Origin of the sequence: Pseudomonas oryzihabitans, from assembly GCF_032027545.1 — a bacterium.
Lineage (GTDB): Bacteria > Pseudomonadota > Gammaproteobacteria > Pseudomonadales > Pseudomonadaceae > Chryseomonas > Chryseomonas oryzihabitans_F.
This window is the reverse complement of record NZ_JAVSJB010000018.1, coordinates 56,230-110,334: the sequence shown is the minus strand read 5'-3', so window position 1 is coordinate 110,334 and position 54,105 is coordinate 56,230. Positions and strand designations below refer to the sequence as shown.

Annotated in this window: 50 protein-coding genes (1 of these 50 only partly in view); 21 read left to right on the top strand and 29 right to left on the bottom strand. The window is 66.7% G+C overall.

All coding sequences use genetic code 11. The features are described from left to right. Positions 1–481 precede the first annotated feature (481 nt). Both RND78_RS22600 and RND78_RS22595 read left to right on the top strand, forming a co-directional pair. Positions 482–1,327: a hypothetical protein gene (locus RND78_RS22600; RefSeq protein ID WP_312732226.1), complete on the top strand. Its 846-nt coding sequence runs from the start codon at positions 482–484 to the stop codon at positions 1,325–1,327. Between the two features lie 87 nt (positions 1,328–1,414). Then, positions 1,415–1,996, top strand: a complete 582-nt coding sequence (locus RND78_RS22595) for a hypothetical protein (RefSeq protein WP_312732225.1) — start codon at positions 1,415–1,417, stop codon at positions 1,994–1,996. Here RND78_RS22595 and RND78_RS22590 read toward each other — a convergent pair. The 5 genes from RND78_RS22590 to RND78_RS22570 all read right to left on the bottom strand — a co-directional run bounded on the left by RND78_RS22590 (position 1,943) and on the right by RND78_RS22570 (position 7,155). Then, complete coding sequence (locus tag RND78_RS22590; protein ID WP_007161776.1) at positions 1,943–2,434, bottom strand: Lrp/AsnC family transcriptional regulator; 492 nt, start codon at positions 2,432–2,434, stop codon at positions 1,943–1,945. The two genes, RND78_RS22595 and RND78_RS22590, sit on opposite strands and share 54 nt — an antisense overlap. 29 nt (positions 2,435–2,463) lie before the next feature. Next, on the bottom strand, positions 2,464–3,153 hold the full coding sequence (locus RND78_RS22585) for a hypothetical protein (RefSeq protein ID WP_312732223.1): 690 nt from the start codon (positions 3,151–3,153) through the stop codon (positions 2,464–2,466). 55 nt (positions 3,154–3,208) lie between these two features. Continuing rightward, positions 3,209–4,498, bottom strand: a complete 1,290-nt coding sequence (gene gabT / locus RND78_RS22580; RefSeq protein ID WP_312732222.1) for a 4-aminobutyrate--2-oxoglutarate transaminase — start codon at positions 4,496–4,498, stop codon at positions 3,209–3,211. 141 nt (positions 4,499–4,639) lie between these two features. Then, positions 4,640–6,103, bottom strand: a complete 1,464-nt coding sequence (locus RND78_RS22575) for an NAD-dependent succinate-semialdehyde dehydrogenase (protein ID WP_312732220.1) — start codon at positions 6,101–6,103, stop codon at positions 4,640–4,642. 143 nt (positions 6,104–6,246) lie between these two features. Then, complete coding sequence (locus tag RND78_RS22570; protein WP_312732219.1) at positions 6,247–7,155, bottom strand: LysR family transcriptional regulator; 909 nt, start codon at positions 7,153–7,155, stop codon at positions 6,247–6,249. A 95-nt stretch (positions 7,156–7,250) separates the two neighbouring features. Between RND78_RS22570 and RND78_RS22565 the strand changes: the two genes are divergently transcribed. From RND78_RS22565 to RND78_RS22555, 3 genes are read left to right on the top strand one after another with little or no spacing between them, the layout of a single operon-like run. Continuing rightward, a complete protein-coding gene (locus tag RND78_RS22565) occupies positions 7,251–8,387 on the top strand; it encodes a DSD1 family PLP-dependent enzyme (protein WP_312732218.1) in 1,137 nt (378 codons plus the stop codon). Continuing rightward, complete coding sequence (locus RND78_RS22560; RefSeq protein WP_312732216.1) at positions 8,377–8,766, top strand: RidA family protein; 390 nt, start codon at positions 8,377–8,379, stop codon at positions 8,764–8,766. Before RND78_RS22565 ends, RND78_RS22560 begins: the two co-directional genes overlap by 11 nt. A 30-nt stretch (positions 8,767–8,796) precedes the next feature. After that, positions 8,797–10,203, top strand: a complete 1,407-nt coding sequence (locus RND78_RS22555) for an aldehyde dehydrogenase family protein (RefSeq protein ID WP_312732215.1) — start codon at positions 8,797–8,799, stop codon at positions 10,201–10,203. Between the two features lie 5 nt (positions 10,204–10,208). Here RND78_RS22555 and RND78_RS22550 read toward each other — a convergent pair whose 3' ends face one another. The 11 genes from RND78_RS22550 to RND78_RS22500 form a co-directional block, all read right to left on the bottom strand. Then, positions 10,209–11,099, bottom strand: a complete 891-nt coding sequence (locus RND78_RS22550) for a LysR family transcriptional regulator (RefSeq protein WP_312732213.1) — start codon at positions 11,097–11,099, stop codon at positions 10,209–10,211. Positions 11,100–11,160: 61 nt separating this feature from the next. Continuing rightward, complete coding sequence (locus tag RND78_RS22545) at positions 11,161–13,215, bottom strand: pyridoxamine 5'-phosphate oxidase family protein (protein WP_312732212.1); 2,055 nt, start codon at positions 13,213–13,215, stop codon at positions 11,161–11,163. A gap of 44 nt (positions 13,216–13,259) precedes the next feature. Next, positions 13,260–13,871: a glutathione S-transferase gene (locus RND78_RS22540; RefSeq protein WP_312732211.1), complete on the bottom strand. Its 612-nt coding sequence runs from the start codon at positions 13,869–13,871 to the stop codon at positions 13,260–13,262. Positions 13,872–13,998: 127 nt separating this feature from the next. Then, on the bottom strand, positions 13,999–15,150 hold the full coding sequence (gene argE, locus RND78_RS22535) for an acetylornithine deacetylase (protein WP_312732210.1): 1,152 nt from the start codon (positions 15,148–15,150) through the stop codon (positions 13,999–14,001). Then, positions 15,147–15,824: a DUF1028 domain-containing protein gene (locus tag RND78_RS22530; protein WP_312732209.1), complete on the bottom strand. Its 678-nt coding sequence runs from the start codon at positions 15,822–15,824 to the stop codon at positions 15,147–15,149. The genes argE and RND78_RS22530 overlap by 4 nt, the downstream gene beginning before the upstream one ends. Positions 15,825–15,833: 9 nt before the next feature. Continuing rightward, entirely contained in the window at positions 15,834–16,250 is a 417-nt protein-coding gene (locus RND78_RS22525; protein ID WP_312732208.1) for a RidA family protein, read from the bottom strand. Between the two features lie 29 nt (positions 16,251–16,279). Then, positions 16,280–17,572 (bottom strand): NAD(P)/FAD-dependent oxidoreductase, encoded by a 1,293-nt coding sequence (locus RND78_RS22520; protein WP_312732207.1) that lies wholly within the window; start codon positions 17,570–17,572, stop codon positions 16,280–16,282. Positions 17,573–17,796: 224 nt separating this feature from the next. Next, the gene (locus RND78_RS22515) at positions 17,797–18,528 is read right to left on the bottom strand and encodes a class II aldolase and adducin N-terminal domain-containing protein (protein WP_312732206.1); all 732 of its coding nucleotides are present in this window, start codon (positions 18,526–18,528) and stop codon (positions 17,797–17,799) included. A gap of 19 nt (positions 18,529–18,547) precedes the next feature. Next, positions 18,548–19,387, bottom strand: coding sequence for an ABC transporter substrate-binding protein (locus RND78_RS22510; protein WP_312732205.1), 840 nt, complete (start codon positions 19,385–19,387; stop codon positions 18,548–18,550). Between the two features lie 28 nt (positions 19,388–19,415). Further along, the gene (locus tag RND78_RS22505; protein ID WP_312732204.1) at positions 19,416–20,288 is read right to left on the bottom strand and encodes a phytanoyl-CoA dioxygenase family protein; all 873 of its coding nucleotides are present in this window, start codon (positions 20,286–20,288) and stop codon (positions 19,416–19,418) included. A 28-nt stretch (positions 20,289–20,316) separates the two neighbouring features. Continuing rightward, positions 20,317–21,837: an amino acid ABC transporter permease/ATP-binding protein gene (locus RND78_RS22500; RefSeq protein ID WP_312732203.1), complete on the bottom strand. Its 1,521-nt coding sequence runs from the start codon at positions 21,835–21,837 to the stop codon at positions 20,317–20,319. Between the two features lie 394 nt (positions 21,838–22,231). On the opposite strand from RND78_RS22500, the gene RND78_RS22495 reads away from it, so the two are divergent. From RND78_RS22495 to RND78_RS22490, 3 genes are all read left to right on the top strand, one after another. Continuing rightward, entirely contained in the window at positions 22,232–23,161 is a 930-nt protein-coding gene (locus RND78_RS22495) for a LysR family transcriptional regulator (RefSeq protein ID WP_312732202.1), read from the top strand. A gap of 167 nt (positions 23,162–23,328) precedes the next feature. Then, positions 23,329–23,397 (top strand): hypothetical protein, encoded by a 69-nt coding sequence (locus tag RND78_RS28415; protein ID WP_409457100.1) that lies wholly within the window; start codon positions 23,329–23,331, stop codon positions 23,395–23,397. Continuing rightward, complete coding sequence (locus RND78_RS22490) at positions 23,384–23,923, top strand: IucA/IucC family C-terminal-domain containing protein (protein ID WP_409457099.1); 540 nt, start codon at positions 23,384–23,386, stop codon at positions 23,921–23,923. The genes RND78_RS28415 and RND78_RS22490 overlap by 14 nt, the downstream gene beginning before the upstream one ends. A gap of 106 nt (positions 23,924–24,029) precedes the next feature. Here the strand turns inward: RND78_RS22490 and RND78_RS22485 are convergent, their stop codons facing one another. Further along, positions 24,030–24,926 (bottom strand): LysR family transcriptional regulator, encoded by an 897-nt coding sequence (locus RND78_RS22485; RefSeq protein ID WP_312732200.1) that lies wholly within the window; start codon positions 24,924–24,926, stop codon positions 24,030–24,032. A gap of 87 nt (positions 24,927–25,013) precedes the next feature. On the opposite strand from RND78_RS22485, the gene RND78_RS22480 reads away from it, so the two are divergent. The 5 genes from RND78_RS22480 (at position 25,014) to RND78_RS22460 (ending at position 30,082) form a co-directional block, all read left to right on the top strand. After that, positions 25,014–25,793, top strand: a complete 780-nt coding sequence (locus tag RND78_RS22480; protein WP_312732199.1) for an SDR family oxidoreductase — start codon at positions 25,014–25,016, stop codon at positions 25,791–25,793. Position 25,794: 1 nt separating this feature from the next. Further along, a complete protein-coding gene (locus RND78_RS22475) occupies positions 25,795–26,550 on the top strand; it encodes an SDR family oxidoreductase (RefSeq protein ID WP_312732198.1) in 756 nt (251 codons plus the stop codon). Between the two features lie 41 nt (positions 26,551–26,591). After that, positions 26,592–27,983, top strand: a complete 1,392-nt coding sequence (locus tag RND78_RS22470; RefSeq protein ID WP_312732197.1) for an aspartate aminotransferase family protein — start codon at positions 26,592–26,594, stop codon at positions 27,981–27,983. Between the two features lie 17 nt (positions 27,984–28,000). Beyond that, positions 28,001–29,368, top strand: a complete 1,368-nt coding sequence (locus RND78_RS22465; RefSeq protein ID WP_312732196.1) for a glutamine synthetase family protein — start codon at positions 28,001–28,003, stop codon at positions 29,366–29,368. 165 nt (positions 29,369–29,533) lie between these two features. Further along, the gene (locus RND78_RS22460) at positions 29,534–30,082 is read left to right on the top strand and encodes a hypothetical protein (protein ID WP_312732195.1); all 549 of its coding nucleotides are present in this window, start codon (positions 29,534–29,536) and stop codon (positions 30,080–30,082) included. Positions 30,083–30,185: 103 nt separating this feature from the next. On the opposite strand, the gene RND78_RS22455 is transcribed toward RND78_RS22460, so the two are convergent. The 4 genes from RND78_RS22455 to RND78_RS22440 all read right to left on the bottom strand — a co-directional run bounded on the left by RND78_RS22455 (position 30,186) and on the right by RND78_RS22440 (position 36,436). Beyond that, positions 30,186–31,517: a tetratricopeptide repeat protein gene (locus RND78_RS22455; RefSeq protein ID WP_312732194.1), complete on the bottom strand. Its 1,332-nt coding sequence runs from the start codon at positions 31,515–31,517 to the stop codon at positions 30,186–30,188. A gap of 36 nt (positions 31,518–31,553) precedes the next feature. Beyond that, positions 31,554–32,096: a ProQ/FinO family protein gene (locus tag RND78_RS22450; protein ID WP_312732193.1), complete on the bottom strand. Its 543-nt coding sequence runs from the start codon at positions 32,094–32,096 to the stop codon at positions 31,554–31,556. A gap of 282 nt (positions 32,097–32,378) precedes the next feature. After that, entirely contained in the window at positions 32,379–33,044 is a 666-nt protein-coding gene (locus tag RND78_RS22445; RefSeq protein ID WP_312732192.1) for a response regulator, read from the bottom strand. Then, on the bottom strand, positions 33,041–36,436 hold the full coding sequence (locus RND78_RS22440) for an ATP-binding protein (RefSeq protein ID WP_312732191.1): 3,396 nt from the start codon (positions 36,434–36,436) through the stop codon (positions 33,041–33,043). Before RND78_RS22440 ends, RND78_RS22445 begins: the two co-directional genes overlap by 4 nt. A 301-nt stretch (positions 36,437–36,737) precedes the next feature. Here RND78_RS22440 and urtA point away from each other — a divergent pair, with 301 nt between their 5' ends. The 5 genes from urtA to urtE are packed head-to-tail and all read left to right on the top strand — an operon-like array spanning position 36,738 to position 41,638. After that, the gene (urtA, locus tag RND78_RS22435; RefSeq protein WP_312732190.1) at positions 36,738–37,982 is read left to right on the top strand and encodes an urea ABC transporter substrate-binding protein; all 1,245 of its coding nucleotides are present in this window, start codon (positions 36,738–36,740) and stop codon (positions 37,980–37,982) included. A 57-nt stretch (positions 37,983–38,039) separates the two neighbouring features. After that, positions 38,040–38,957, top strand: coding sequence for an urea ABC transporter permease subunit UrtB (gene urtB / locus RND78_RS22430; protein ID WP_312732189.1), 918 nt, complete (start codon positions 38,040–38,042; stop codon positions 38,955–38,957). A 10-nt stretch (positions 38,958–38,967) separates the two neighbouring features. Then, positions 38,968–40,131: an urea ABC transporter permease subunit UrtC gene (gene urtC, locus RND78_RS22425; protein ID WP_312732188.1), complete on the top strand. Its 1,164-nt coding sequence runs from the start codon at positions 38,968–38,970 to the stop codon at positions 40,129–40,131. Next, a complete protein-coding gene (gene urtD, locus RND78_RS22420; protein WP_312732187.1) occupies positions 40,128–40,892 on the top strand; it encodes an urea ABC transporter ATP-binding protein UrtD in 765 nt (254 codons plus the stop codon). Before urtC ends, urtD begins: the two co-directional genes overlap by 4 nt. Positions 40,893–40,948: 56 nt before the next feature. Next, positions 40,949–41,638 (top strand): urea ABC transporter ATP-binding subunit UrtE, encoded by a 690-nt coding sequence (gene urtE / locus RND78_RS22415; protein ID WP_312732186.1) that lies wholly within the window; start codon positions 40,949–40,951, stop codon positions 41,636–41,638. A 395-nt stretch (positions 41,639–42,033) separates the two neighbouring features. On the opposite strand, the gene RND78_RS22410 is transcribed toward urtE, so the two are convergent. The 8 genes from RND78_RS22410 to RND78_RS22375 form a co-directional block, all read right to left on the bottom strand. Further along, positions 42,034–43,272 (bottom strand): Zn-dependent hydrolase, encoded by a 1,239-nt coding sequence (locus RND78_RS22410; RefSeq protein WP_312732185.1) that lies wholly within the window; start codon positions 43,270–43,272, stop codon positions 42,034–42,036. A 12-nt stretch (positions 43,273–43,284) separates the two neighbouring features. Further along, a complete protein-coding gene (locus tag RND78_RS22405) occupies positions 43,285–44,460 on the bottom strand; it encodes an amidase (RefSeq protein ID WP_312732184.1) in 1,176 nt (391 codons plus the stop codon). 31 nt (positions 44,461–44,491) lie between these two features. Continuing rightward, positions 44,492–45,487 (bottom strand): ABC transporter ATP-binding protein, encoded by a 996-nt coding sequence (locus tag RND78_RS22400; RefSeq protein WP_312732183.1) that lies wholly within the window; start codon positions 45,485–45,487, stop codon positions 44,492–44,494. Then, entirely contained in the window at positions 45,480–46,553 is a 1,074-nt protein-coding gene (locus RND78_RS22395) for an ABC transporter ATP-binding protein (protein WP_312732182.1), read from the bottom strand. Before RND78_RS22395 ends, RND78_RS22400 begins: the two co-directional genes overlap by 8 nt. Then, positions 46,550–47,443 carry an ABC transporter permease gene (locus RND78_RS22390; RefSeq protein ID WP_312732181.1) on the bottom strand — a complete coding sequence of 298 codons (894 nt, stop codon included), beginning with the start codon at positions 47,441–47,443 and terminating at the stop codon, positions 46,550–46,552. Before RND78_RS22390 ends, RND78_RS22395 begins: the two co-directional genes overlap by 4 nt. Before the next feature lies 1 nt (position 47,444). Continuing rightward, entirely contained in the window at positions 47,445–48,398 is a 954-nt protein-coding gene (locus tag RND78_RS22385) for an ABC transporter permease (protein ID WP_312732180.1), read from the bottom strand. Between the two features lie 89 nt (positions 48,399–48,487). Then, a complete protein-coding gene (locus RND78_RS22380; protein WP_312732179.1) occupies positions 48,488–50,161 on the bottom strand; it encodes an ABC transporter substrate-binding protein in 1,674 nt (557 codons plus the stop codon). Positions 50,162–50,364: 203 nt separating this feature from the next. Next, positions 50,365–51,156 (bottom strand): IclR family transcriptional regulator, encoded by a 792-nt coding sequence (locus RND78_RS22375; protein WP_312732178.1) that lies wholly within the window; start codon positions 51,154–51,156, stop codon positions 50,365–50,367. 258 nt (positions 51,157–51,414) lie between these two features. Between RND78_RS22375 and fmdA the strand changes: the two genes are divergently transcribed. The 3 genes in view from fmdA to RND78_RS22360 are tightly spaced (at most 48 nt apart) and all read left to right on the top strand, a layout consistent with a single transcriptional unit that may run on beyond the window. Next, a complete protein-coding gene (fmdA, locus tag RND78_RS22370) occupies positions 51,415–52,644 on the top strand; it encodes a formamidase (RefSeq protein WP_312732177.1) in 1,230 nt (409 codons plus the stop codon). Between the two features lie 48 nt (positions 52,645–52,692). Beyond that, entirely contained in the window at positions 52,693–53,040 is a 348-nt protein-coding gene (locus RND78_RS22365; protein WP_312732176.1) for a zinc ribbon domain-containing protein, read from the top strand. A gap of 33 nt (positions 53,041–53,073) precedes the next feature. Beyond that, a protein-coding gene (locus tag RND78_RS22360) for an aliphatic amidase (protein ID WP_312732175.1) crosses the window boundary here: on the top strand, positions 53,074–54,105 show its 5' portion. It continues 12 nt past the right edge of the window; 1,032 of the gene's 1,044 nt are visible here — the first part of the coding sequence; it begins with the start codon at positions 53,074–53,076; its stop codon lies beyond the right edge, outside the window.

The window sequence follows — 54,105 nt, the reverse complement described above, 5'->3', positions numbered from 1 at the left end:
ACAGTATGTGAATCGCACGTACCGCCGTAGCGGTACGCTGTGGGAAGGTCGCTTCCGCTCTTGCCTCATGCAGGAGGAAGCTTATGTGTTGGCATGTTATCGATACATTGAGATGAACCCTATCCGCGCCGGTATGGTTGAGCACCCGGCGGAATATCGCTGGTCCAGCTATCGGGTTAACGCACAGGGTGAGCCCTCGGTGCTGGCTTGCCCACACTCACTCTACCAAGCGTTGGGTCGAGATGAAGTGCTCAGGGCTCAGGCTTACAGGGCGTTGTTCCGTTATCCGCTAGATCCAGGGCTAGTTGATCAAATACGTGCTGCGACGAATGGGAACTACGCACTGGGAAGTCCGAAGTTTTCTGCCGAAGTGGAGGCCGCGTTGGGGCGAAGAGTCACAGAAGGTAAGCCAGGGCGCCCCAAGAGCGCGCCCGATCTTTTGTAAAACGTGGTCTGTCCCCTATTACTCCTGGAGGTAGTTATGCAATACGCGTCTTTAAGCTATGAAGACTTTGTAAGTGTGACTGATAGTACTGTCGTTTGGACGTCGGCAGCAGAGGTGCCTGGTTTTTTTAAGGATCTAATTTTCAAGGAAAGGAAAAAAATAGATGTATATACTCCGCTCGAAAAGGGTATTGATTGGCTGTTTGAACTAACTCGTAAGCATCAGCCTAGAACAGGTAATATTTTAGTGGGGGGTAATATTTTTGCTTGGTATGATTTAAATGGAGGGGAGTACTCTACAGCAAAGCTGGGGTTGGACTTGAATAATAAAGTTATAGTCGTAGGGAGGTCGCATCATAGGCGAAATCCTTCAGATAATGAGTTTAATGATTTTAGGTTCGCTAAAGAAAGATATGATAGCTTGCCTCTTTCTATTCGGGAGGCTTATTACTGTAGGTTTGATGGCCTCGATATTCCTGATAGTCCTGCGGTAGGAATTTATAGCCGCTTGCTGCCCTTCCATATCGGGAGGCCTTGGCAAAGTTGGGATGGCTATCTTGAAGAGTTTAAAGGATACAGGAAAAAATATCTGCCTTGGCTGGAAGAAAGGATCCCAGGAGTTCTTCCTGCACGCAAAAGCTCTCCCTGTACAAACTTCATGATGTTTCTCGACAGCCGGCCTACCCTAAGAGGAAAAGAGGGTGATGTCTTGTTCGTCAAGAATCACATTCAAGATGGTGTGATCTATCATATCAAGGACGCGGACATCGAAAATATACGCATACTGTCCGAGCCAGCCGAGGCCATAGATAGGTACTGCGAGCATGTTCTTCTAGAGAAACCGGGCCGTTTTGATTTCTTGCCCTATACCTCAGAGATGTAATGTCGGCATCAAGAGCGCCTTGCTAAAGCTGTAGTAGGTTATTAAGGCAAGCAGTATTAGCTGACCTACCAGACGCCCGAGCAGACGGTGGCAGCCGTCAATCACGACGTCTCCAGCGAGCGCGACGGCAGCAATGCCCTCAAGCCGATCTTCAATGCCGACGAGGTGCAAGCCGGCTTCGAGATCACCGGCAAGTTCGTACAGAACGTGGGCAGCTACCTGGACCAGAAGGGGCGTGAGGCCGACGCCGCCCAGAAGCAATACAAGGAACTGCTGAGCGCGGCGAACGACCCTGCCAAGAACCTCACTGACGAGCAGCGCCAGCAGTACCGCGACCAGGGCCTGGCCTATCGCGACCAAGCATGTGCCATCGACAACGACTGGGGCGCAGGCGGTACCTACCGGCAGATCGCCACGTGCCTGGTCGCCACCGCCAGCGGCAACATCAGCGCCAGCAACGCCGAGTTCGTGCAGAACATGGTGGTCAACTATGTGCAGCAGCAGGGTGCGGGCTACATCGGCCAACTGGTCAAGGAAGGCGAGCTGACCGAAGGCAGCCCGCTACATGCGGCGCTGCATGCCATCGTCGGCTGCGCGGGGTTGGCGAAGCGTCACTCAGCCCGCCTTGATCAGGCTGCGCAGCGGCAGGGCGTTCTTCACCACCGGTGACTTGATGACGATGTAGCTGAAGTATTTCTCGATGCCGACGTTGCGGTCGAGGATGGATTCCATCAGCTCCTGGTAGTGACCGATGCTGCTGCACATGAAGCGCAGCAGGTAGTCGTAGCCGCCGCTGATGAGGTGGCATTCGAGGATCTCGTCGACCCCGCGGATGAAGGATTCGAACTTCACGAAGTCGGCGCGCTTGTGGTCGGAGAGGGTGACTTCGGTGAACACCGTTACCGAGTTGGCGATCTTGGCCAGGTTGACGTGGGCCTCGTAGCCGCTGATGTAGCCGGCCGCCTCCAGGCGCTTGACCCGCTGCAGGCAGGGGCTGGGCGAGAGGCCGACAGCTTCGGCGAGGCTGACGTTGGTCATCCGGCCGTCCTTCTGCAGTTGCACCAGGATGTTGATGTCGATGCGGTCCAGTTTCGTTGCGGCGTCCATCGTCGTTCCTCGCAGTCGTGAACGGCAGGCTAGGCACGCAGGGCGGTCTGATGCGCATGCACCAGATCGGCGAGACTCGCGTACTCGCATCGCGTGCCATCCAGGGCCTGCCGCGAAAGGTTCCAGGGCCGCGAGCGGTCGCGGCGCAAGGTACACAGCGGAAAATCCACCAAGGGGTTCCAGGGGTCGTCCGGTTCACTGCCGCGTACCGGCAGCAGATCCTCACGCGCCAAGCCCAGCGCTTCCAGAGTGTCGTCCAGCGCCGGGCGCAGATCGCCACCCCGGTTGGGCACCACGGCGGCGAACACGTCCGGCAAGCGTGCCGTGACCGCCGCGGCTTCGCCGTCATCGGGCGAGGCCAGCAATACCAACCGATAGAACTTGCTCAGGTACTGCAGCGCGCCCGGCGCATCCTCGAACACCGGCCAGCACGTCGTGGCGTTTCCAAAGGCCACGCTGGCATCCAGGTCCTCGTCCTGCTGCAACTCCTGCGCCAGGCGCTGGTGGATGCGCAGGTGCAGGCTGGCCTGGCTGGCGGTCGGGGCCGCCTGGCGCAACTCGCGGGCCAGGCGGTGATAGCTGCCGAGCAGCCAATCGGGATGGGTGCTCAGTCCGGCCTGCGCCACGATGGGGCGCAGTGCTTCCACAATGCCGCCTTCACGGTCGATAAGGGTGCCGTAGCAGGAAAAGCCAAGGGCTTGGTAGCGCGTTATTCTCATGATCGGTTTCCCCTGGGCGCCGCCCCGGCGGGACCTGGCGGCGTTGCGTTCGACCTCAGGCACCAGCCTGGGCGAGGGCGTGGCCGAACATCTGCAAGGCTTCGGCCAGTTGCGTCTCGGTCGTGGTGAGCGGAGCCAGGAAGCGGATGACGTTACGCTCCACCCCGCACTTGATCACTAGCAGGCCGGCCCCGCGGGCCGCGTCGATAACCTGCTGGGCGAGGGCGGCGTCGGGGCTGTGGCCGTCCGCGCCGACCATCTCCACCGCCAGCATGAAGCCGCGCCCGCGGACCTCGCCGATGCGCGGATGACGGCGCTGCAGCTCGAGCAGACCGCTGCGCAGCTGCTCGCCGAGGGCGACCCCACGGGCGACCAGGTCTTCTTCGGCGAAGATATCGAGCACCGCCAGGGCCGCGGCGCAGGCCAGGGCGTTGCCGCCGTAGGTACCGCCCAGGCCGCCAGGCAGGGGGGCGTCCATGATGGCGGCGCGGCCGACCACGCCCGATAGCGGCAGACCGCCCGCGAGGCTCTTGGCCACCGTGACCAGATCGGGCTGGATGCCGGTCTGCTGGAAGGCGAAGAGGCTGCCGGTGCGGCCGAAGCCGGTCTGGATCTCGTCGGCGATGAGTACGATGCCGTGCTGGTCGCACAGGGCGCGCAGGGCCTGGAGGAATTCCACGGGCGCGGGGCGGAAGCCGCCGTCGCCCTGCACCGGCTCGATCAGGAGGGCGGCCACCTGGTCGGGGGCGACCTGGGTGGCGAACACCTCGCGTAGCCCGGCCAGGGCTCGCTGGGTGTCCACCCCGTGGAAGGCGTCGGGGTAGGGCGCATGGTAGATGTCGCCCGGGAAGGGGCCGAAGTTCTGCTTGTAGGGCTGGGCGAAGCCGGTCAGGGTCACGCCCAACAGGGTACGGCCGTGGAAGCCACCGCGAAAGGCGATCACGCCGGGTCGCCGGGTGTGGGCGCGGGCGATCTTGATGGCGTTTTCCACGGCTTCGGCGCCCGAGGTCAGCAGCAACGTCTTGTAGGCTTCGCCGTTGCCGATCAGGGTGTTGAGCCGGCTGGCCAGTTCCAGGTAGGGCTCGTAGGCCATCACCTGGAAGCTGGCATGGGAGATTTCCCCGACCTGGCGGCGCACGGCCGCCACCACCCGCGGGTGATTGTGGCCGACGTTGAGCACGCCGATGCCGCCGACGAAGTCGAGGTAGCGGCGCCCGTCCACGTCCCAGACTTCGCTGCCCTGGGCGCGGGCCACCACGACGGGGTGGGCGGTGATGATGCCGCGCGGAACGCTCTGTTCGCGATGACCCAAGAGGCGGTCGGTGGCTTTGGCAGCGGAATTCATGAAGGGATCTCCAGGCAGGGGCGAGAATTCCAGCCTACGCAGGCCGCAGGGTGGGTAACGCTGAAGTTGCCGGCTCCGGCATCGCGATCGACTGTTTTGCTCGGGGGCGACGGCATTTTCGGTTGCCTGCTGGCCCTGGTTTCAGTCCAGCCCGCCCAGGTGCCAGGCCTTGACCTCCAGGTACTCGTCCAGCCCCAGGTGCGAACCCTCGCGGCCCAGGCCGGATTGTTTCACGCCGCCAAAGGGCGCGACCTCCATCGACAGGGTGCCGGTATTGAGCGCCACCATGCCGAACTCCAGTTGCTCACCCACCCGCCAGGCGCGGCGCAGGTCCTGGGTGTAGTAGTAGGCGCCCAGGCCGTAGGGCGTGGCATTGGCCAGGGCCAGGGCCTCGGCTTCATCGCGGAAGCGAAACAGCGGCGCCACCGGGCCGAAGGTTTCCTCGCGGGCCAGCAGCATGTCCGCCGTGGCACCGGTGAGCACCGTGGGCGCGACGAACTGGTCGTGGCCGCTGGGCAGGCCGCCGAACAGGGCCTTGGCGCCCTGGGTGAGGGCGTCGTCGACATGGCGCGCCACCTTGTCCACCGCCAGGCGGTTGATCAGCGGGCCGAGGGTCACCCCGGCCTCCAGACCATTGCCCACCTTGAACTTGGCGACCTCGGCGGCCAGGCGCTCGGCAAAGCGGTCGTGGATGCCGTCCTGCACCAGGATGCGGTTGGCGCAGACGCAGGTCTGGCCGGCGTTGCGGAATTTGCTCTGCAGCACCCCGGCGATGGCCAGGTCCAGGTCGGCGTCGTCGAAGACGATGAAGGGGGCGTTGCCGCCCAGTTCCATGCTGGTGCGCTTCACCGTGGCCGCGCACTGCGCCAGCAGCAACTGACCGATCCGTGTGGAGCCGGTGAAGGACAGCTTGCGTACCGCCGGATTGCTGGTCAGCTCGCTACCGATGCCGGTGGGCATGCCGGTGACCACGTTGAATACCCCGGCGGGGAAACCCGCACGGTCGGCCAGTTCGGCGAGCGCCAGGGCCGACAGCGGGGTGAGATCCGAGGGCTTGATCACCACCGGGCAGCCGGCGGCCAGGGCCGGCGCGGCCTTGCGGGTGATCATGGCGTTGGGGAAATTCCACGGGGTGATGGCGGCGGCGACACCCACTGGCTGACGAATCACCAGCACCCGACGATCCCGGGCGGGGGCTGGCAGGATGTCACCATAGCTGCGCCGGGCCTCTTCGGCGAACCATTTGGCGAAGCTCGCGCCATAGGCGATCTCGCCCCGGGCCTCGGCCAAGGGCTTGCCCTGTTCCAGGGTCATCAGCAGGGCCAGGTCCTCCTGGTGTTCCAGCATCAGCCCATGCCAGCGCTCCAGCAGGGCCGCGCGCTCGGCGGCCGGACGCTCACGCCAGGCCGGCCAGGCCGCTTCCGCCGCGGCGATGGCGCGGGCGGTTTCCGTGGCTTCCAGCGCCGCGACCTGGGCGATGGTCGCGCCGGTCGCGGGATTTTCCACAGCGAAGGTGGCGCCGCTGTCGGCGGCTATCCAGTGGCCGTCGACATAGGCGGATGCTTTGAGCAGGCGGGGATCCCGCAGATCGAGGTGCAGCGGCATGGTGGCGCTCCCAGTGGCAGGTCAGGCCCTGAGTCTAGGGAGCAGCGGCGGTGGCGAATGCCGAAATCGGCCGCTGCGAACCGGTGCCGAACGCGTTCGCGGCGGCGTTGCCGCAGTTTGTGCGGTTGTCTGCTGGCCTGCCTTTATTGACGGTCGGCGTCCGCGTCCAGCCCCTTCACCGCCAGGTCGAGGAAGTTGGCCAGCGCCTGGAGGCGGGCACTGCGCTGCTTGCGGGCGGGGATCAGGAGGGTGATGGGCGCACTGTCGAAGCGCCACTCCGGCAGCAGCCGGACCAGGGCACCGCGCGCAATGGCATCGGCGACGTCCCACTGGGAACGCAGCACGATGCCCAGGCCCTGTTCGGCCCAGCGGCGGGCCACGCTGCCATCGTTGGTGAGCAGCGCCGGTTCGATGCGTAGCGTCTGGCGCTCCTGGTCGTTGCGCGGTTGCCAGAGGGTCACGTCCTCGTCGTTCTCGCGGATGCAGATGCAGCGGTGCCGCAGCAAGGCCCTGGGCCCCTGCGGCTCACCGTGTTCGGCCAAGTAGGCGGGACTGGCGCACAGCCAGCGTTCGTTGTGGGCCAGGGTCTTGGCGATCCAGGAGCTGTCGTCGATGGCGCCGATATGAATGACCGCATCGCTGTCGTGCCGGTCGGGCCAGGGGGTCTCCCGTAGGTCCAGTTGCAGGCGCAGTTGCGGGTGCAACGCGGCGAAGCGCGCCAGCAACGGAGCGATGCGCTGGCGGCCATAGCCGAAGGGCGCCGCCAGGCGCAGGGTGCCCACCAGCTGCCGATCCTGGCGGGTGAAGGTGTCGGGCAGGGCCTCCAGGCGGTCGAGCAGTTCGCTGCATTGCTGGGCGAAGCGCTCGCCGTCAGGGGTCAGGCTCAACCGCCGGGCATCGCGATTGGCCAGGGCCACCCCCAGCCGTGCCTCCAGCTTGCGCAGGCGAGTGGAGAGGGCGGGCGGCGAAACGTTGAGGGCGCGCGCCGCCGCACTCAAGGAATCGGAACGTGCCAGCAGCACCATCAGGCGCAGGTCTTCGATGGCGATCATTAATCTGAGCTGAAGGAATGAGTCAGTTGAATTGAAGCACAGGTTCATGCTGGCTGGGTACAGTCGAGCCATCGCCCATTGGTCGAGTCCCCGTCATGACCCTGTCCCTGCTCACCCTCGATACCCCCGCCGCGCTGATCGACGAGACGCGGACGATGCGCAACATCCAGCTCATGCAGGACCGCATGGACGCCCTCGGCGTGCGTCTGCGGCCCCATGTGAAGACCAGCAAGAGCGAGCCGGTCATCCGCCGGCAAATGGACGCGGGCGCCCAGGGCGTAACCGTCTCCACGCTGCAGGAGGCCGAGGCCTGTTTCGCCATGGGCATCACCGACGTGCTCTATGCCGTGGCCATCGCGCCGGCGCGCTTGGAGCAGGTGAGCGCCCTGCGGCGCCAGGGCTGCCGGCTGAGCATCCTGACCGACAGCCTGGCCGGGGCCCAGGCCATCGTCGCGGCCGGACAGCGCTACGATGAAGCCTTCGATGTCTGGCTGGAGATCGACTGCGACGGCCACCGCGCCGGCCTGCAGCCGGCCGATTCCAAGTTGCTGCAGGTCGCCGAGGTGCTGCAGACCGGCGGTATGCGCCTGGTCGGGGTGCTCACCCATGCCGGCTCCAGCTACGAATTGAACGATCCCGCGGCGCTGCAGGCCCTGGCCGAGCAGGAACGTGCCCTCTGCGTGGCAGCGGCCGAACGGCTGCGTGCCCAGGGCTTCGCCTGTCCGCAGGTGAGCATCGGCTCGACGCCCACGGCGCTGTCGGCCCTGGATCTGGCCGGCGTCACCGAGGTGCGCGCCGGGGTGTACGTCTTCCAGGACCTGGTGATGCACAACGTCGGCATCTGCCAGGCCGAGGACCTGGCGTTGAGCGTCCTCACCACGGTGATCGGCCACCAGCCGGAGAAGGGCTGGGTGCTGGTGGACGCGGGCTGGATGGCGCTGAGTCGCGACCGCGGTACCCAGCGCCAGCAGCGCGACTTCGGCTACGGCCAGGTCTGCACCCTGGACGGCAGCTGGCTCGACGGTGCGCTCTTGTCCGGCGCCAATCAGGAGCACGGCATGATCAGCTTTGCCGAAGGGGCCCCCGCCGATCTGGAAGAACGCTTCCCGGTGGGCAGTCGCCTGCGCATCCTGCCCAACCATGCCTGCGCCACCGGCGCCCAGTTCGAGCGTTATCACGCCGTGGACGCCAAGGGTGCCATCACTGTCTGGAGTCGCCTGCATGGCCGCTGATCCCGAATTCATCCGGACCGCCCAGGCCGCGCCGCCCGGTGGGCATTACTCCCAGGCGGTGGCCTACCAGGGACTGCTCCACGTATCCGGGCAACTGCCGGTGCGCCCCGACGGCAGCCATGCGGTCGCGGCGAGCTTCGCCGACCAGGCGCGCATCGCCCTGGACAACCTCTGCGCCATCCTGGCCGCTGCCGGGCGGGGGCCACAGGATCTGCTCAAGGTGACCGTCTATGTGGTGGGCATCGAGCACTGGCCCACCTTCGACCGCCTCTATGCCGGGTACCTGGGCGAGCATCGCCCGGCGCGGGCGGTGGTGCCGGTGCCACAGTTGCACCATGGTTATCTCGTCGAGATAGAGGCGCTGGCGCGCGCCGACTGATCGCTTGTCGCTATCTGGGAGCTACCCCTCATGCTGCTGGACCCTTCGTTGCATCCGCTAATCGATTCCCGTGTGACCCTCTGCTGCTATCTCGCTGGCCGCTGGGTGCCGGTGCCTGGCGCTGCCCGGGCCACGGTGACGGATCCCGCGACCGAACGTCCGCTCGCCGAGGTGGCCCTCGGCGGCGCTGCGGAGGTCGACCAGGCGGTGCGGGCCGCCCGCAGCGCCTTCGACGCCTGGTCCGGGCGGCCGCCGATCGCTCGCGCCCAACTGCTGGAGCGCTTGCAGACCCTGCTGGCGCAGCGTGCCGAAATCTTCGCCCAGGTGATGTCCCGGGAGATGGGCGCGCCTCTCGCCGCGGCCCGTGCGCTGCAGGTGCCCCTGGCCCTGGAACACCTGCGCGTGGCGCGCGAGGTGGTGAGCGACTACGCCTTCGAGCGCGCCGAGGGCGCATTGCGCATCAGGCGTGAGGCCATCGGCGTCTGCGCCCTCATCACGCCCTGGAACTGGCCGCTCTACCAGATCACCGCCAAGGTCGCGCCGGCGCTGGCCGCCGGCTGCACGGTGGTGCTCAAGCCCAGCGAACTGGCCCCGCTGAGCGCCTTGCTGTTCGCCCAGGCGGTCCATGACGCGGGGATACCCGCAGGGGTGTTCAACCTGATCAACGGCGACGGCCCCACGGTCGGCGCGGCGCTGGCCGAGCATCCCGACGTCGACATGATTTCCATCACCGGCTCCAATCGCGCCGGGGTTCAGGTGGCCCAGGCCGCCGCCGGTACGGTCAAGCGCGTGACCCAGGAACTGGGCGGCAAGTCGCCCAACTTGCTGCTGCCCGATGCCGATCTGCCAGAGGCGGTGGCCAAGGGCGTGCTGGCGGCCTTCCGCAACAGTGGCCAATCCTGCAGTGCGCCGACGCGGATGCTGGTGCCTCAGGCGCAGCTGGCCGAGGCAGAGCGCCTGGCGGTGGCCACCGTGGCGGGTCTCGTGGTCGGTGATCCCCAGGCGCCCGCGACGACCCATGGCCCCCTGGCGGAGGGCGCCAGGCTCGTCTGCGGTGGACCGGGGCGCCCGGATGGCTGCACCACCGGTTTCTATGCGCGCCCCACGGTGTTCTCGGCGGTCACCTCCGGGATGCGCATCGCCCAAGAGGAAATCTTCGGGCCGGTGATCTGCCTGATTCCCTACGATTCCGTCGAGGAAGCCATCGCCATCGCCAACGACAGCCGCTATGGCCTCAGCGCCCACGTCCAGGGTCGGGACCCCGACCAGGTCGCCGCGGTAGCAGCCCGTCTTCGTGCCGGGCAGGTCCATCTCAACTATCCGGCCTGGAACCCCTGGGCTCCCTTCGGCGGCTACAAGCGCTCCGGCAATGGGCGCGAGTATGGCGTCCACGGTGTGGAGGAGTATCTGGAGACCAAGGCGATCCTCGGCCACTGAGCCTTTCAGGCGAACAGCGGATTGTCCCTGAGCGCCGCCACCGCCAGGTCGATGAAGGCCCGCACCTTGGCCGGCGCCTGGCGACCTTCGGGGTAGATGAGGTGGATCGGCAGCGGCGCTTCCTCGTGCTCGGCGAGGACGATCTGCAGCGCGCCTTCGGCCAGGGCCGGCGCGATCTGGTAGTGCAGGACCCGGGTGAGGCCGTGACCGGCCCTGGCCGCGCCGATGGCGGCCGCGTTGGTGTTGCAGTGCAGCAGCGGATCGACGCTCACCCGTTGGCCGCCGGCGAAGCGCCATTCCGGTGATGACCAGGCGCTGTGGGACACCAGGATGCGGTGCTCGCGCAGCGCGGCAGGGGTACCGGGCACCCCATGCGCCTGCAGATAGGCAGGGGCGGCGCAGACTACCCGGCGCACGCTACCCACCTGGATGGCGGTGAAGCCCGAATCGGGCAGATGTCCGATGCGCAAGGCGACGTCCATGCCTTCCTCGACGATGTTCACCGGCCGGTCGACGAAGAAGGTGCGGGCGCGCATCTGCGGATAGCGTTCGAGATAGTCCAGTACCAGCGGCAGCACGTGCAACTGCCCGAACAGCAACGGGGCGGTGATCGTCAGGGTGCCGACCGGCTTGGCGTAGTGGCCGGCCGCGGCCAGCTCCGCTTCGCCAATGTCGGCGAGGATGCGCCGGCAATCCTGCAGGTAGCGGGCGCCGGCCTCGGTGGGCCTGACCGAGCGGGTGGTACGCACCAGCAGGCGTGCGCCGACCAGTTCCTCCAGCGCGGCCACCAGGCGGGTCACCGCCGGTGCGCTCAGGTGCAACTCCCGGGCGGTACGGGCGAAACTCTCGGTTTCCGCCACCTTCACGAACACGCGCATCGCCTGCCAACGATCCATCTGCCTCGCCGTCCTGTCCTGTCGACCAGGCTCCATGGTAGTCAACTTCAGGCTGCACGGATCACAGATCGAGCTCCAGGCGGTCGGTGCCAGCCGCCGGCACCGCGCAGCACAGCAACGCCTCGCCGGCGGCGACCCGCGCTACCGGTTCGCGCGCATAGGTGACGGCGCCGCCGAGCAGTCGCGTCCGGCAACTGCCGCAATGACCTTCGCGACAGCTGAAGGCGGGGTCGAGACCACGGGCTTCGGCCAGTTCCAGCAGCGAGCCCGCCGCGGGGGTCCAGCGCGCCTCCTTGAGCGAGGCGGTGAAGACCACCGGCACGCTGTCCGTGGCCGCGGCTGGACGCACAGGAGCCGCCGCTTCCAGGGGCTGACTGCGGCGCAGCGCCGCCGGGCCGAAGGCTTCCGCATGGATGCGCGCGTCCTCGATGCCGTAGCCGCGCAGGCCGTCGTACAGTGCCTGGGTGAAGGCCGCCGGACCGCACAGGTAGAAGGCGTGATCGCCGAAGGGCAGGAAGCGTCCCAGCACGTCCAGGTCGATCCGCCCGGCCACCTCGTAGTCGGTATCCGCCACGGCCCCGCGGGTATCGCTCAGCGCTCGCACCAGGCGCACCGTGTTTCCTGCGACGGCCAGCAGTTCGGCCAACTCCGTATCGAAGGCGCGCTCGGTCTTCGACCGGGCGCCGTAGAAGAGGGTGATCGGGCGCTGGCGCTGGGTTCGGCGCCCTTCGTGGACCAGGTGCCTGAGCATCGCCAGCAGCGGGGTGATGCCGATGCCGGCAGCCAGCAGTACCAGGGACTGGTCGGCTGGCGCCGCCAGGGTGAAGTCCCCCGCCGGCGGGCGCGTGTCGAGCAGATCACCCTCGTGCAGCTGGTCATGCAGCCAAGCGGACACCAGCCCCTCGCGCTTGACGCTGATGCGGTAGTGCCCGTCGACCGGTGCACTGGAGAGGCTGTAGCTGCGCAGCTCCGGGGCCTGGCCGGCGGCCGGGATGAGGCGTACCGGCAGGAACTGGCCGGCCTGGGCGGCCGGCAAGGCCGTGCCGTCTGCCGCGGCGAGATGGAAGGAGCGGATGGTGGCACTCTCCTCGACGACGCGGATGACGCGCAAGGATCGCCAGCGGTTGCCGAGTTCCCGGCTCAGCAGGCGCTCCCGCGCCTGCGCCCAGCTGCCGGTCAGCTGGCTGCTGTCCGACTCGCCCCCGGCCCGCGCCCGCCAGCGCAGGGTCAGGGCGGCGCGGCGCCGGACTATACGCTGTGGGCGGAAGCGCCAGAGGCGCTCGGCGCCTTCGAAGGCGGCGATTTCGGGGGAGTCGAACAGCACCTCGGCCAGGCCACTCAGTTGCAGTACGTCGCCGCGCTCGTCGTCGACGAACAGCAGTCCGGCTTGGCCGTTGACGGCGATGTTGCCCAGGGTGTTGAAGAACAGGTTGCCGTTGAAGTCGGGAATGGTCAGCACGCCCTCGGCATCCACCCGGACGAAGCCCGGCTTGCCGCCGCGGTGGGAGGCGTCCACCCGGCGCCGTCCCTCCTGCTCGGCGTAGGAGGCGACGAAGAAGGCATCGGCCCCTTCGATCAGTTGTCGTGCCGCGCCATCCAACACCTTGAGGGGTTCGACGGCCGGGGTGGTCACGGTATTCGACGGTTGGCCGGGTTGCAGGTCGCGCAGCTGGATGTAGCGTGGGCAGTTGCCGAAGCTCTGATCCACGCTCACCCGCAGGCCCTGGGGCGTCAGCTCGATCTCGCCGTTGACGCGGTTGCGCCGCCGGGTGTGCAGCTCGATGCCCAGCAATCCCACTGCTGCGCCATCCCCCAGGCCCGCACCGGCCGGATCGCCTGCCGGTAGGCCGGCCGCGATGTCCAGCCGCGTCGGGGTCGGTGCGCTGACGAAGCCCGGCGCGCCTTCCAGGATCGTCGCCCAGGCAGCGCCCGTTGCGTCCACGCTACCCAGCACCAGGAAGGGCAACTGCTGGTAGAAGACGCGGTGCTGTTCGGGCATGAAGCTGCGGATCACCCGCGGGCCGATCTCGGCCATCCGCTGGCGGACGCCGATGCGTTCCTGCAGGGCGGTTTCGCCGGGGTGCCAGGTGGGCAGAGCGTTCAGGGGCGTGCTCATCGACGTTGCTCCTCGCGGTGGGGCAGGCGGGTGATCCAGCCGGCTCAGGCGCGCAGACCGGCAGCCGTCTGCGGGAAGGGCACGAAGCCCGGTAGAGCTTCCACTCGCTGCAGGAAGGCCCGCACGGCGGCGTAGGGCGCCAGGTCCACGTTGCCTTCCGGTGCCCCGGCCAGGTAGCTGTAGAGGGCGACGTCGGCGATGGTCGGATGATCGGCGGCCAGCCAGTCGCGGTGGGCGAGATGATCTTCCAGCCGCTTCAGCAGGACCTGGGCACGGGCGATGACCTCCTGCGCATTCAGGCGGGCACCGAATACCGTGATCAGCCGCGCCGCTGCCGGGCCGTAGGCCAGTTCGCCCGCGGCCACCGACAACCAGCGTTGGACGGCGGCGGCCCCGGCCGGGTCTTCCGGCAGCCAATCGGTGCGGCCCAGTTTCTTCGCCAGGTAGACGAGGATGGCATTGGAGTCGGCGACGACCACGCCGTCGTCCTCCAGCACCGGCACCTGGCCGAAGGGGTTGAGGGCGAGGAACGCCGGGGTGCGGTGCTCGCCGGCCGCGAGGTCGACCTCGACGAGTTCGGGCGCAAGGCCCAGCAGCGAGGCGAACAGCACGGCGCGATGGGCATGTCCAGACAACGGAAGGTGGTAGATCTTCATGATCCAGCTCCTGGCAGGCATCGGGCCAAGGGTGGTCCCGATTCGTGCCGCCAGCTTGGGATCAGATCGCTTTTTAGGGAATCGGCCTTCTCGTCAGTTCAGCATTCCGCAAAATGGAATGATCGACCTAGCCTTGGACGAAGGCCAACACCCGCCCCAACATGGCATCGCAGCCGTCCAGCTGCGCCTGGCTGACGAACTCGTCCGGCTTGTGTCCCTGAGCCATGCTGCCTGGGCCGCAGACCACGGTGGGAATGCCGGCGGCGGCGAAGAGGCCGCCTTCGGTGCCGAAGGCCACGGTGCCGAAGTCCCGCGAGCCGCAGAAACTCGCGATCCACTCCGCGGCCTCGCTTTCGGCGGCGGTATCCAGGCCGGGATAGCTGGAAAGTTCGGCGAAGTTGACCGCACTGTCAGCGCTGATGGCCTTCATCGCCGGTAGCAGGCTGTGCTCGGCATAGTCCCGCAGCTGGTGGATCACCTGGTATGGGTCCTGGGCGGGCAGGGCGCGGATCTCGAAGTCGAAGGCGCAATCCTGGGGCACGATGTTCAGCGCCTGCCCCCCACCGATCAGCCCTGTCTGCACCGTGGAAAAGGGTGGATCGAAACGGACGTCCCGTCGTTCCGGTGCCTTGAGGGCCTCGCTCAGCCGGCCGAGTTCGACGACCAGGTGGGCGGCGTATTCCACGGCGTTGACCCCCGTGGGCGCATAGGCCGAGTGACAGGCCGCGCCGTGCACCTTGCAGCGCATGGCCACCTTGCCCTTGTGGCCGAGCACGGGCTTGAGTTCGGTGGGCTCGCCGATGATGCACAGCAGCGGCTTGACCGGGCGCTGCGCCAGCTGGTCGAGCAGGCTGCGTACCCCCAGGCAGCCCACCTCTTCGTCGTAGGACAGCGCCAGGTGCAGTGGGTGACGCAGGGGGGCGCGGACGGCCTGGGGCACCAGGGCCAGCAAGCAGGCCAGATAGCCCTTCATGTCGGCGGTGCCGCGACCATAGAGGCGGCCCTCGCTTTCACTGAGTTCGAAGGCAGGCCGGGTCCAGGCCTGGCCGTCCACCGGCACCACGTCGGTATGCCCGGAGAGCACGATGCCCGGTACGTCCGCCGGTCCCAGGGTGGCGAATAGATTGGCCTTGGTACCTTCGGCGTTGTGGATCAGCTCATAGGGCACGCCGAAGCCGTCCAGGTAGCCGGCGACGAAGTCGATCAGCGCCAGGTTCGACTCGCGACTGGTGGTGTCGAAGGACACCAGCCGGGCCAGGAGGTCGCGACTGCCGCTCATCGATCATCTCCCGGTACGCCGTAGCCGGGGGCGAGATCCGGGCGTACCGCCCGGTCGAGGTAGTCCTGCAGCTGAGGTTCGTAGGCGCGCCAGAGGCTGGCCAGTTGGCCGATGGGGTCCGTCTCGGCCCAGTCGACGCGCAGATTGACGAGGGGCCAGCTCGGCTCGCCCACCACCAGCAGCGCGGCGGAATGCACGGGACCGGCTTCGCCACCGGCGGCCATGGCCGCCTGCATGGCCTGTACCAGCCGTTCGGCGAGGACACCTTGGGCCTGCTCGAAGGCTTCCACCAGGGCATCCACTACCGCCGGGCTCGCCAGCAGGTTGCCGGCGCCCACGCAGTCCCGGCCGCTGCGGGCCTGGTGCACGCCGAGGGTATGGGCACCGCTGTGGTGGGCACTGCGGCCCTGGGCGTCGATGACGGTCACCTGGCGATACTCGGCGTAACCGTCGCCGGCCAGGCTCTGGGCCAGGGCCGCCTCGGGTGTCAGACCTTGAGCCAGTCCATCCAGGGTACGGGGTCCCAGGGCGGGCAGGGTGATGTTCTGTGAGCTGACCGCGCCGACCCCGGGCCGCAGCCAGGGGCAGCGGGCGCCCACGGCGATGCTCGAGGAACTGATGGCGATGCCGAATTGACCGGTCTCGGCGCAGCGGGCGGTGATGGAAAAGGTCATGGCACGGCCTCAGTCGGGAATCACGGCGATGACGTCGATCTCCATCAGCCACTGGGGCTGGCCCAGGGCCGCGACTACCAGCCCGGTGGAGATGGGGAAGACGCCCTTGAGCCACTTGCCGACCTCCTGGTACACCGGCTCGCGGTAGCGCGGATCGATCAGGTAGGTGGTGGTCTTGACGATATGGCTGAGATCGCTGCCGGCTTCTTCCAGCAGCTGCTTGACGTTCTTCATCGCCTGCTCGGCCTGGGCCCGGGGATCACCCAGCCCGACCAGGTTGCCCGCGAAGTCGGTGCCCACCTGGCCGCGGACGTAGACGGTGTTGCCGGCGCGCACCGCCTGGCAGAGGTCGTTGTCCAGGGTCTGGTTGGGGTAGGTGTCCTTGGTATTGAACATGCGGATACGGGTGTGGGTCGGGGTGGCCATGGTGGGGGCTCCTGGTCTCGAAAAGGGCTTCAGGCGGTGCGCGAGCGCTGGACCGGCAAGGTGGTGGCTGCGCCTGGGCGGTACTCTTGGTAGCGGCGCTGGATGGCGATCTGGTCGGCCACGTGGCGGGCGTCGTGCCAGACGCCCCAGATGAAGGCCGAGCCGCGACGACTGAGCCAGGGCAGGCCGACGAAGTAGATGCCCGGCTCGGCGCCGACGCCGCGCTGGTGCCTGGGCTTGCCGTTGTCGCCGAAGGTGTCCACCTGCAGCCAGCCGAAGTCGGTGGCGTAGCCGGTCGCCCAGATCACCGCGCTGACGCCGGCGGCCTTCAGGTCGAGTTCCTTGAGCGGTTCACGAATGCAATCGGCGTCCGCCACGCGCTCGCGGGCGTCGGGTTCTTCGGGCAGGTCGAGGCCGTGGCGGGCGGCATAGGCATCGGCGGCGTCCAGCAGGGCCAGGTAGTTGGCATCCCCGGCGTCGAGATTCTGGTTCAGATCCGGGCGGAAACGCACAGTGCCGCCGACGAAGGTGTCGGTGAGGCCTACCAGGGTCATGCCGGCCTGGGCCAGGCGGCGGAAGTCCACGGTATGGCCGCCACGGGCGCCACTGACGGCGATGGTCACGTGCTCGCGGCCCGGCTGCATGGTCTCGGTGTCCCAAAGGCCGAGTACGCCCAGCCACCAGCAGAAGTCACGCCCGCGATAGGCGCGCGGCGGCCGGTCGTGGGGACCCACCGAGAGATAGACGCGCTTGCCGGCGCGCAGCAATTCCTCGGCGATCTGCACCCCCGAGGAGCCGGCGCCGACCACCAGCACCGCGCCCTCGGGCAGTTGCTGGGGATTGAAGTACTGGGCGGAGTGGATCTGGTAGAGCCCGTCGTCCTTGGGCGCGATGGCCGGGATGACCGGTTTCTGGAAGGGACCCGTGGCCACCACCACCCGCTGCGCGCTCAGGTTGCCCGCCGAGGTCTCGACCAGGAAGCCGCTGCGGCCCTCGTGACGGCATACCCGGGTGACCGCGACGCCGGTACGGATGGGCGCCCCGATCTGCCGCGCATAGGTCTCGAAGTAGGCGGCGATCTCGTCCTTGCCGGGGAAACCGTCCGGGGGCGTCTGGAATTCCAGGCCGGGAAAGCGATCGTGCCAGGCGGGGCCATTGGCTACCAGGGAGTCCCAGCGGCCGGTACGCCAGGCTTCGGCGATGCGGTTCTTTTCCAGCACCAGGTGTTCGATGCCCAGGCGGCCCAGGTGTTCGCTCATGGCGACTCCAGCCTGGCCGGCGCCTATCACCAGGGTGTCGATAGCGGTCGGTAATGCGGTCATGACGGTACCCTTAGGCCGCTCCGCAGGGGGCGGCCGTCATCATAAGAACCTGTTCATAGTCTGCTGCGCGTCGGCCAAACTGCGTTGAAAACGCCTTCGGAATACTCATTTACCATTCGTAAACTCCGCTTCCTCAGCCGTTTTCGCCTTGTTTGGCTCTAGCTCGCGAGATTTTGAACAGGCTCTAAGCAGTAGGAGGGCGGAGCGCGGAGGCTCCGCGGCGATCAATCCAGCACGGAGGGGTCCGCCTGGATCATCAGTTCTTTCATCTCGGCGAAATGCTGCTCGGAGAAGTCGGTGATGCCTTCCCAGGCCCGCGCGGTCTTCTCGGCGACCTCGTCGGAGAGCACCTTGAGCGGCTGACCGGTGGACCAGGCGGTGACCAGGATCTGGCAGGCGCGCTCCAGGGTCCAGATGTCGTCGAAGGCCTGGCCGATGGTGGGAGCGATGACCATGACGCCGTGGTTGCCCATCAACAGGCGCTGCTTGCCGTCGAGCAGGCCTGCCAGGCGCGCCCCTTCGGCCTCGGTATCGGCCATGCCGCCATAGAGTTCGTCCACCGCCAGGCGATTGAAGTAGCGGGCGGTGTTCTGGTCGATGGGCGGGATCTGCGGCTTGGCCAGGCAGGCCACCGCCGTGGTATGGACCGGATGCAGGTGCAGCACGACCCGTGCCTCCGGCAGGCGGCGATGGATCTGCCCATGGATCGACCAGGCCGTGGCATCCACCTCGGGGCGCTCGGCACCCTGGGGATCGTCCGCATCGAGCAGCAGCAGGTCGCTGGCGCGGATGCGCGAGAAGTGCTTCCACTTGGGGTTGATCAGGAAGCGCTTGCCGTCGGGGGAGACGGCGGCGCTGAAGTGGTTGGCGACGGCTTCATGCATGTCGAGGTGGGCGATGACGCGAAAGGTCGCCGCCAGATCGATACGCAGCTGTTCCTCGTGGGAGAGTGCCATGGTCGTGACTCCGGAAGGCTCAGGGCTTGGGCATCAGGGCGGCGATATCGGCCTCGGTGGGCGCCTGGAAGTTGTACTTCTTCAGCAGGGCGGCGTATTCCGGGGTGGCGCTGTATTGCTTGAGCGCGTCCACCAGGGCGGTCTTGATCTGGTCATTGCCCTTCTTCACGCCGAAGCCGTTGAGCACCGGATAGATCAGGCTGTCCGAGGAGATCACCACGCGATTGCCGAGCTTTTCCACCAGGCCGCGGGCCACGGCGGCGTCGGTGATCTGGGCCTCGACGGCCTTGGACAGCAGCGCCTGGGTGGTCTGGGGATCGGTGCCGTATTCGCTCACGGCGATGGGCTGCAAGCCATTCTTCACGCAGTATTCGTCGGAGAGCTTGTGCAGCTGCTGCAGCCAGGAAGTGGCACCCATGGAGCCGATCTTGTGACCGCAGAAGTCTTCCGGCTTCTTGGGCTGATAGTCGCTGCCCTTGAGCGCGATGATCGACTCGCCGCTCTTCAGGTAGGGGATCATGTCGATCACCTTGAGGCGGTCCGCGGTGATGTACATGGACGAGTTGACGATATCGAAGCGACCGCCCTGCAGGCCGGTGATCAGGTTGGGGAAGCGGGTGTCCAGCGTTTCCACGCTGCGCCCCATGATCTTGCCCAGCCCATCGACCAATTCGATGTCAAAACCCGCCGGCTTGTTGTCCTGCACGTACTCGTAGGGGAAGAAGGTCAGGTCGGAACCGGCGACCAGCTTGCCCGGTTGCAGGAAGTCGGCCGCGGCCAGGCTGGAGGCCAGGGCCAGGGTGGCGCCCAGCACGGTGGTGGAGAGGATTCGAATCGAGGCGGCGCTGAATCTTTGCATGGCGATGCTCCTTGACGGGTAGGAAAGATCAAACGGCGGCCTGGTCGAGCCCGGCCTGTTGGACGAAGAAGGAGGCGCCGCGGGGTTTCTGCGGCAGGCGTACGCTGTTGGCCACGCTGCGTACCAGGCCGCTTTCCTGGCCGGCTACCAGCATCCCGGCGTGCTCGCTGGGCAGCGGGTTCTCGCCGAAGGGCAGGGCGTCCTCGGCGGCGTAGACGGCGATGAACAGGGTGCGCGGGAGTTCGGTCTGGTTGGGGCTGGAGGCGTGCAACAGGCGGGTGTGCATGAAGCACACCGAGCCGGCGGGGCCGAAGCAGGCCACCGGCTCGCCGCAGTGTTCGGCCACCACGCTGTCGTCCACCGCGCCGCTGAAGCGGCCGTCCTGCCAGTGCGACCACAGCGGGCCCTTGTGGCTGCCGGGGATGACCGTGAGCGGACCGTTTTCCGGGGTGACCTCGCTCACCATCAGCAGCGCGGTGACCACGTCATCGTTGCTGTGCGGGGTGAAGAGGAAATCCTGGTGCCATTTCACCTGGGTGGCGGTGTGCGGCAGCTTCGAATTGATCTTGCTGTGGTGGAAGCGGGTGCCGCTGCCGCCGATCAGCTGGGCCGCGACCTGGGCCATCCGCGAGGTGAAGGCGACCTGGCGATAGGCCGGCGAGATCTCGGTGGGGGAGCTGACCCGGCGCAGGGACGGGTGATCGGGCCGGTGGTCCAGTTCCACGTCGAAGCGCGCCCGGCCGTCCAGGGTTTCGCCCCAGGCCTCGGCGTGGCTCCGACTGTCTTCCACCCAGCGTTCGAAATCGCTCTGCAGGGCGGCGATCTCCGCGGCCGTCAGCAGGTTCTCTACCACCAGGTAACCGTTCTGGTGGAAACTTTCCAGTTGCGCTTGCTCGATCATCTCTGTTCTCCGAAAGCCAGGGTGGGGGTCAAGCCAGGGACACGTCCTTGAGGAAGGCCTCGACGCGCGGATGCTGGCCGTTACGCAGTATCTGGGGCGCGTCATCGCAGACCACGCGACCCTTTTCCATGAAGACGATGCGGTCCGAGACCTTGAAGGCGAAGTTCATCTCGTGGGTGACGATCACCATGGTGATGCCCTCGTTGGCCAGCGCCTCGATCACCTGCAGCACCTCGTTGACCTTCTCCGGATCTAGCGCCGAGGTGGGCTCGTCGAACAGCATGATCTGCGGTCGCATCATCAGTGCCCGGGCGATGGCCACGCGCTGCTGCTGGCCACCGGAGAGCTGGTGCGGATACTTCCAGGCGTGGTCGAGCATCCCGACCTTGTGGAGCAGGGCGTAGGCCTGCTGCTTGAGCGCCGCGGGGGTATCCAGGCGGTGGTAGCGCGGGGCGAGCAACAGGTTGTCCAGCACCGTGAGGTGGGGGAAGAGGTTGAAGCTCTGGAACACCATGCCGATGTCCAGGCGGTGTTCGCTGTGTTCGATGAAACGTGGCTTCTGGGCGCCGTCCTTGCGCAGGTGGATGAAGGGTTGGCCGTTGATACGGATCTCGCCGTTGTCCAACTGCTCCAGGCCGTTCAGCAGGCGGATCAGGGTGGTCTTGCCGGAGCCCGACGGGCCGATCACCGACACCACCTCGCCGGGCTGGATCTGCAGGTTGACCGAGCCCAGCACCTCGACGTCGTTGTAGGCCTTGTGCAGGCGGGCGGCCTGCAGCGCCGGGATGGCGGCGTCCCATTGCGGCTTGGCGCTGGCGGTGGAGGCCTGGGTGGCCAGGGCCAGCACCTGCTCATCGGGGGTGCGCACCACCTTGCGCTGGGTGACGTCGAGGAAGCGCTCCAGGCGTTTGAGCAGGAAGTCGAACAGGGTGACGATTAGCACGTAGTAGAAGGCCACCGCCGCCATGGTCTCCATGACCAGGAAATTCTGCGAATAGAGGCGCTGGCCGACCATCAGGATCTCGGTGAGGGAGATCACCGAGACCAGCGAACTGAGCTTGACGATGGAGATGTATTCGTTGGCCAGCGACGGCAGCGCCACCCGCAGTGCCTGGGGGATGACGATGCGCCATTGGGTGCCGAGAAAGCGCAGCCCCAGGGCCCGTGCCGCCTCGTTCTGACCCTTGGGGATCGACAGCAGGCCGCCGCGGTGGATCTCGGCGACATAGGCCGTCTCGCTGATGACCATGCCGATGAGACCCGCCCAGAAGGGATCCGCCAGCACCATCGAGGTCGAGGGCAGCGCCTGCGGCAGGTTGTAGATGAAGATCAGCAGCACCAGCAGCGGCACGCTGCGAAAGAACCAGATATAGCCGCGGGCCGGCAGGCTTAGGGCGGGATGCCGGGACTGTTTCGCCAGGGCGATGAAGAAACCGAGGGCGATGCTGATGATCCAGGTGAGGGTACTGAGTTTGATGACCGTCCAGGTTGCCAGCCAGAATTGAGTGTCGCCGATGAGGCTGAACATGTAGTTCCAGTCGAAAGTCATGGTGGGCCAACCTGTCGCCATTTCAAAGAAAGTGCGCGCTTTCGCGAAGCGTCCGCACTGTTGCTAAGAACAGAATTGGCGTCCGCCAGACTCACCGTCAATTAACAAATTACGGGTCATTGCATAGACTTTTCCTAAGCATTGAGCGGCGGCTTTTTGTTCTGCGCGATATACGCCCCAACGCAGGGCAGGATGCAATCACAGGGTCATGAGATGCAGTATTTTGGTGCGTTTTGGCCCGGACAGTGGATGCCATTGCTCGTCTGCTGCAGCGGGCGCAGCGCCTGACAAGACGGGTCGCGTGGCCCCGCTGCGGGGAATGGCATGGCTTTCGCTTTTATGGTTTCTTCTATGCAGATATCTATTCCGAAAAGTTTTATCCTATGGAAGCGCCATGACTCGTTTCACCCTGAGACAACTTCGTTATTTCGTGGCGGTGGTCGAAGAAGACAGTATCGTCGAGGCGGCGCGGCAACTGCATATTTCCCAGCCGTCCATTTCCGTGGCCATCAAGAATCTCGAAGAAAGTTTCGAGCAGAAGTTGTTCATCCGTCATCACGCCCAGGGTGTATCCCTTACCGCTAGCGGACGTCGGCTCTACGAGAAGGCCAAGGAGCTGCTGCGGCTGTCGTACGAGTTGGAGCAGAACGCCCGTGCCGAGAACGAGATGGTCTCGGGTACCGTCGCCATCGGTTGCTTCGAATCGGCGGCGCCGCTCTACATCCCCAAGCTGGTCGCCGGCTTCAAACGGCTCTATCCCGAGATCACCATCCAGCTGCACGATGGCGAGCAACACGAACTCATGCACGGCGTGCACCGGGGCCGCTTCGACCTGGTGTTCCTCTACGATCTGGAGCTGGGCGACTCCATCACCAAGGAAAAGCTCAACGCTCCGCACAAGCCCTATGCGCTGCTGCCCGCCGCCCACCCCCTGGCGGGCAAGAAGGCGGTGACCCTCAAGGAACTCAGCCGCGAACCCATGATCCTGCTGGACGTGGTGCCCAGTCGTAACTACTTCATCGACATCTTCAAGGAAAAGGGCTACCACCCCACGGTGGCCTACAGCTCGCCCTCCATCGAGATGGTGCGCTGCATGGTGGGGCAGGGCCTGGGCTTTTCCGTGCTGGTCACCCGGCCGACGACGGACATCACCTACGACGGCAAGCGCCTGGCCCAGGTCAACATCCACGACGACATGCCGGCCTCCACCTTCATCATGGCCTACCTGCGCAACAACGAACCGAGCAAGGCGACGCGGCTGTTCATGGACTATTGCCGTGAGATTGACCTTTCCCCGCTGCCGGCGGAGAGCCTGGCGCGCTGAAACTCATGCAGGCCCTTTCCCGTCTTCCAGGCGAAAGGGCAGGGTAGACGACTTCCGGGGTGGTCCTCGCTGCTCCGTGTAAAGTAGAATCAATATCATCTATGCAACATCGACCAGGTAGCACCGGACATGAGTGACATGGCAGCAACGGCTCCGGCAAGAGCACCCTGCTCAAGGCCTGCGCCCGACTGCTGGAACCTCGCCAGGGCCAGGTGCCAGGCCCTGTCGGCCTATGACCGGCGCCTGGACCTGACGCCTGGCAATGTCTGGATCGAGGACGGCCACCTCCAGGGGCGCTGGCGATCGGCCCTGCCGTTGAGCGATACCCGGCCGCTGCCCGCCCTGGAGGATCACGCCACTGCACGGGCGGTGCTGGCTCGTACCCTGTTCGGCGATCTGCTGCGACCGCTCTGGGAGAGCCTGGCGCGGGTCGGCCGCGTCTCGCTCCGCATCCTCTGGGAGAACGCCGCGGTGCGGCTCTACTCGCTGTATGACCGGCGCCTTGCCGAACTGGCCGATCCGGCCATCCGTGCCCGCTGCGCCGGGGATTTCGCCTGGCTGCTGGCGGCCACGCCAGCGGAGCTGGGGTTCGAGACCAATCCACTGGCGCAGTTCCGCCGCCCCGCGACCGCCAATACCATGGGGCGTCCCGTTCGTTTCCGGCGTACCTGCTGCTTCTACTACCAGGCCACGGTACCCGCCGAATACTGCGCCAACTGCCCGCTGATCCGCCCCCGGGAGGGCGCCTGCCCGGGCATCTGAGCGATCTGTTCCAGGCCTTGCTATCCGGTGCCTTGGCCAAGGAGATGGCGGACCAGGTCCTGCGTGCGCAGTTGCGGCAGCGGCTGCGCGAGGGCCGCTGAAGCCACTACGCCGGCTTGGTGCCTATCTGTTCGCGGAGCAACTGGAGATAGCGCCGGGCGCCCAGCCCCTGGGGCCGGTTCTTGATCCAGATGACATCGATCCAGCGGCGAATCTGACTGGCCATGTTGTCGAATTGCACCTGTTCGAGCAGGCCGGCGGCGATCAGCGGCCGCACCAGCGGATGGGGCAGGTAGGCCCAGCCCAGGCCGGCCTGCACCAGGTCCAGGGTGGCCAGGTAGCTGTCGGTCAACCAGACCCGTTGCGACAGCACGATCTGCGGGTCCGAGGCATTGCGGTCGCCACCGGCCACCACGATCTGGCGGGTATCGGCCATCAGCGTCTCGTCCAGCGGTCGGCCCGCCCGGGTCAAGGGATAGCCGGGCGCGGCGACCGCCGTGAGCAACTGGCTACCGGCCTCGGCGAAGCCTTCGTGCTCGTCGATGCCTGGACGCTCGAAGATCAACGCCATGTCCACGCTGCCTTCGTGCAGCAGCCGGATCGCCTCGGCGCGCGCCGCCGAGCGGATCTCGATTTCCAACGCCGGGAATTCTTCGGCCAGGGTCACCAACGGGCGACTCCAGGCGCCGGTCTGCAGCTCCGGCGCCATCACCAGCACGAAGCGCCGTTCAAGGCCGGCGTGCAACTGCAGGGCATGGGCGTCGAGCAGGTTCAGCTGGCTGGCCACCTGGCGCGCCTGGGGTTCGAGGGCGCGGGCGGCAGGCGTGGGCAGGGCCTTGCGGGTGGCGCGGTCGAACAGCACCAGATCCAGTTCCGCCTCCAGTTGGGAGACGGCCATGTTGACGGCGGATGGCACCCGACCCAGCGCCCGGGCGGCGGCGGAGAAGGAACCCTCGTCGATCACGGCGAGAAAGATCTTGAGCGTTTCGCTGGTGAAGGCCACGACTGTCAATTTTTCTGATAACGATCGTCTTTTTGTATCAGTCAGGAACACCTAAAGTCCATCGAAACAGCGATGGATAGGTGTCTTATGCCTCGGTCAATGGTAGGTCAGGTGGCTTTGGTCAGCGGTGTCGGCAGTGCTGCCGGCATCGGCCTCGCCTGCGCACGACGTCTGGGCGCGGCCGGCGCGAAGCTGATCGTTACCGCCAGCAGCGCGCGGGTAGCCGAGCGGGTGGCGGAGTTGCGCAACGCGGGCTTCACCGTCGAGGGCCGGGCGCTGCTGGACCTCACCGAAGAAGCGGCAGTCCTGGAGTTCGCCCGCTGGGCCGAAGGGCGCTGGGGGCGGATCGATGTCCTGGTGAACAATGCCGGGATGGCCATGCAGGGCAGCCCGGAGCCCCTGGTGGAGTTGGCCCGGATGAGTCTCGCCGACTGGAATCTGTCGCTGGCGCGCAATCTGACCAGCGCCTTTCTGCTCACCCGCGCCGTGTTGCCCGGCATGCAGCAACGGCGTTATGGCCGCATCGTCCATGTCAGCTCGGCCACTGGCATTCGGGCGGGCAACGTGGGGGAGGCCGCCTACAGTGCGGCCAAGGCTGCCATGGTCGGCATGAACATGAGTCTGGCGCTGGAGGTGGCGGGCCAGGGCATCACGGTCAACGCCGTGGCGCCCGGTTGGATCGCCACCGAGTCCAGCTTGCCGGAAGAGTTGTGGGCGGCGACCCACGTTCCCGTGGGCCGCGCCGGCCGTCCCGCCGAGGTGGCGGCGGCGGTCACCTTCCTGGGCTCGCCCGAGGCGAGCTACATCACTGGCGAATGCCTGGTGGTGGACGGCGGCAACAGCCGCCTCGAAAATAAGGGAGCCTGAGATGCAACCTGTCGTGCTCATCACCGGCGTACTGGGCGGCATCGGCCAGGCCATGCGCGCGCACTTCACCCGCCACGGCTGGCGGGTGTTCGGCACCGATCTCGACGCCGCGGCGCTGGCCGCGCTGCAGGCCGACGGCGAGCTGGCCGGTTTCCACGCCGCGGACCTGCGGCGGGCCAGGGTCGCCCAGGAGGTGGTTCAGGCCGCGCTGGCGAACCTGGGGCGCCTGGACGCCCTGGTCAATTGCGCCGGTGTCTGGCGCGAAGGCCCGGCGGAGACCTTCAGCGAGGAAGACTTCGACCTGGTGCTGGACGTCAATCTCAAGGCCAGCTTCTTCCTCTGCGCCGCGGCCATCCCGGCCCTGCGCGAAACCCAAGGCGCCATCGTCAACATCAGCAGCGACGCCGGCCGCCAGGGCAACCGCAACGCGGCCGTCTATTGCGCCAGCAAGGGCGCCGTTACCCTGATGACCAAGGCGCTGGCGCTGGATCTGGCGCCCAGCGGCGTCCGCTGCAACAGCCTCTCCCCGGGTGACGTGGCCACGCCGATGCTGACCTTCCAGGCGGAGCGCTACGGCAATGGCGATCCGGCCGGCTACCTGCAGGACCTGCTCGCCAAGTATCCCCAGGGCGAGAACGCGACCTTCGTCCAACCCGACGAGGTCGCCGCTCTGGCCTTCTTCCTTTGCCAGCCCTCCGCGCGCTCCATCACCGGGGCGGACCTGGCCATAGATCGCGGTATCTCGGCCGGCCACTGAGCCGGACCAGCCCCTTCATTCAACCTCGGAGACCTAGCGTCATGACCACCAGTGGCATCAGCGAAGCGGCAGTCACAACCTTCACCACCCGCGAGCGCGAGCGCTTCCTCGCGCAGAACCCCAAATCCCGCGTCCTCGCCGAGCGCGCCCGGCGCTCCCTGTTCGGCGGCGTGCCGATGCACTGGATGAGCGACTGGTCGATGCCCAGCGCACTCTTCGTCAGCCATGCCCAGGGGGCCCGCTTCTACGACGTCGACGGCCATGAGTACGTCGACTTCTGCCTGGGCGACACCGGCAGCATGTTCGGCCACTCACCCGCGCCCATCGCCAAGGCTCTGGCGGAGCAGGGCGCTCGGGGCCTCACCACCATGCTGCCGGGGGAGGATGCGATCGTCGCCGGCGAACTGCTGGCCGAGCGCTTCGGCCTGCCGTTCTGGCAGGTAGCGGCCACCGCCACCGATGCCAACCGCTATGTGATCCGCTGGGCGCGGGCCATCACCAATCGCAAGATGCTGCTGGTGTTCGACGGCTGCTACCACGGCACCGTCGACGATGTAATGGTGCGCTATCAGGATGGCCGCACCGTGCATCGCGGCGGCCTGATCGGCCAGGTCAGCAATCTCGCCGAGACCAGCCGCGCCGTGCCCTTCAACGACCTGGCGGCGCTGGAAGCGGCCCTGGCCCAGGGCGACGTCGCCGCGCTGCTCTGCGAGCCGGCCATGACCAACATCGGCATGGTGCTGCCCGAGCCCGGCTTCATGGAGCAGGTGCGCGCCCTGACCCGCCAGTACGGCACCCTGCTGATCATCGACGAGACCCATACCCTGTCCACCGGCCCCGGCGGCTGTACCCGCGCCTGGAACCTGCAACCGGACTTCATCACCTTCGGCAAGCCCGTCGCCGGTGGCGTGGCCTGCTCGGCCTATGGCTGCAGCCATGAAATGGCCCAGGCCATGCGTCTCGCGCAGCAGCACGCCAGCGAGACCAGCCACGGCCATGGCCACAGCGGCATGGGCACCACCCTGTCGGCCAATGCCCTGGCCATGCACTGCCTGAGGGTCAACCTGGAAGAGGTGATGACACCCGCCGCCTACGACCTGATGCTGCCGCTGGCCGCGCGCCTGGCTGCCGGTTTGCGCGAATTGATCGCCCGTCACGGGCTGGCCTGGTCGGTGACCGAGCTGGGCGCCCGCTGCGAATTCCAGTTCTGCGTCACCCCGCCCAGGACCGGCGCCCAGGCCGAAGCGGCCTTCCACGATAGCCTGCAGCAGGCGCTGCACCTCTATCTGATCAACCGCGGCATCCTCATCACGCCGTTCCACAACATGACCCTGTGCTGCCCGGACACCACCGCGGCCGATGTCGATCGCCTCATCGCCACCCTGGATGACGCCCTGACCGAATTGCTGGCCGTGCCCGGCGCCCGTTGCTGAACAGAAGAGAACTCATCATGAAATTCGCCGATCCCCAGGAAGCCCGGGATTTCCTCGCCGCCCACCCCGAGGTGCGCAGCATCGAGCTGATGCTGATCGACGCCAATGGCGTGCCCCGCGGCAAGCTGCTGCACCGTGACGAACTGCTGGCCATCTACGAGCAGGGCCGCCCGTTGCCCAGCTCCATCCTGGCCCTGACCATCCAGGGCGAGGACGTCGAGGCCACCGGCCTGGTCTGGGAAGTGGCCGATGCCGACTGCTGGACCTATCCGGTGCCCGGTAGCCTGACCCTGCAACCCTGGCGCTCGTCCCCGACCGGCCAGGTGCAGGTGACCATGCACCCGACCCAGGGCCTGCCGGCGTCCCCGGCCGACCCGCGGCATGCCTTGATCCGTGTGATCGAGCGCCTGCAGGCCGATGGCTTCCATCCGGTGATGGCGGTGGAGCTGGAGTTCTATCTGCTGGATCGCGAACGGGATGCCGAAGGGCGTCCGCAACCGGCGCTGCTGATGAACGGCGCCCGGCCCCAGGCACCCCAGGTCTATGGAGTGTACGAGTTGGAACAGCTGCAGCCGTTCCTGGACGATCTCTACGCGGCCTGCGAGGCGCAGGGCCTGCCGGTGCGTACCGCCATCTCCGAATACGCCCCGGGCCAGGTCGAGCTGACCCTGGAGCATCGCTTCGATGCCCTGCAGGCCATCGACGAAGGGGTGCGCTACAAGCGACTGGTCAAGGGCGTGGCCAATCGCCATGGCTTGCAGGCCTGCTTCATGGCCAAGCCCTTCGGCGACCGCGCCGGCAGTGGCATGCACCTGCACGTCAGCCTGGCCGACGCCGAGGGCAACAATCTCTACGCCAGCGAAGACCCCGAGGGTACGCCGCTGCTGCGCCATTCCATCGGCGGCATGATGGATAGCCTGCTCGATTCCCTGGCCATCTTCTGCCCCAACGCCAACTCCTACCGGCGCTTCCAGGCCAACAGCTATGCGCCGCTGGCCAAGAGCTGGGGGGTGAACAACCGCACCGTGTCCTTCCGCGTCCCGGGCGGCTCGGCCGTCAGCCGCCACATCGAACATCGCATCTGCGGCGCCGACGCCAATCCCTATCTCGCCGCCGCCGCCATCCTCGCCGGGATCCACCAGGGCATCCGCGATCAACGCGATCCCGGCCCGGCCATCGTCGGCAACGGCTACGAGCAGGCCACCGAATTCCTGCCTACCGACTGGTTCACCGCGCTGCAGGCCCTGGAGCGCTCCAGCTGGGCGCGGGAAGCCCTGGGCGAGCGCTTCGTCGAGATATATCTCGCCATCAAGCGTACGGAGTACCGGCAATTCATGGCCGAGGTGGGCGAGCAGGATTGGCGGTGGTATCTGACCCACGGTTGAGCCAGGTAGCGATGTCGTCGTCACCTGAATTGGTAAAGGAGATCAGGCAGATGGGAGGCTGCCGCCGTTAGCCGGTAAATCCGAAACGGCCGTCCGCCGGCATTTTTGTCGCTGCATCCGACGTTGCATGCTAGGCCTTTTCAAAAAGGGGGCGGACGAGAGCCTATGCCGAACATTCCCCCTCTGCTCAAACTTTGCTCCCTGCTTTGCGTGGTTTCGCTGGCGGCTGGATGTACCTCCAGCGTTCCACCCAAACCTGCTCCGGTCAGTTATCAGACCAACTTCACCCCTACGGATGAGTATGCCGTCTTGATTCTGCGGAGCACGGGTGCCCCCATGCCAGTAGCCTATTCGCTTACGTCGAAGGAGCACGGCGAGGTGCAAGTTGGAAAGGTCTACGACGGCGCCACCGGCGACGAGTTGCTATTGCCCTGGATTGCAAAATTTTCCAAGAAGATGAACAGCGGTCTACTCAAGGCGGTACCGTCTAGAGAGACAGTTTTGGACGTTGGAACGCTCTACGGGGTACATGGAAAATCCGAATGGTCGAATGCCTCGGGGGGAAAGGGATCCTGTGGGCCGGTATACAGCACTTTCACGCCTGAGCCCCACAAGCGTTATCTCGCGCTATTCACCTTTTTCAATGGCTACTGCAAGCAGGAGATATTCGACGTTACCAATGGGGCGCCAGTGTTGCTCAAACGTGAAAGCTAGCCGCTGAGAAAGAAGACGACGGCTACCTATCGGACATGCTTCGCTGATTACGCCAGACGAAGCGTCTCGTACTACCGGTAAGGACTCGCCGTGGTATCGCCCGCTATTGGAACTTGCCTTCAGCCGCCAATGCCGTCAGCCACCGTCCATCCCGCCGCGACGGGCGCCGATGTAGGCGCTCGTCCAGCAGGGCCAGGGCCTGCTCGCTCTCGCCGCTGCGCATGAGGGCCACCAGCAGGGTGTCCTCGAAGACCTCGCGTTGGGCGCCACTGCCGCCGATGCGGGCGATATCGGCGCGGACGGGTTCGAGCAGTTGGATGCAGCCGCGATAATCTTCCTCGGCGAAGGCCAGCAAGGCACGACACAGCAGGGCGACGACGGGGCCAGCAGGGAGGGTGCCTGCCTCCAGCCGTGCGGCTAGTCCGCTGAGGCGGGCGTCCACGGCGGACCGGTCGCCCGTCGCTGCGGCAAGCATGGCCATGTGGACATCGGCGAAGGGCAGCCCGGGTTGCGGGAAGAGACCGCTGGCGCTGGTCGCCGTGGCTTGCCAGAGCGCTGCCGGTACCTCCCGGCCCTGGAGTGCCAGGCGCCACAGGAAGGAGGCGTTGTCGCTCACCCGGTTGAGCGGGCCGGCGGTGGAGTGGGCCGGCGCCACATAGGTTTCGTAGAACGCCAGCGCACCCTGGTCATCACCGCGTTCCAGGGCCACCAGCGCACCATGCCAGGCGATATGCCCGTGCAGCGTGCCATGACGGGGATACTCGGGCAGCCAGTCGGCGATCAGTCGTGCCGCCTCTTCGCTGGCGCCGGATTCATGCAGCACATGGGTGAGGGCATGGGCAGCGTTGACGTTCTGGCGGCGCAATTCGAGGGCTTTTTCAGTCAGCGTCCGTCCGCGCAGCACATCGCCGTTCTCGCCGAGCGCCCAGCCGTGATATGTCTGGAACCACCAGTCATCCGCGGCGAAGTGCCGGGCATGGCGTTCGCAGAGGTCGACGCGGGCCTGGTCATGGTCGGCCCGGCCGGAGAAGGCCAGGAGACCGAAAGCGCCCAGGGGCAATCCCAGGATCAGGATATCCCGGGGCCAGCGTTCGGCATGGTCCAGGGCGCCTTGCAGCGCCTGGGCGGACTCACCCGCCACCAGCCGCTGCAGCACCTGGACGTGGCTGCGCTCGCGCTCCGTCCCGCGCTGTACGATCAGGCGTTGCGCGCGCTCGACGGCGCTGCGCGCCGCGCTCACCTCGTTGTCGATCAGGTGCAGGCGGGCGCGGGCGGCCCAGGCCAGGGCGAAGTCCGGGTCCAGGGCGATCGCTCGCTCCAGGGACGCGTCCGCACCGGGCCAGAGGGACAACAGCAGGTCCACGCCGCTCCGGTAATGCTCGGCAGCGCCGGAGGAGGTCGATAGCGGCAGACCGTAGCGGTCGTTGGCAGGCATGGCGATCTCGACCGGACAGATGCTGTGACAGCCCCGTTACCCAGCCGATTCCGCTTGGGGCGCGACGCTGGCCTCGACCGCCTTGTCCTTCGCCGGCGCCTTGTCGCGACGGGCCTGTGCACGTTTGCGGCGGGCCTGGCGCGACGCATGCAGTGCCTGGGAGGCGGTCACGACGCCAACCGCTTGACCGGTCAGGTCAAGACGGGGCGCATTTTCCTTCATGCTCGCCCAGTAACGACTGCCCTGGCACCAGGCCGCGATACCCAGTTTCAACTGGTCGATGGAGATACCGAGCGTTCCCAAGTGCTGCTCGGCATCCTTGAGGATGCCTTCCTTGAGCGGCACCTTGGGCGCCGGATTGACCGGGAAGGCCAGCGGGAAGTGCTTCTGCAGGCGCCGAATGGCCTCGAAAGCCGCTTCCTCTTCGGGAGACCTGACTTCGCGCGGCGGCTTCTGCGGCTTCTGAGGTCTTTGCGCCTTCTGCGACTTCTGCGGAGGTTGCTGCTTGGTAGCAGGTTGCAGCTGCGCCTTTTCGGCGCGGAGCCGGTCGCGAAGCTCGGCTAGTTGTTCAAAACCCATTGTGCAGCTCATCGGTAGCGGATTTGGTCGGGCGCGAGGATACCCTAAGCCAGGCCTTCGCACAGCGTTGGCGGTCTGCGGGGGCGCGATCAACCGACGAAGGTACCGGCTCCATGCACACTTTCGGCACTCGGCAAGCGCACCGGGGCGATCGCCTGACATGTACCTTCCCGCCGGGTGAATCGAAAAAAGCTGCACGGGGATGGGACCAAATCCGCCCAACGGTATGCGCCGCCCCTGTAGCCGAAGGTGCGTCTGGAAGTGCCCTTCGCAGCGCTTTCGTCATCGACAGGCGGCGATGGCCAGGGTGGCGGCCGCGGTACGGGTTTCCACGCCGAGTTTCACGTAGACGTGTTCCAGGTGCTTGTTCACCGTGCGGGGCGAGAGGCCGAGGATGTCGCCGATGTCGCGGTTGGTCTTGCCGCAGGCCACCCAGTGCAGCACCTCGACCTCGCGCCCGGTCAGCTGGTAGCGGCTGCTGAGCGGTGCCAGGTCCAGCTTGGTTGCGGATGGCGGGCGGCTGGGCGGCAGCCTCCTGGCCGCCTGGAGTTCCCGGGCCGTGCGCAGGTGGGCGGCCACCCGTGCCAGCACCTCGTCGGTCTTCAATGGCTTGGTGACATAGTCGATACCGCCGGCGGCGAAGGCTTCCACCACGTGCTCGCTGTCGGTCAGGGCGGTCATGAACAGCACCGGGATGTCGGCGAGTTCGGCCTGGGCCTTGATCCGACGGCAGGTCTCGAAGCCGTCCAGACCGGGCATCACCGCGTCCAGCAGCACCACGTCCGGCCGGCGACGCTGCATGCGCTCCAGGGCACTGGCGCCGTCCATGGCCACCAGCACCATGTAGCCGGTGGCGTCCAGGGCGTCGGAGAGCAGGGCGAGATTGTCGGGGGTGTCATCGACGATCAGCACGACGCCGGCGGGAGCGGGCTGTAGGGCGGCATTCATGGGTGTTCTCCTTCCAGGGGCAGGTCGGCCGGCTGCAGGGCGTCCTTGAGGCGGCGGTTGAAGTCGTTGAGCTGGAAGCGCTTGACCAGGGCGCGTAGGGACGCGACGTAGACGGCGCTGGCGGGTTCATCATGCTCGATCCGGTCCAGGCATTCGAGGATACCCTTCACATAGCCCAGGGCACCCAACTCCCGCAGCTCGGCCAGACTGGCGGCGCTCGGCGCCTGCAAGGGCGCGAGTGGCAGCTTGGCCGGCCCCTCGGGGCGCTCCAGCCAGTGCAGGTCCAGGTGCCTTTTGATCTTTTCCAGCAATTGCGGCGTGTGCACCGGCTTGGCCAGGTAGTCGTCGCAGGCAGCGGCGGCACTGCGTTCGCGGTCGTCGGCGAAGGCGTTGGCGGAGATGACGATGATCGGCGCCCGGGAGAGGCCGTTGTGGCGGATCAGGGTGCTGGTCTCCAGGCCGTCCAGCAGCGGCATGGCGAGGTCCATCAGGATCAGGTCGGGCTGCCACAGGGCCACCTGGCGAATGGCGTCCTGGCCGTTGCTGGCCTCGGCCAGCTCGAAGCCCAGGGGTTCGAGCATGCCGGCCAGTACGCGGCGGTGGTCGAGGTGGTCGTCCACCAGCAGTACCCGCCGGCGCGGCCCGTGGTAGCCGCTGATGTGATGTTCGACATGCACCAGGGCCTGGGGTACGCGCACCTCGGAGAGGAACAGCCGGACCACGAAGCGGGTACCCTGGCCGGGGGTACTCTGCACATCCAGGGCGCCGCCCATCAGGGTTACCAGCATCCGCGTGATGGTCAGGCCCAGGCCGAGGCCGTTGTCCTGGCGCAGCGGGTCACCACGCTCGAAGGGTTGGAACAGTCGCTCCAGCTGCTCCGGGGCGATGCCCTGGCCGCTGTCGCTGATCTCGAAGGTGGCGGTTTCCCGGGCATAGGTCACCCCCAGCACCACGCCGCCCCGGTCGGTGTAGCGCACGGCATTGCCGAGCAGGTTGATGAGGATCTGGCGGACACGTTTCTCGTCGCCGCGCACCACCGCCGGCAGGCGGCCCTGGGCGTCGAGGCGGAAGCTGAGGCCCTTGTCCTGGGCCTGGGGGGCGAACATCTGCTGCAATTGCTCGATGAATTCCGGAAAGGCGATTTCCGAAGGCTCCAGGTTGAGCTTGCCGGCCTCGATCTTGGCCACGTCGAGCAGGCCGTCGATCAGCGACAGCAGGTGCGAGCCGCTGCGGTAGATGGTGGCCAGGGCCTCCTGCTGGCGACTGCTGCTGGTGGGGTCGCGCTGTAGGATCTGGGTGTAGCCGAGGATGCTGTTCAGTGGCGTGCGCAATTCGTGGGACAGGCCGGTGACGTAGCGACTCTTGGCGGCATTGGCGGCTTCCGAGGCTTCCTTGGCGCGCTGCAGGGCCTCGTCGGTCTTGCGGTGGGCCTGGATCTCTTGCATCAGCAGTGCCGTCTGGCGGGTCGATTCCTCCAGCGCCACGTGGCGACTCTCGCGGGTCAGCACCACCCACCAGGCCAGCGCCCCGGCGAACAGGGTGAGCACCATGAAGGCCTTGAAGAAGCCCTGGTAGAGCAGGTGGCGCTCGTCGCCCTGGAGGCCCTGGGAGACCTGGCTGTAGATCAGCGCCAGGGCGCAGAACATCAGCCCGACCATGACCAGGAGCACACCCAGGTAATGCGCCAGGCGGGTATGCAGGCGCGGCACCGAGGTATTCGGCAGCAGCCAGCGCAGCAGGGTGTCGAATTGCGCGGCCAGGCGTGCCTCGGGTTTGCACAGGTCGCCGCAGCGCGCATCCAGGGCGCAGCAGAGCGAGCAGATGGGCGCGCCATACGCCGGGCAGAAGGCGATGTCCTCGCGCTCGAAGGCATTGGCGCAGAGCACGCACTCCAGGTGGACCTGGGCGGGATGGAGCAGCTTCAACACGCTGGTGCGGGCGATGTAGTAGCGGCCGCGGGTGAGCCAGGCCAGCAGTGGCGCGCAGACCAGCGCGGCGAGCAGGGACACCGCGGGCGACGCGGCCTGGGCCAGGGCGCCGAACAGCCCGGCGTGGGCCAGGCCGGAGAGCAGCGAGGCCAGCAGCATGGCGCCGACGCCCACCGGATTGATGTCGTAGAGGTGCGCGCGCTTGAATTCGATGTGCTTGGGCGATAGGCCCAGGGGCTTGTTGATTACCAGGTCGGCGACCACCGCGCCGATCCAGGCGATGGCGATGTTGGCATAGAGCCCGAGCACCTCCTCGATGGCCTCGAACACCCCCAGCTCCATGAGCATCAGGGCGATCAGCACGTTGAACACCAGCCATACCACGCGGCCGGGATGGCTGTGGGTGACCCGGGCGAAGAAGTTGGACCAGGCCAGGGAGCCGGCATAGGCATTGGTCAGGTTGATCTTCACCTGGCTGACGATGACGAACAGCACCATGGCGCCCATGGCCCATTCCGGCGAGGCGAACACGTAGCCGAAGGCGACCAGGTACATCTGGGTCGGTTCGGCGGCGCGCTCCAGGGGGATTTCATGCTGCAGGGCGAGAAAGGCCAGGAAGGCGCCAGCGAGCATCTTCAGCGCCCCGGGCAGGATCCAGCCGGGGCCGGCCAGCAGCAACGCCGCCCACCAGCGGCAGCGGTTCTCGGCGGTCTTCTCGGGCAGGAAGCGCAGGTAGTCGACCTGTTCGCCGATCTGGGTCACCAGCGCCAGGCCCACGGTACAGGCAGCACCGAAGTACAGCAGGTTGAAGGCGCCGCCCTCGCCCTCGCGTCCGGCGAAGGTGGTCCAGTCCGCCAGGGCGCCGGGGTTCTTGGCGATGACGAAGGCATAGGGCAAGGCCAGCAGGATCAGCCAGAGCGGCTGGCTCCACAGCTGCAGGCGGTTGATCAGGGTGATGCCGTAGGTGACCAGGGGAATGATGATGATCGAGCAGATCACATAGGCCAGCGCCAGCGGGATATGGAAGTACAGCTCCAGGGCCAGCGCCATGATCGCCGCTTCCAGGGCGAAGAACAGGAAGGTGAAGCTGGCGTAGATCAGCGAGGTGATGGTCGAACCGATGTAGCCGAAGCCGGCGCCGCGGGTCAGCAGGTCCATGTCCACCCCATAGCGCGCCGCGTAGTAGCTGATCGGCAGGCCGGTGAGGAAGATCACCAGACTCACCGCCAGCACCGCCCAGAGGGTGTTGGTGAAGCCATAGCTGATCGCCAGGGCGCCGCCGATGGCCTCCAGGGCGAGAAAAGACAGGGCGCCCAGGGCGGTATTGGCGATACGGAACTCCGACCATTTGCGAAACGAGCGCGGCGTATAGCGGAGGGCGTAGTCCTCCAGGGTCTCGTCGGCGACCCAGCTGTTGTAGTCCCGCCGGATCTTGGCGATGCGTTGCGTCCCGGTCTGCTGCACGGCAGGGCTCCTGGCGGTTCGGCGCTCGGCTCGTCAGGCAATTTCCGTGCCCCGGCTGGAGGCCTCCGGGCCTGACGCCTCGGTATGGCGCGCCGCGGCAATCCTGCTTGCTCCGCGCGGGCGCGCGCGAGACAGAGGATGCCCCAGGGTGTTGCAGTGGGATGTACGTCAGATGACGTAGGCCCTTACGTCATCCTGCGTATGTTCCCGGGCGGCACCGGCGCCCCATCCTTGCTCCGCAGCGAAAACCCGCAGTCCTGGCCACCAGGGACGAACGGCAATCACCTAGAGGAGCGAGAAGATGCACAGATCATCGGGCGTGAAATCCAGCCTTCCCCGGCGCCTGGCGCTGGGCGCCGCGGCGTTGTCCCTGCTGGCGGCCAGCGTGTTCAGCCAGGGCGTCATGGCGGACGCCGCCAATACCACGGGCCTGGCCGTCACCGACAAGGAGGTCACCGTCGGCCAGTTGCATTCCGCCACCGGTACCATGGCCATCTCCGAGACCGGTGCCATCCAGGCCGAACGCCTGGCCATCGAGCAGATCAACGCCCAGGGCGGGGTGCTCGGCCGGCAGGTCAAGATCGTCCAGGAGGACGGCGCCTCCGATTGGCCGACCTTCGCCGAAAAGGCCAAGAAGCTGCTGGAAGCCGACAAGGTGGCCGCGGTGTTCGGCTGCTGGACCTCGGCCTCGCGCAAGGCGGTGCTGCCGATCTTCGAGAAGGACAATGGCCTGCTCTACTACCCGACCTTCTACGAAGGCCTGGAGCAGTCGAAGAATGTCTTCTATACCGGCCAGGAAGCTACCCAGCAGATCCTCACCGCGCTGGACTGGCTGGCCAAGGAGAAGGGCGCCAAGACCTTCTACTTGGTGGGCTCGGACTACATCTGGCCGCGCACCTCGATGAAGATCGCCCGCAAGCACATCGAGAACGTGCTGCACGGCGAGGTGGTGGGGGAGGAGTACTACCCGCTGGGCGGCACCCAGTTCGGCTCCCTGACCAACAAGATCAAGCTGAAGAAGCCCGACGTGGTCTTCGCCGCGGTGGTGGGCGGTTCCAACGTGGCCTTCTACAAGCAGCTCAAGGCCGCCGGCATCACCGCCGCCAAGCAGAACCTGCTGACCCTCTCGGTGACCGAGGACGAGATGCTCGGCATCGGCGGCGAGAACATGGCTGGCTTCTACTCCTCGATGAAGTACTTCCAGACCCTGGACAACCCCAACAACCAGGCCTTCGTCGAGGCCTTCAAGGCCAAGTACGGCAAGGACGCGGTGATCGGCGACGTGACCCAGGCCGCCTACCTCGGGCCCTGGCTATGGAAGATGGCGGTGGAGAAGGCCGGCAGCTTCGACGTCGACAAGGTGGTCGCGGCCTCGCCGGGCCTGGAACTCAAGACCGCGCCGGAAGGCTACGTGAAGGTGCACGACAACCATCACCTCTGGAGCCGCTCGCGCATCGCCCAGATCCAGCCGGACGGCACCTTCAAGGTGGTCTACGAGTCCCCCGAGCTGATCGAGCCCAATCCCTTCCCCAAGGGCTATCAGTAAGAGCCTGTTCGGGGTCGCCTCCGCGGCGGCCCCGCCCACCTTCGCGGGGAGATCTCCATGGAAAGCTTATCCGACTTCGGCGCGATCGCCGTGATGCAGGGCTTCAATGGCCTGTCGGTGTTCTGCGTGCTGCTGCTGATGGCGCTGGGCCTGGCGATCATCTTCGGGCAGATGGGCGTGATCAACATGGCCCATGGCGAATTCCTCGCCGTCGGCGCCTACACCACCTATGTCGTGTCCACGCTGATCCAGCATCACCTGCCCGCCTTGCAGCCCTATTACTTCCTCTTCGCCATCGTCCTGGCCTTCTTCGTCGCGGGCGCCATCGGCTGGCTGGTGGAATGGGCGATGATCAGCCGGCTGTATCAGCGGCCGCTGGACACCCTGCTGGCCACCTGGGGCCTGTCGCTGATCCTGCAACAGCTGTTTCGCTCGGTGTTCGGTGCCCGCGAGGTGAGCGCCGAGATGCCGGAATGGCTGATGGGCTCCTGGAGTCCGACCGCCAGCATCGACATCCCCAAGAACGGCCTCTTCGTCATGGCCGTGACCGTGCTGCTGACCATCACCCTGTTCCTCATGCTCTATCGCTCGCGCTGGGGCCTGCAGGTCCGCGCCACCATGCAGAACCGTTTGATGGCCCGCGCCGTGGGCATCAACACCCGCCGCGTCGACCGCCTGACCTTCGCCCTGGGGTGCGGCGTGGCCGGGGTGGCCGGCGCGGCCTTCACCACCATCGGCTCCATCGGCCCCACCGCGGGCTCGCTGTACATCGTCGATACCTTCCTGGTGGTGGTGTTCGGCGGCGCGGCCAGTCTGCTCGGCACCATCGCCTCGGCCTTCGGCATCGCCCAGGCGCAATCGCTGCTGGAGTTCTTCCTGTCCGGCTCCATGGCCAAGGTCCTGACCCTGTCGGCGGTGATCCTCATCCTGATGCTGCGGCCCCAGGGGCTGTTCTCGGCAAAAGTCCGCAAGTAGGGAGCTGAAGATGAACAAGGCAATCGACAACCTGCTCGGCGGTCGCCAGGGTGCCCTCGGGCTCATGGTGCTGGCCGCGCTGATCCTGGTGGTCTGTCCGCTGGCGCTGGATACCTTCCGCCTGAACCTGGTCGGCAAGTACCTGACCTATGCCTTCGTCGCCGTCGGCCTGGTGCTGTGCTGGGGCTACGGCGGCATCCTCAGCCTCGGCCAGGGCATCTTCTTCGGCCTGGGCGGCTATTGCATGGCGATGTTCCTCAAGCTGGAGGCCTCGGACCCGGCGAGCACCAAGATCCAGTCAACTCCCGGCATTCCCGACTTCATGGATTGGAACCAGATCACCGAGCTGCCCTGGCTCTGGCAGCCGTTCCACAGTTTTACCTTCACCCTGGTGGCGGTGGTCGCGGTGCCGGCGCTGCTGGCCTTCGTCATCGGCATGGCGATGTTCAAGCGGCGGGTGGGTGACGTGTACTTCTCCATCGTCACCCAGGCCATCGCCGCCATCCTCAGCATCCTCATCATCGGCCAGCAGGGGCTGACCGGTGGGGTCAACGGCATCACCGACCTGAAGACGGTACTGGGCTGGGATATCCGCCCGGACAGCGCCAAGGTCATCCTCTACTTCGTCAACGCCGCGCTGCTGTTCGCCTGCATCCTGCTCGCCCGCTTCGTGCTGGCCTCCAAGCTCGGCCGGCTGCTGGTGGCCATGCGCGACAAGGAAGAGCGGGTGCGCTTCTCCGGTTACGACGTGGCCAGCTTCAAGATCTTCGTGTTCTGCCTGGCCGCGGCCTTCTCGGCGGTGGGCGGGGCCATGTTCGCCTTGCAGGTGGGCTTCATGTCGCCGTCCTTCGTCGGTATCGTGCCTTCCATCGAAATGGTCATCTTCGCCGCAGTCGGTGGGCGCCTGTCGCTGCTCGGCGCGGTGTACGGCACCCTGCTGGTGAATTTCGGCAAGACCTACTTCTCCGAGTCCTTCCCCGAACTCTGGCTGTACCTGATGGGCGGGCTGTTCATCGCGGTCGTCCTCTATTTCCCCAATGGTCTCGCCGGCCTGTGGAAGAGCCATGGCCTGCCGCTGCTTGCACGGCTCAGACGCCGCCAAACCACCCACGCCGTCGCAGCGCCGGCCACGACCACTGCGACCAAGCCCTCTACTCTGGAGACCACGCGATGAATACCAGCCCCGTCGGTTTCCAGCTGGCCAAGCCGGTACTGGCCGTCGAAGGCCTGACCGTCTCCTTCGACGGCTTCAAGGCGGTAAACGACCTCAACCTCTATGTCGACCGCAACGAGGTGCACGTGGTGATCGGTCCCAACGGCGCCGGCAAGACCACGGTACTCGACCTGATCTGCGGCAAGACCCGCGCCACCGCCGGCAGCATCGAATTCAACGGCCGCGAGCTGACGAAGATGAAGGAATTCGACATCGTCCGCGCCGGCGTCGGCCGCAAGTTCCAGAATCCTTCCATCTACGAAAACCTCACGGTGTTCGAGAACCTGGAAATGTCCTATCCCGAGGGCCGCAAGGTCTTTGGCGCGCTGTTCTTCAAGCGTAGCCCGGCGGTGGTCGCGCGGGTGGAGGAGGTGGCCGGGCAGATCTTTCTCGCCGACCTGCTGCACCAACAGGCGGACCTGCTCTCCCACGGCCAGAAGCAGTGGCTGGAGATCGGCATGCTGCTGATGCAGGACCCGGAGCTGTTGATGCTCGACGAGCCGGTGGCGGGCATGAGCGTGTCCGAGCGGGCCCAGACCGCCGAATTGCTCAACCGCATCAGCCAGGGCCGCTCGGTGTTGGTCATCGAGCACGACATGGAGTTCGTCAAGAGCATCGCCCACAAGGTCACGGTGCTGCACCAGGGCAAGGTGCTGGCCGAGGGCAGCATGGAGGCGGTGCAGAGCAATCCCAAGGTTATCGAGGTGTACCTGGGGCACTGAAAATCTGAGCCTTCGTCCATCTCCACTCACCCAGCCGATCACGGGAGATCCCGGCCATGTTCACCATCCAGAACCTAGTCTCAGGCTACGGCCAGAGTCGCATCCTCCACGAGCTCAGCCTGGATGTGGCGAAGCAGGAAATCGTCGCCGTCATGGGCCGTAACGGCATGGGCAAGAGCACCTTGTTTCGCAGCCTGATGGGCATCCTGCCGAGCTGGAGCGGCAGCGTGGCGGTGGACGGCCAGGACGTCTCCCGGCTGGAGACCCACCAGCGCGTCGAGCGCGGCATCGCCTACGTGCCCCAGGGGCGGATGATCTTTTCCCATATGACGGTGCTGGAGAACATCCAGACCGGCCTGCCGGCCTCGGCGAAGGGCAGGGTGCCGGACGATCTCTATGCGCTGTTCCCGGTGCTGCACGAGATGCGCCAGCGCAAGGGCGGCAACCTCTCCGGCGGCCAGCAGCAACAACTGGCCATCGCCCGCGCCCTGGCCACCAATCCCAAGGTGCTGCTGCTGGACGAACCGACCGAGGGCATCCAGCCCTCGATCATCAAGGACATCGCCCGCACCCTGAAGGAGATCCGCGCCCTGAGGGACCTGACCATCGTGGTCTCCGAGCAGGTGCTGTCCTTCACCCTCGACATCGCCGACCGCTTCCTGGTGATCGAGAAGGGCCGCTTCGTGGTGGAGGAGACCGGCGACAGGGTCGATGAGGCCATCATCAGTCGCTATCTGTCGGTCTGAGCGCCTGTTCGTCGTCGCTGGTTCGTCACGCATTGATCGCGGGCATGCCGGTGCGCCGTAGCGACCGCTCCTACGGGTATCGGCTCGCCTGTAGGAGCAACTGTCTTATCGCTATGGATACACCCGTAGCGTGGAAAACGGCGCAGCCTTTTCCACTGGAGACTTGGTGGCAAGGGGGCGCCCTTACTCCAACCCTCTCCCGAAGGGAGAGGGGGCTATCCGAGCCAGCGTTCAGGTCCATCAGTCCCAGCAACATCGAGATAACCCGTCGTACCTCACCTGTGGGAGCGGTCGCTACGGCGCGCCGGCATGGCCGCGATAGCGAACGTCCACCTTCCGCTTGCTCGTGTGGTGTTTCAGACGGTCGCCGCTGAAACACCACACGAGAACATCCCTCAGGACGCCCGGGCCAGCACCGCGTGCAGCAACACATCGGCACCCGCGGCCAGGTGCTCCTGCTGGGCATCCTCCAGCTCGTTGTGACTGATGCCGTCCTTGCAGGGCACGAAGATCATGGCGCTGGGCGCCACCGCGGCCAGGTAGACGGCGTCGTGGCCGGCGCCGCTGACCACGTCCATGCTGGCCAGCCCCAGGGTGTCCGCCGCGCTCCGTACCAGCCCGATGCAGTCGGTATCGAAGTGGCAGGGCTTGAAGTAGACGACCTGTTCCACGGCGACCTCCAGCCGCGCATCGCTGGCCATCAGCGCCGCGCAGCTGTCCCGTAGCGCCTGGTCCATGGCGGACAGCACGGCGTCGTCGAGGGCGCGCAGGTCGACGGAGAACTTGACCGTACCGGGGATGGTGTTGCGCGAGTTGGGCGACACCTGCAGGAAGCCGACCGTGGCCCGCGCATGGGGGGCGTGGTCGAGGGCGATCTGGTTGATCCGTTGCACCAGCTGGGCGGCCGCCAGCAGCGCATCGTGGCGCTGGTTCATAGGCGTGGGGCCAGCATGGGCCTCCATGCCGGTGACCACCACGTCGTACCAGCGCTGGCCGAGGGCGCCGGGGACCACGCCGATGGTCAGGTCGTGGGCCTCGAGGACCGGTCCCTGTTCGATATGGGCCTCGAAATAGGCATCGAACATCCCGTTGGGCACCTCGCCGGGCGCCTGGCTGCCGGCGCAGCCGATGCGCGCCAGTTCACCGCCCACGGTCAGGCCATCGATGTCCTGTCGCGGCAGCACCTCGTCGAGGCCGAAGGCACCGCTGAACACGCCGGAGCCCATCATGACCGGGACGAAGCGCGAGCCTTCCTCGTTGGTCCAGGCTACCACCTCCAGGGGCGCGGCGGTGCGGATGCCGGCGTCGTCCAGGGTGCGTAGCACCTCCAGGCCGGCGAGCACGCCGAAGTTGCCATCGAACTTGCCGCCGGTGGGCTGGGTATCGATATGGCTGCCCATGGCGACGGCCCGGCGACCAGGGTCGGTGCCTTCACGGCGGGCGAAGATATTGCCGATGGCGTCTACTCGTACGCCCAGCCCGGCTTCCCGGCACCAGGCCACGAAGAGGTCACGCCCTTGGCGGTCCAGGTCGGTCAGCGCCAGTCGGCAGACGCCGCCCTTGGCGGTACCACCGATCTCGGCGAGGTGCATGAGAGACTGCCAGAGGCGGTCGGAATCGATCTGCAGGGTCATGGGTAGCTCCAGTCAGGACAGACGGTGGCCGGTCAGGCGACGGGCCAGGGCGATGAGGGAGAGATCGCTGCCGCGCGGGCCGATCAGCGACAGCCCCAGGGGCGCACCTTCGACCCGCAGCAGCGGCAGGGAGAGCTGGGGGCAGCCGGACAGCACCGACAGGCAGAGCAGGCGGATGGACAGGTTCCGGTAGTCCTCCAGCGTCTCGTCCGAGGTGCTCAGCAGCGGCGCGACGTCCGGCATGGTCGGCAGCAGGAGTACGCCGTCCCGGCCGAGCAGCGCCTGGAAACGTTCGGCGAAGTCCTGCGCCGTCTGCCTGGCGGACGCGACCTGGCCGTCGTCGAGGGTCTGGGCCCAGGCCACGCGTTCCTTCACGCCCGGCCCGAGCTGGACCGGATGACGCGAGAGGAAGTCACCCTGGTTCTCCCAGACCTCGCGGCCCTGGATGTGGCGGAAGGCCCAGTAGAGTTCGTCCAGGGGCAGCACCGCGCCCTTGACCGGGGTCGGCAGCAGTTCGAGCTCGTCCAGCAGGGCGCGGGTGGCCTCGCGGACGCTGGGGGTGACCAGGGCCAGGAGGTCGGTCGCCAGCAGCAGTCGCGGCAGCGCTGGCAGGGGGCTGGGATCCGCGCCGAGCAGCACGTCGCCGACCCGGGCGAAGGTGTTCAAATCGCGGGCGAACCAGCCGCAGGTATCGAAGCTGTGGGCCAGCGGCATGCAGCCATCGAGGCTGATGCGGCCGTGGGTGGGACGCAACCCGATCAGCCCGCAATGGCTGGCCGGCGCCCGTACCGAGCCGCCGGTGTCGGTGCCGAGGGCGAAGTCGCACAGTCCGTTGGACACTGCCGAGGCCGAGCCGGAGCTGGATCCACCGGGAATCCGCAAGGGCGCGGCGCCATTGCGCGGTGTGCCGAAGTGGGCGTTCTTGCCGGTCATGGAAAAGGCCAGTTCATCGGTGATGACCTTGCCGGTGAAGCGGGCACCGGCCTCGAGCAGCTGCCGGACGACCGGGGCATGGCTGGACTTGAGCCCGGACGCGGCCAGCTTGTGCGGATTGCCGCAGCCGGTGGGGTAGCCGGTGACGTCGAAGAGATCCTTGACGGCGAAGCTCAGGCTGCCGAGTGGGCCACTGTCCGCGTGCGGGACGAGACTGTCGGGGTAGGGCAGGTAGCAGTGGGCGTGGGCGTTCATGGGGGCTCCGCAGGCGTTCGAAAGGGGGGATTCAGTAGGGGGCGCTGCGCGGTGCGGTCTGCGCCAGTTGCCAGCAGGCCGCGCGGTGGCCATTGCCGAGCGAGGTTGCCTCCGGCACCACCTGGTGGCAGTGCTCCTGGGCCAGTCCGCAGCGTTCGGCGAAGGCACAACCGGGCGGCAAGCGAGACAGGTCCGGCGGGGCTCCGCCGATACTGTCCAGGCGCTTGCCCTTCTGCAGCGCCCCCTCGCTACGGCTTTTCAGCAGCGCCTGGGTATAGGGATGGCGGGGCTGGGTGAGCAGGACGGCCGCCGGGCCTTCCTCGACGATGCGGCCGGCGTACATCACCGCCATGCGGTCGGCGACTTCGGCGGCGGCGCCGATGTCATGGGTGACGAAGACGATGGACAGGCCGAGCTCGCGTTGCAGCTCGCGCAGCAACAGCAAGATCTGGATCTGCACCGTGGCGTCGAGCGCCGTGGTCGGCTCGTCGGCCAGCAGCACCTGCGGATTGCAGGCCAGGGCCAGAGCGATCATGGCGCGCTGGCGCATGCCGCCGGACATCTCGTGGGGAAAGGTATTGAGACGGCGCTCCGGGCTGGGGATGCGCACCCGTTCGAACAACCGCAGGGCGCGCGCCCGGGCCGCGTCCTTGCTCAGGCCCTCGTGGCGGCGAATGGCCTCGCCGATCTGCTGGCCAAGGGTGTAGACCGGATCGAGGGCCAGCAGCGGCTCCTGGAAGATCATGGCGACGCGCTTGCCGCGCAACTGGGTCAGCGCCCTGGACGACAGCGCCAGCACATCCTCCCCGGCGATCTGCAGGCCGCCGGCATAGCGGGTGGTCTTTTCCGGATGCAGCCGCATCAAGGCGCGCAGCGTCACGCTCTTGCCGGAGCCGGACTCGCCGATCAGCGCGAGTACCTCGCCCTGGCCGACCTCCAGGGATACCCCGTTGACGGCCTGGATGCGCTTGCCCGGCGGGTGGAACTCCACGTGCAGGTCACGCAACTGGATGAGGGCCTCAGACATGGCTCGCCTCCGGGGACGGGGTGGGGGAGAGGACGTAGCCGGAGTCGGGCTCGTAGCGCAGGCAGGCCACGCTGCGACCCGGCTCGGCCTCCGCGAAGCGCGGCGCGCGCTGGGCGCAGACGGCTTGCGCGTAGTCGCAGCGGGTATGGAAACGGCAGCCGGACGGGGGCGCTATGGGATTCGGCGGATCGCCCGCCAGGGGTGCCTCCTCGGTCCGGTGCAGGGGATCGGTACTGGGCATGGAGCGCAGCAGCGCCCGGGTATAGGGATGCAGCGGCCGCTCGAACAGGGCATCGGCCTCGCCCACCTCGACCACCTCGCCGAGGTACATCACCAGCACCCGGTCGGAGACGTAGCGCACCACATTGAGGTCATGGCTGATGAAGAGGTAGGTCAGTCCCAGCGCCTCTTTCAAATCCGCCAGCAGGTTCAGCACCTGGGCTTCCACCGACTTGTCGAGTGCCGAGACCGACTCGTCGAGGATGATCAGCCGCGGCTCCAGCGCCAGCGCCCGGGCGATGTTGACGCGCTGCCGCTGGCCCCCGGACAGCTCGTGAGGATAGCGTCCGGCGAAACGGCCCGGTTCCAGCCCGACCCGCGCCAGCAGGTCATGGGCGCGGGCCAGGGCCTCGGCGCGGGAGACGCCGTGCACGGTCGGGCCGAAGGCGATGGAATCCTCGAGGGTCATGCGTGGATTGAGCGAGGCGTAGCTGTCCTGGAAGACCATCTGGGTCTGCCGGCGATAGTCGCGCAGAGGTAGCACCGCGCCGACGGTCTGGCCGTCGAACACCAGCTCGCCGCTATCCTGGCGGGTGAGCTGCATCAGCAGCCTGGCGGTGGTGGACTTGCCGCAGCCGGATTCGCCCACCACGCCGAGGGTCTCGCCCTTGAGCAGGGTGAAGCTCACGCCATCCACCGCGCGCACGGCCAGGCGCTCTCGGCGCAGGCTGAAACCACTTCGCTTGAGCGGAAAATGCTTCTTCAGGTCACGCACGATCAGCAGCGGCTGGGCGGGACCGCCGAGGTCGCGTGGGTCGATCGGGGCGGGCAGGGGCGACGGGCTCATTGCTTGACCTCCATGGCCGAACGCAGGCCGTCGGCGAGCATGTTGAAGGACACCGAGGTGATGAAGATCAGCAGGCCGGGCAGGGCGGCGACCCAGGGCTGGCTGTAGATGGCGGTGCGCAGGGTGTTGAGCATCAGCCCCCACTCCGGCTCGGGCGGCTTGACGCCGAGGCCGAGGAACGACAGGCCGGAGGCCAGGATCATCGACACCGAGATCAGGCTGGTGGCATAGACGAAGATGGGCCCTATGACGTTACCCAGCACGTGCTTGCGCACGATCAGCAGCGCCGAGGCGCCACTGGCCCGTGCCGCATCGACGTAGTCGCTGCGCCGCACCGCGGTGGTCACGCTCTCGGCGATGCGGGCGATCTGCGGCACGAAGACGATGGTCAGGGACACCAGCGCATTGGTGATGCCCGCCCCCAGCGCCCCGGACAGGGCGATGGCCAGCAGCACCGAGGGGAAGGCATAGAGCACGTCGATGCAACGCATGATGACCGTGTTCAGCCAGCCACCGGCGTAGCCGGCGACGATGCCGAGGGTGCCACCGAGGACGAAGGCCAGGATCACCGGGGCGATGCCCATGAACAGCGACAACCGGGCGCCGAGGATCAGCCGCGAGAGCAGGTCCCGCCCGAGTTCGTCGCCACCCAGCAGCAGCCCCGGCGTGCCGATGGGCTTCAGTCGCTTGAGCATCGAGGTGGCGAAGGGATCGTGGGGCATGATCCAGGGCGCGAACACCGCCATGAGGATCAGCAGCAGGATGAGGCTGGCCGAGACCATCGCCAGCGGATTGCGCACCAGCCGGTGCAGCACGTTGGCGAGGTGGCTGCGCGAGCGCACGACGCCGGGCGCAGAGGAGGGGAGGGACGTCTGGATGGCGGCGGTCATGTCAGCCTCGTTCGATACGGGGGTCGAGGACGGTCTGCAGCACGTCCACCAGGAGGTTCAGCAGGACGAAGAACAGCGCCAGGATCAGGATCGACCCCTGCAGCAGCGGCAGGTCGCGCTGGAAGATCGCCTGGTTGAGCAGGAAGCCGGTGCCGGGCCAGGCGAACACCGTCTCGATCAGGATCGAGCCGCCCAGCAGGTAACCCAGTTGCAGACCCACCACCGCCAGGGCGGTGGGCGCGCAATTCTTCACCACGTGGCGCAGCACCCCGCCTTCGCTCAGGCCACGGGCGCGCAGGCCGATGACGAATTCCTGCGCCAGGGTGTCCGCCACCAGGGCCCGCACGGTGCGGGCGACGATGCCCATGGGGATGAAGGACATGGTCACCGCCGGCAGGATCAGGTACTGGACGTGGGCCCAGTCCCAGCGCCAGTCGCTGGAGCCGCCCGGTCCGGCGCCGGTGGCCGGCAGCCACATCAGTTGGGCGGAAAAGACGATGACCAGCACCATGCCCAGCCAGTAGTTGGGCAGGCTCACGCCGATGACCGACACCAGCGACGCCAGGCGGTCGGCCCAGGAATTGCGGAAGTAGCCGGCGACGAAGCCGAACAGCGAGCCCAGGCTGAAGCCGATCAGGCTAGCGAGCACGGCGATCATCAGGGTGTTGCCGACTGCCTTGAGCACCTCGCCGGTGACCGGCCGGCTGGTGGCGATGGAGGTACCCAGGTCGCCGTGCAGGGCGCGCCACACCCAGCGCAGGAATTGCTCCGGCAGCGGTCGATCAAAACCGTAGATCCTCATCATCTGCCGCTGCAGCTCGGCCGAGGCATCGGCGGGCAGGATGGACACCAGCGGATCGCCCGGCGCGATGTGCACCAGCATGAAACAGAGGAAGTCCACCCCGAGCATGATGGGGAGTGCATAGAGCAGACGGCGAAGCAGATAGCCGAGCATGGTGGGGGGCCTCCGGGCCTGTGCCTGCTGGAGTCCGTGCCGGTTGGGCACGGGGATGACCGCCCCGGGGGGAGGCGGCTCTGGCGGCGTCAGTCCATCGTCATGGTGGCGATGTCGATGAACCAGCTCCTGGGTTGCACCACGTGCCCGATCTTCGGCGAGAGCGCGCGCGGGCCGACATCGTGAGCGACGAACAGGAAGGGCGCCTCGTCGACGATGTTGGCGTGCAGCACGCCCAGGGCCTGGTTGCGCGCCTGTTCATCGAAGGACGTGCGGGCCTTGGCGATGAGCTGGTCGGTCTGCTCGTTGGTGTAGTAGCCCCAGTTGTTGGAGACCGGCGGCAGGGCCTTGCTGCTGACGAAGCGCACCATGGCGAAGAAGGGGTCCATGGTCGCCGCGCTTACGTTGGTCGCGTCCGCGCCGTGCGCCGCCGGGTCCTTCGCGCCGAGGCGCCAACTGGAGTACAGGGTGTTCCATTCCAGGACGTCGAACTGCACATCGAAGAAGCACTGCTTGAGGTTTTCCTGGATGTACTCGTTCATCGGCAGCGGCTGCATCTGGCCGGAGCCCGAGGCGGAGGTCTGCACCTTGATCTTGGCCGGGTGGTCGGCGGAATAGCCGGCGTCGGCCATCAGCTTCTGCGCCGCGGCCACGTCGTAGCGGACCTGGAAGCTAGGCGAGCCGCGCCAGGGGTCGCCCGGCTCCACCACACCGGTCGCCGGTTCCATCTGTCCGCTGAGCAGGGTCTTGAGTTCGTCGCGGTTCACGCACAGGTTCGCCGCCTGGCGCACGCGCTTGTCGTGGAAGGGCGACTGCGGCAGCAGGGAGAACTGCCAGGGCCAGAGATGCGGCTGCAGGTTGGAATAGATTGTGTAGCCACGCGCCTTGATGGCGTCGAGGGCATCCGGCGCCGGCGCTTCGATCCAGTCCACCTGGCCGGACATCAGGGCGGCGGTGCGGGCGCTGGCTTCCGGCAAGGGCAGCAGCACCACGTGATCGATGCGTGGGCGGCGCTTGGGATCCCAGTAGGCGGGGTTGGCCGCCAGCTCCAGCCGCTCGCGCGGGACGAACTTGGCCATCTTGAACGGGCCGGTGCCGGAGGCGTCGGCGGCGAAGGCCGTCCAGGCCTGCTGGGCGCGTTGCGCCGGATCGGTGACGGTGGCCGGCACGGCGTCGAACTTGGCCTGCCAGTGGGTCGGCGAGGCCATGAACAGGTTGGTCAGGTTGTAGGGCAGGAAGGAATCCGGCTCGGCGGTGGTGAGTTCTACGGTAGAGGAGTCGATCACCCGGGCGGACCTCAGGGTCGGCATGCGCGAGGCCGTGACACCGATCTGCGAGGGATCGTATTGCGGCGCCGTCTTGTTCAGCACCTTGTCGACGTTCCACACCACCGCCCTGGCATCGAAGGGCGAGCCATCGTGGAAGGTCACGCCCTGGCGCAGCTTGAAGATCCACTTGGTGTGGTCGTCCGGGTCGACCGACCAGGATTCCGCCAGGTCGGGAATGAGCACGCTGGGCTTGTCCGCCGCGCTGAGGTCCCACTGGGTCAGGCCGTCGTAGAGGGTGATGCCGGTGAAGCGGTTACCCTCGTAGCCCTGGTCCGGCTGGCCCAGGGTACGGGGAATGTCCCCGGCGGTCATGGCGATGCGCAGGGTCTTCTCCTGCGCCGCGGCCAAGCTGCTGCCGCCCAGGGCGCAGGCCAGGGCGAGGGTCAGACCGGCAAGCCGGGCAAGCGGCGCGGAACGGTTCGTGTCATCGCTCATCGAGATCCCTCATCGGTTGAAAGTGGCTGAGGGTGAAAAAGCAACGCACGTGCCAATCGATATTTATATATCGATTATCGATTCAACTTGGTGATCGCCCATGGCGAGGGGGCGCGCCAGACGTTCCGCGGTACCACCCGTGCGCCTAACCCGCCGGCCTTGCCCCAGTCAAAATGGTGCGCAGACCCATGGGCCGTGCGCCGTTAATGCGCGAGGGACTCGGAAATGTTGCGGGCGCAGTCGCGCACCAGGGGCGCGAGTCGCTGCGTCGCCTCTTCCAGGGTCCAGCGGCTGGTCGGTGGCGAGAGGTGCACGGCGCCCGCCGGTACGCCGTGCCGGTCGACGATGGGGGCGGCGATACCCATGTCGCCGAGGAACAACTCCTCGCAATTGATGGCATAGCCCAGGTGCCGGGCGGTCTGGATGCGGGTGAGGATGGCCTCGACGTCGGTCAGGGTGCTGGGGGTGCGCGCCTCGCGCGGCGCGGCGGCCAGCACCGTACGTACTGCCGCATCGTCCAGGCACCCCAGGTAGGCGCGGCCCGAACTGGTGCAGTACATGGGAATGCGCATCCCCACGGGCGTGAGCACCGGGATGGTCTGGGTCGTCATGATCTGGGCGATGTACACCATGCTCTGGTCAACCGGCTCGGTGAGGCTGGCGGTCTCGCCGGAGGCCTGGGCGAGCTGGGCCAGGTAGGGATGCGCCAGCCGCACCAGGGGATGACCCACCAAATAGTTGAAGCCCAGCTCGATGACCTTCGGCAGCAGTCGAAAGCGCCGGGTGCGGGGGTCCCGACCCACGTAGCCCAGCACTTCGAGGGTGTGCACGGCGCGCTGGGCGGAGGCCTTGTTCATGTCGGTCAGCCGGGCGATCTCGCCGAGCGTCAGGGTGCGCTGCGCCATGAAGGTCTGCAGGACCTGCAGGCCTTTCCCCAGGGACAGGTTGAACAGCGGGTCAGAGGGGGCGGGCGGGGTCGAGTCTTCTGCACGCATCGACAGGGTCCAGGCATGAGCGGGTTGCACCAACCTCGGGTTGGTGATGAGGGCCGGCGGGCGCCGCCGGTGAACTGTAGCGCACTCACCGATCCAGCGGGCGTGCCCACCTGCAACCTCCTCCGGTTCCAGGGCTCCACGAGACGGTCGCTACGTCATCCAACGTATTTCCCCCGTTCGCCCTGGCATCAAGACTAGCTCCCGGCACCCACCCCGGCCCGATGCGCGGGCTATCCACCAGGTCCAAGGAGCTTCGTCATGACCGACACCCTGATCCAGGTCGACCTCAACCAGGCCGCCACCGAGAACGAGAACGTCCACAACCGCTGGCACCCGGACATCCCCATGGCCTGCTGGGTCAAGCCGGGCGATGACTTCATCCTCGAGACCTACGACTGGACCGGTGGCGCGATCAAGAACGACGACGACGCCAGCGACGTGCGCGATGTCGATCTGTCCACCGTGCACTACCTGTCCGGGCCGGTGGGGGTGAAGGGTGCCGAGCCGGGTGATCTACTGGTGGTCGACCTGCTCGACATCGGCGCCAAGGCCGAGTCGCTGTGGGGCTTCAACGGCTTCTTCTCCAAGCAGAACGGTGGCGGCTTCCTCACCGACTACTTCCCCTCGGCGCAGAAATCCATCTGGGACTTCGAGGGGATGTTCACCAAGAGCCGGCACATCCCGGGGGTGCGCTTCGCCGGCCTGATCCACCCCGGGCTGATCGGCTGCCTGCCGGACCCCAAGCTGCTGGCCAACTGGAATGCCCGCGAGCAGGAATTGATCGACAGCAACCCGACCCGGGTGCCGCCGCTGGCCAATCCGCCGTTCGCCGCCACCGCGCACCTGGGCAAGCTCACCGGCGCGGCGCGTGACGCAGCCGCTGCGACCGGTGCGCGCACCGTGCCACCTCGCGAGCATGGCGGTAACTGCGACATCAAGGATCTCTCGCGTGGCTCGAAGATCTTCTTCCCGGTCTATGTCGAGGGCGCCGGGCTCTCGGTGGGCGACCTGCACTTCAGCCAGGGCGATGGCGAGATCACCTTCTGCGGCGCCATCGAGATGGCCGGCTGGGTGCACATGAAGGTCGAGCTGATCAAGGGCGGCATGGCCAAGTACGGCATCAAGAATCCCATCTTCAAGCCCAGCCCCATCGTGCCCACCTACAACAACTTCCTGATCTTCGAAGGCATCTCGGTGGACGATGCCGGCAAGCAGCACTACCTCGACGTCAACCTGGCCTACCAGCAGGCCTGCCTCAACGCCATCGAATACCTGAAGAAGTTCGGCTACAGCGGCGCCCAGGGCTATTCGCTGCTGGGCTCGGCGCCGGTGCAGGGGCATATCAGCGGGGTGGTCGACATCCCCAACGCCTGCGCCACCCTCTGGCTGCCGACCGACATCTTCGAATTCGACATCAACCCCAGCGCCGCCGGCCCGACCCGCTACCTGGACGGCAGCATCGACATGCCCATCGCCTACGACAAATGAGCCGTTCGGGCGCGGCCACCCACCGCGCCCAGCCGCCAGGAGCCCGCCATGCCGATCTACGAATACGACTGCCCACACTGCGGTGACTTCACCCTGCTGCGGCCCATGGCCCAGCGCGATGACCCCTGCGCCTGCCCCGACTGCGCGACGCCGAGCCCCCGGGTGATCCTCAGTGCACCCGGCCTGGCGACCCTGGCCGGGGGCCAACGCCGCGCCCATGAGACCAACGAGCGTGCACGCCACGCGCCCCAGTCGCTGGAGGAATACAAGGCCAGGCGCAGCCATGGCACCGGCTGCAGCTGCTGCGCGCCGAGCAAGCCAGCGGCGCGCACCAAGGCCAATCCCCATGGCTTGAAGACCAGTCCATCAACCCGGCCCTGGATGATCAGTCACTGATCCCCGGTCCAGCCCTTTCCCAGGAGCAACCCGATGCGCCATGGTGATATCTCCAGCAGCCCCGATACCGTCGGTGTCGCTGTCGTCAACTACCGGATGCCACGTCTGCACAGCAGGGCGGAGGTCCTCGACAACGCCCGCCAGATCGCCGCGATGATCAAGGGCATGAAGCTCGGCCTGCCGGGCATGGACCTGGTGGTGTTCCCCGAGTACAGCACCATGGGGATCATGTACGACCGCGACGAGATGATGGCCACCGCCGCGACCATTCCGGGCGAAGAGACGGCGATCTTCGCCGCCGCCTGCCGCGAGGCTCGGACCTGGGGGATCTTTTCCCTCACCGGCGAACGCCACGAGGAGCATCCGCACAAGGCGCCCTACAACACCCTGGTGCTGATCGACGACCAGGGCGAGATCGTGCAGAAGTACCGCAAGTGCATCCCCTGGTGCCCCATCGAAGGCTGGTATCCCGGTGACCGCACCTACGTCAGCGAGGGCCCCAAGGGCCTGAAGATCAGCCTGATCATCTGCGACGACGGCAACTACCCGGAAATCTGGCGCGACTGTGCGATGAAGGGCGCCGAGTTGATCGTGCGCTGCCAGGGCTACATGTACCCGGCCAAGGAGCAGCAGGTGCTGATGGCCAAGACCATGGCCTGGGCCAACAACTGCTACGTGGCGGTGGCCAATGCCACCGGCTTCGACGGGGTGTACAGCTATTTCGGCCACTCGGCGCTGATCGGCTTCGACGGTCGCACCCTGGGCGAGTGCGGCGAAGAGGAAATGGGTATCCAGTACGCCCAGCTGTCGATCTCGCAGATCCGCGATGCCCGCGCCAACGACCAATCGCAGAATCACCTGTTCAAGTTGCTGCACCGCGGCTACACCGGCGTCTACAACTCCGGCGATGGCGACAAGGGCGTGGCCGATTGCCCCTTCGACTTCTACCGCACCTGGGTACTGGATGCCCAGAAGGCCCAGGCGGACGTCGAGCGGATGACCCGCCCCACCATCGGGGTGGCGGACTGCCCGGTAGGCGAGCTGCCGCATCCCGGTCAGGAACGG

Bases quoted from the DNA above. Each gene is read 5' to 3' on its own strand.
- RND78_RS22600 (WP_312732226.1), top strand. From the start codon at position 482: ATGCAATACGCGTCTTTAAGCTATGAAGACTTTGTAAGTGTGACTGAT.
- RND78_RS22590 (WP_007161776.1), bottom strand. From the start codon at position 2,434: ATGGACGCCGCAACGAAACTGGACCGCATCGACATCAACATCCTGGTG.
- RND78_RS22585 (WP_312732223.1), bottom strand. From the start codon at position 3,153: ATGAGAATAACGCGCTACCAAGCCCTTGGCTTTTCCTGCTACGGCACC.
- gabT (WP_312732222.1), bottom strand. From the start codon at position 4,498: ATGAATTCCGCTGCCAAAGCCACCGACCGCCTCTTGGGTCATCGCGAA.
- RND78_RS22575 (WP_312732220.1), bottom strand. From the start codon at position 6,103: ATGCCGCTGCACCTCGATCTGCGGGATCCCCGCCTGCTCAAAGCATCC.
- RND78_RS22570 (WP_312732219.1), bottom strand. From the start codon at position 7,155: ATGATCGCCATCGAAGACCTGCGCCTGATGGTGCTGCTGGCACGTTCC.
- RND78_RS22565 (WP_312732218.1), top strand. From the start codon at position 7,251: ATGACCCTGTCCCTGCTCACCCTCGATACCCCCGCCGCGCTGATCGAC.
- RND78_RS22560 (WP_312732216.1), top strand. From the start codon at position 8,377: ATGGCCGCTGATCCCGAATTCATCCGGACCGCCCAGGCCGCGCCGCCC.
- RND78_RS22555 (WP_312732215.1), top strand. From the start codon at position 8,797: ATGCTGCTGGACCCTTCGTTGCATCCGCTAATCGATTCCCGTGTGACC.
- RND78_RS22550 (WP_312732213.1), bottom strand. From the start codon at position 11,099: ATGGATCGTTGGCAGGCGATGCGCGTGTTCGTGAAGGTGGCGGAAACC.
- RND78_RS22545 (WP_312732212.1), bottom strand. From the start codon at position 13,215: ATGAGCACGCCCCTGAACGCTCTGCCCACCTGGCACCCCGGCGAAACC.
- RND78_RS22540 (WP_312732211.1), bottom strand. From the start codon at position 13,871: ATGAAGATCTACCACCTTCCGTTGTCTGGACATGCCCATCGCGCCGTG.
- argE (WP_312732210.1), bottom strand. From the start codon at position 15,150: ATGAGCGGCAGTCGCGACCTCCTGGCCCGGCTGGTGTCCTTCGACACC.
- RND78_RS22530 (WP_312732209.1), bottom strand. From the start codon at position 15,824: ATGACCTTTTCCATCACCGCCCGCTGCGCCGAGACCGGTCAATTCGGC.
- RND78_RS22525 (WP_312732208.1), bottom strand. From the start codon at position 16,250: ATGGCCACCCCGACCCACACCCGTATCCGCATGTTCAATACCAAGGAC.
- RND78_RS22520 (WP_312732207.1), bottom strand. From the start codon at position 17,572: ATGACCGCATTACCGACCGCTATCGACACCCTGGTGATAGGCGCCGGC.
- RND78_RS22515 (WP_312732206.1), bottom strand. From the start codon at position 18,528: ATGGCACTCTCCCACGAGGAACAGCTGCGTATCGATCTGGCGGCGACC.
- RND78_RS22510 (WP_312732205.1), bottom strand. From the start codon at position 19,387: ATGCAAAGATTCAGCGCCGCCTCGATTCGAATCCTCTCCACCACCGTG.
- RND78_RS22505 (WP_312732204.1), bottom strand. From the start codon at position 20,288: ATGATCGAGCAAGCGCAACTGGAAAGTTTCCACCAGAACGGTTACCTG.
- RND78_RS22500 (WP_312732203.1), bottom strand. From the start codon at position 21,837: ATGACTTTCGACTGGAACTACATGTTCAGCCTCATCGGCGACACTCAA.
- RND78_RS22495 (WP_312732202.1), top strand. From the start codon at position 22,232: ATGACTCGTTTCACCCTGAGACAACTTCGTTATTTCGTGGCGGTGGTC.
- RND78_RS22480 (WP_312732199.1), top strand. From the start codon at position 25,014: ATGCCTCGGTCAATGGTAGGTCAGGTGGCTTTGGTCAGCGGTGTCGGC.
- RND78_RS22475 (WP_312732198.1), top strand. From the start codon at position 25,795: ATGCAACCTGTCGTGCTCATCACCGGCGTACTGGGCGGCATCGGCCAG.
- RND78_RS22470 (WP_312732197.1), top strand. From the start codon at position 26,592: ATGACCACCAGTGGCATCAGCGAAGCGGCAGTCACAACCTTCACCACC.
- RND78_RS22465 (WP_312732196.1), top strand. From the start codon at position 28,001: ATGAAATTCGCCGATCCCCAGGAAGCCCGGGATTTCCTCGCCGCCCAC.
- RND78_RS22460 (WP_312732195.1), top strand. From the start codon at position 29,534: ATGCCGAACATTCCCCCTCTGCTCAAACTTTGCTCCCTGCTTTGCGTG.
- RND78_RS22455 (WP_312732194.1), bottom strand. From the start codon at position 31,517: ATGCCTGCCAACGACCGCTACGGTCTGCCGCTATCGACCTCCTCCGGC.
- RND78_RS22450 (WP_312732193.1), bottom strand. From the start codon at position 32,096: ATGGGTTTTGAACAACTAGCCGAGCTTCGCGACCGGCTCCGCGCCGAA.
- RND78_RS22445 (WP_312732192.1), bottom strand. From the start codon at position 33,044: ATGAATGCCGCCCTACAGCCCGCTCCCGCCGGCGTCGTGCTGATCGTC.
- urtA (WP_312732190.1), top strand. From the start codon at position 36,738: ATGCACAGATCATCGGGCGTGAAATCCAGCCTTCCCCGGCGCCTGGCG.
- urtB (WP_312732189.1), top strand. From the start codon at position 38,040: ATGGAAAGCTTATCCGACTTCGGCGCGATCGCCGTGATGCAGGGCTTC.
- urtC (WP_312732188.1), top strand. From the start codon at position 38,968: ATGAACAAGGCAATCGACAACCTGCTCGGCGGTCGCCAGGGTGCCCTC.
- urtD (WP_312732187.1), top strand. From the start codon at position 40,128: ATGAATACCAGCCCCGTCGGTTTCCAGCTGGCCAAGCCGGTACTGGCC.
- urtE (WP_312732186.1), top strand. From the start codon at position 40,949: ATGTTCACCATCCAGAACCTAGTCTCAGGCTACGGCCAGAGTCGCATC.
- RND78_RS22410 (WP_312732185.1), bottom strand. From the start codon at position 43,272: ATGACCCTGCAGATCGATTCCGACCGCCTCTGGCAGTCTCTCATGCAC.
- RND78_RS22405 (WP_312732184.1), bottom strand. From the start codon at position 44,460: ATGAACGCCCACGCCCACTGCTACCTGCCCTACCCCGACAGTCTCGTC.
- RND78_RS22400 (WP_312732183.1), bottom strand. From the start codon at position 45,487: ATGTCTGAGGCCCTCATCCAGTTGCGTGACCTGCACGTGGAGTTCCAC.
- RND78_RS22395 (WP_312732182.1), bottom strand. From the start codon at position 46,553: ATGAGCCCGTCGCCCCTGCCCGCCCCGATCGACCCACGCGACCTCGGC.
- RND78_RS22390 (WP_312732181.1), bottom strand. From the start codon at position 47,443: ATGACCGCCGCCATCCAGACGTCCCTCCCCTCCTCTGCGCCCGGCGTC.
- RND78_RS22385 (WP_312732180.1), bottom strand. From the start codon at position 48,398: ATGCTCGGCTATCTGCTTCGCCGTCTGCTCTATGCACTCCCCATCATG.
- RND78_RS22380 (WP_312732179.1), bottom strand. From the start codon at position 50,161: ATGAGCGATGACACGAACCGTTCCGCGCCGCTTGCCCGGCTTGCCGGT.
- RND78_RS22375 (WP_312732178.1), bottom strand. From the start codon at position 51,156: ATGCGTGCAGAAGACTCGACCCCGCCCGCCCCCTCTGACCCGCTGTTC.
- fmdA (WP_312732177.1), top strand. From the start codon at position 51,415: ATGACCGACACCCTGATCCAGGTCGACCTCAACCAGGCCGCCACCGAG.
- RND78_RS22365 (WP_312732176.1), top strand. From the start codon at position 52,693: ATGCCGATCTACGAATACGACTGCCCACACTGCGGTGACTTCACCCTG.